Origin of the sequence: Hymenobacter setariae (assembly GCF_007713685.1) — a bacterium.
Taxonomy (GTDB): Bacteria; Bacteroidota; Bacteroidia; order Cytophagales; family Hymenobacteraceae; genus Hymenobacter; species Hymenobacter setariae.
The window spans coordinates 230,686-287,130 of record NZ_VMRJ01000005.1 but is presented as its reverse complement, the minus strand read 5'-3'; the positions used below and the strand labels follow the sequence as shown (position 1 = coordinate 287,130).

The window sequence follows — 56,445 nt, the reverse complement described above, 5'->3', positions numbered from 1 at the left end:
GGACTCGGTGCTAAAGCCATTGGTGCTGCTGGCTGCGCCCGAAGGCAATGCCCCCACAGCCCGCATCCGCGACTACGTCGAGCATATTATGCTCGCCGACGCCAACGTGGTGAGCTACCGCGCGCACTACGATGCCGCCGCCAAGGCCTACAATAACTACCTGCGCCTACACCAGGCCGAGCTGGCCAAAATGGGCAACCAATACGCCCGCCTACGGCCACTACCGCTGTTTGAGTTAAGCCGTTAGTGATTGCTTGTTAGGTATTAGTATCTAAGAGCTGCTTATTTCTCTTCGCTGGGGTTTAGCTCCTGCACATCGGGGTGCTGGTAGTTGATGATGATGACCGAAAAGGCGTGCGGCTCGCCTTCACGCTTCTCGAGGCGCAGGGCGCCCGCATCGCGCAGGTGGCTCAGTAGCTGGCGGCGCTCCCAGTCGGGTAGCTCGGGTAGCACATCGGTGAGGCGGCGCAAAAAGGGGCTGGCCCAGATTTCGGGCGTGCCTAGGTTGCCTGCGTAGCGCTGCCCTTGCTCTAGCAAGAACTCTAGGCAGCGGCGCTCGTCGGAGCGCGTAATGCGCTGAATGGGAGCAAAAGTGGGTGCGGGCTCCTGCACCTGCTCGGGTGCGCCGGTCAGGCGTGGGTAGGGCCTGGCACCTTCGTCGCCAGGGGCCAGCGCAGCCGTGTCTTCGGTCGGGGCAGTTTGGGTAGCGGCGTCTCGGGCGGCCTGGCGAGCGGCAGCCGACGGCACCGGCAAGCCTTGCTCACGCAGGCGCCGGATATCGCTGCCCTGCTTGAGGCGGGCGGCGCGGTGGTCTTCCAAAGCTTGTAGGCGCTCGGCGGGCAGCAGCTGGCGGGCGTCGATGTAGTGCTCCTGGCCTAGCATCAGCAGCAAATCGCCCGATACGCTCTCGCGGAAGCCCACTACTTTCACCTGCCGGGCCTGGCGGCGCAAATGCTGTAGCACCGGAATGTAGTCGCGGTCGCCGGCCACTAGCACAAAGGTGCCAATGTCGGGCCGGGTATAAAGCACTTCGAGCGCATCGATGCAGAGCTGCATGTCGGCGGCGTTTTTGTGGTCGGTACCGAGCACATTGCGCGTGTCTACACCCATCAGGTACAGCGGGCCCTGAGGGCCGCTAGGTAGCTTATCGAAGTCGGCGTAGGCATACAGTACTAACGAGTCGAGACCCTGCTCGCGCTTGAGGGTATCGCGCAGAGCGCGCACTAGGTCGAGGGCGTAGTCGTGGGGGTCTTGGGGGTCGAGGTAGTGGTTTTTAAGAAAGTAGTAAACGTTCTCAAAATCAATAAATACGGCGGCGTAAGGAGAAGTAGCCGCCGGTGAGACAGCCAAGGAAGTAGTCATGCAGTCGGGTTGAGAAAGAATAGATAGAAGGAAACTACCCCAACAAACAGAACGAGGTAGGTAGATATAATGAAGAGCGACAAGGCAAAGGTCGTATAACTTCCCCGGTACTTACTATTCGCTTTTTCCCTCAGGTTTCACTACCTAGGGGTCGTTATTCCTTGCGCCTCTGTCTACAATCTTGGCGCAACATTACCACCAAGTTTTACAATAGCTTGCAACTCCTGCGCACTGGTCGGCCAGCTTAGCCTTGCCTGCTCGCCTGCGCCTCACGCGAAAGCGCGGGCGGAAAGCAAAGGTTGTCACGCTAGGTATAACACTTCGGCCAAAGCCACCCGCACCCCAGCCAACGAGCCAGCCACGCCTAAAGCCTGTTTGAAAATTCTAACCTGCCTACACACAAAAGCGCCCGCTGATAAGTCAACGGGCGCTTTTGTGTGTAGAAAACTAAGTGGCTGTTCGCTACGAAGCAGTAGTAGCTTCTGCCGCAAGAGCGGCCAGCGCCGCCTCTTGGTTGAGGTATTTAGAAGCGTAGCCCGCGTTCGATTTATTCAAGAACAAGCAGCTGCCACCGTGCACTGCATCGATAATCTGTGCGTACTGGTCAAGCGGCAGGGCGGGGCAACCTAGGCTGCGGCCCAAGCGGCCATTTTGCTTGATGAACGCCTCGCTTACATAGTCGGCGCCGTGCATTACTACCGAACGAGCGGCAGCATTGGTGTTAAAGCCTTCGTCTAAGCCTTGCAGGCGCAGCGAGCGGCCATGTTTGCCTTGGTACTCCTGCCCCGTCACATAAAAGCCGAGGCTGCTCATGTTGCTTTGGTCGGTGTTAGAGAAGTTGTTAGCTTCGTTCTCACCCGAGTTGTGCCCGTGGGCTACCAGAGTATGAAACAACACCTTATGTTCGGCCAGGTCAAGCACCCACAGGCGTTTCTCGGTCGAAGGCAAATCAAAGTCAATCACCGTGAGGCGCTGCTGATGCTCGGAAAGGCGGCCGGCCTGCTTGAGGTTGAGATAACCCGTCAAGGCCTTCTCAAACACTTCAAAGCGCAGCCCTTGCTGCTCGGCACCTAGGCTGGTGTAGAGGTCACGGGCGGTGCTTTCGAGGCGCGATAGGGGCGCCACCATCACGCTCACTTTGCGCGCGGGCGCAGCGTGCGTATTGGCCAGCGAGCGGGCTACCGGGCCCGCCAGCGGCGTAGCCAAGAATAGCGAGGCCACAAAGGGCAACACTCGCCGCATGAAGCGCTGCGACCGCCGGGCGCCACGCTGGCGCTGCACTACACTGGGGTGATGATGCTGGTGATGCGTTGTCATATCTTTTCTTGGGGAAAATAACTGACAGGTCAGCGAGTGAGGCTGGCCCGTTGCTTCTTATATAAAGCAATATACGCAGAAGCTTGTGCCAAGGTCAGTGCTAAACGTTGCGGTGGCCAAAAAAATTCCGCACGCCCCTAGCGCCAGCCGCGCCGGGCAAAGCGGCGGCCCGCGGCCGGCCCATCGAGCCAGCGCGAAGCCAGGCCGGGGCCGCTGAGCAGCAGCAAGCTACCCGTTTGCACAGTACTGATAATCTGCTTGTACTGCTCGGGCGGCAGGGCGGGGCAACCGCGGCTGTAGCCTAGGTGGCCGTGCTCGCGCACGTAGGCGGGGCTGGCGTAGTCGGCGGCGTGCAATACCACGTAGCGGTCAAAGGCATTCATATTCTGCCCCTTATCGAGCCCCTGCAAGCGGCGCGAATACCCGTGAATGCCGCCGTAGGTGCCCGACGTGCGGTAAAAACCAAGCGAAGTGCAGGCCGACTTCTCCGCATTGGAGAAGCGCCGTGCCCGCAGGTGGCCCGAGCCCTGGCCGTGCGCTACCAGGCTGCGGTGTAGCACCTTGCGCTGCGCCAGGTCTATCACCCACAGGCGCTCGGTGGTGTTGGGTAGGTCCATGTCAGCCACGGCCAGCAGGCCGCCCCGCTCGATGCGGCCCGTGGGGTGCAGCGTGAGGTAGCCCACGCATGCCTGCTCTAGCACGGCCGGGCGCAAGTCGGTGGCGGCCGGCCCTAGGTCGTGGTGCAGCTGCGCAATGGCCTGGCGTAGGGTATCAGGCAGCTCGGCCACGGCCGGCACGGGCGTGAGGCGGAGCGAGTCGGGCAACTGTGCGGGAGACGGCGACTGCGCAACGGCGCTAGGTTGGCGCGGCGCGGCGTGGGCCGCAGGGGCCGATTGGCAGCTTGCCAGCTCCAAGAGACCTGCTGCACAACACAGTAAAGGAATAAGCAATCGGCGCATATGTCAAATGTAAGCGGCGCGCGCTACCTAGGAAAGCGCAACATTAGCTATAGCTTGGACTCTGTAATTCGAACTATGGCCTAGGGCTTAGAAGAACACACTGGCGTTGAGCTTCAAATAGAAGGGCGTACCAGGCGTAAAATTCAACTCATTGACTGAGGTGGTTTCGCCGCGCAGCTGGCCGTCGGTGGCAAATTGGGCCTCATTCCAAGCTGCATTCAGCAAATTTTGGGCGCTGAGGCCAACCTGGTAGCGCGGGCGGGTGTAGTTGACCACGGCATCGAGCAGGAAGTAGCCCCGCGCCCGAATGGTATTGTCCTCGATGGCCGGGCGGCTGTCGATGCAGCGGTAACGTAGGCTGGCATTCAAGCCCTTAGGGGCACGCATGGTGAGGCCACCGGTACTGGTGAAGGTGGGCGCAAGCGGAATATAGTTCTCGCCCTCGGGCGCCTGCACCAAGCGGCCGTGGCTGAAATTGAGGTCGCTGTCCAGAAAAAAGCGGGGCGACAGTTGGTAGCGCACCGAGACATCGACGCCAAAGCGCTGGGTGGGGCCCACGCTTTCGGTGGTGCCCTCGTCGCCCGAGTATACCAGTTCGTCTTGCAGGCGCAGCGACCACAGAGCAGCATTCACGACCAAGTTGGGGGCGGGCTTGAAGGTGCTGCCGACCTCGGCGCCAGTGGCGCAGGGCAGCGCATTGAAGCTGCCGCTGCCCTGCACCACGCCCCGCGCATCGTTGGAATGAAAGCCTAGACCTGAGCGCGCAAACAGCTGCACGGCCGGCGAGAGCTGATAATACAAATTTAGCTTGGGCGATACTCGGCCCCGCACTACGCGGCCCGTGAGGGGCACGAAGCCCGCCGCCGAGTCGGACCGCTGCCCCCTAAACTGGAAGATGAACAGGTCGGCGCGCACGGCTGCGTTCACGGTCAGGCGGTCGGTCAGCTCCAAGGTTTCGTCGAGGTAGGCATTGATATTCTGCTCGTAGAGGCGGCCGATACTAGCCGTGTCGAGTGGCTGGCGCTGCACCACGTGGCGCAGCAACAGGCCCGCATCGTCGAGGCGGGTGCCCAGCCCTAGGGTCGAGTGCAGGGCTTTGGTCCCTAGGTGGTCGGTGCGGTCGTAGGTGCCGGTGTAGCCGTAGAGATTGCGGCCGGTGTCGCGCTGGTTTATCTCGTCGCCATTGACGGGGTCGTTCTTGAAGAACGTGAAGTTGGAATACAGATTGAAAAAGTATTGCGAGTAGTACACCTGCTGGCGCAGCACTGCCTCATGCGGTAGGGCCGTGGTGAGCGTGGCGTACATATTGCTGCGGTTGGTGCTGCCGCCCTCGCTGGGGTCGAGGCTGCCAAAGCGCGAAATGAGGCCTTCGCGCACGGCGCGCTCGGGTATCTGGCCGCTAGCATCCCAACTAGAGGTGAAATATGAGCCAAACAGCGTGAGCGAGGTCTTATCCGAAAGCTGGCCGGTGTACTTAGCTAGACCATTAAACCGCTTGAAGTGCTGCGGATTATCAAAGTACGAGTTGGTGAAGTTGTACTCGGCGGCTACGTAGGCACTCTCGGGCTTTTTGGAGAGCAGGTGGCGCGTGCCTAGTAGGTCTATCATGGCTAGGGCGCGGTAAGTGTTGTACTGGCCCACTTCGAGCTTCACCTGGCTGTGGTCGAGGCTGGTTTTGGTCGAAAACTCGCCGGCCCCAGCCGTGGCAAAGTCGCCGAAGCGCGCCGTGTAGGGGCCTTTGTACACCTTGAGCTGCTCAACTGTTTCGGGAATGACGAAGTGAAAATCGGCGTAGCCCTGGCCGTGGGCGTGGCTCACCATGTTCACCGGCAGCCCGTCGAGGCTCACGGCGAAGTCGGTGCCGTGGTCGGCATCGAAGCCCCGCACGAATATTTGCTCGGCCTTGCCGCCGCCCGCGTGCTGCGCAATAAAGAGGCCCGGCACCAAGCGCAGCAGGTCCTGCGCCGAGTTGAGGGGCCGCAGCGTCTGGTCGATGTGCGAGATGGCGGCCAGCGTTTGGTTGGGGTCTTGGGGCTGGCGCACGGTCACCTCGGCCAGGTTGAGGCTGGTGGTGGCCAAGGCCACCGTCACACCGCGGGTTTCGCCAGCCGCCAGGGTTATATTCTCATTCTTAAATCTATAGCCCAGTGCCCCTAGGCGTAGCTGGTAGGTGCCCGCAGCCAGCCGCGCCAGCCGAAATTGCCCTAGGGCATCGGTAGCGCTGCCGCCGGACTGGCCTACCAGTCCCACGCTCACGCCAGCTAGTGGTTGACCAGATAGGGAGTCGGTGACGGTGCCGCGCAGGGCAGCTAGGTACTGCGCCGAGGCCGGTAGGGCACCTAGGAGCCCGAAGAGCAGCATCCAGCACGGACGAAAAAGAGAACGTTCAGAAAGAAATAAAAACCGCATTGTAGGCAAGCAAGCCGTTGGCAACGTAGAACGAAGCTACTACCCCCGGCCAGCCCACGCTTCAGAATTGAATCAGAATCGACCGGCTGGCCGAACTACTAGCCTAAGGTGCCGCTGCAATCGCGGCGGCCCTCGGCTGGCGGGGCTACTTTTGCCGGGCCATTTCACTGGCAGTTTTGTTATGCTCTTTTCGGCCGCGCCGCTGCGGCCTTGCTTACTCTATCTCATGGCTAAAGTCGCCATCAATCTCGCCACCGGCGCCATTCAGCAGGAAGAACTCATTGTGGGTATCGACCTGGGCACCACCAATAGCCTCGTGGCCTACGTGCACCCCGAAACCCGCCAGCCCGCCGCCATCAATGACCTAGGGCGCGGCACCATCGTGCCCTCGGTGGTGCACTTTCCAGCCGACGGCAGCTCGCCGCTGGTGGGCAATGAGGCCAAGGATTTCCTGCTTTCTGACCCCGCCAACACCATTTATTCAGTGAAGCGCCTGCTCGGCAAAAGCTACCGCGACCTAGGTGCCCACGCCGGCCAGCTGGGTTACAAGGTCATCGACGACGATACCGAGGGCTTGGTGAAAGTGCGCGTAGGCGAGCGCTTCTACTCCCCCATCGAGCTGTCGGCCGATATTCTGAGCGAGCTGCGCCACCGCGCCGAGCACGCCCTCAAAACGCCGGTGCGCCGCGCCGTTATCACGGTGCCGGCCTACTTTAATGACTCGCAGCGCCAAGCCACCCGCGACGCGGGCCGCTTGGCTGGATTAGAAGTGTTGCGCATCGTGAACGAGCCCACGGCCGCCGCGCTGGCCTACGGTATCGGCCTCGACCCAGATGAGGAAAAAACTGTGGCCGTGTACGACCTAGGCGGTGGCACCTTCGATATCAGCATCCTGCGCCTGCACCAAGGCATTTTTGAGGTACTGAGCACCCACGGCGATACCTGGCTGGGCGGTGACGACATGGACCGCGCCATCGTGGAGCATTGGCAATCGACATTTGGCCTGCCCGCCGCTTACCAAGAGGTGCCCGCCATGCAGCAGCAACTGCGCCTGGCCGCCGAAATGGCCAAGCGCTATCTCAGCCAGCACGACGACTTCACGACCCAGCTCATCGACAACGACGAGCAGGTGCAAGTGGTAACGCTGACCAAAACGGAGTTCAACAACCTCATCCGTCCGCTCGTAGACCGTACGCTCGCCGCCTGCCGCCAGGCCCTAGGTGACGCCCAACTAACGCCCGCTGCCATTGATGCCGTGTTGCTGGTGGGCGGCTCGACCCGCGTGCCGCTAGTGTACGATGAGGTGAGCGCCTTCTTTGGCAAGCCCGCCAACAACTCGCTCAATCCCGACGAAGTAGTGGCCCTGGGCGCCGCCATTCAGGCTGACATTCTCGCTGGCAACCGCCGCGACGTGCTGCTGCTCGACGTGACGCCGCTCACCCTAGGCATCGAAACCCTAGGCGGGCTGATGGACGCCATCATCCCGCGCAATTCCAAGATTCCAACTAAGGCCGGCCGCCAATACACCACCAGCGTGGATGGGCAGGTAAACCTGAAAATCGGGGTGTACCAAGGCGAGCGCGACCTAGTGGGCGAGAATCGCAAGCTGGGCGAATTTGTGTTAACTGGCATTCCGGCCATGCCCGCCGGCTTGCCCAAAATCGACGTCAACTTCTTCCTGAATGCCGACGGCATTTTGCGCGTGGAAGCTATCGAGCTGCGCTCGAATACCCGCCAGCAGGTAGACATCAAGCCCCAGTACGGCCTCACCGACGACCAAGTCGAGCAGATGCTGATGGACTCGCTGCTCAATGCCAAGCAGGACGTGAGCGCCCGCTTGCTCATCGAGGCCCGGACCGCCGCCGAGCAACTGCTCTACCAGGTCGAGCGCTTCTTGAAAAAGAATGCTGAGCACCTCGAAGCCGACGAAGTGAGCAGCACTACCGCCAAAACCGACGAGTTGCGCCAAGCCCTAGGTGGCAACGACCGCGACCTCATTCTCAAGCGCATGGACGAGCTAGATGAGCTGACGCGCCCCTTCGCCGAGCGCGTGATGAACATCTCCATCAAGCAGGCCATGAGCGGCAAAAAAATCGGATAACAACACCGGAGCACGCCAACCTATCTCATTGGCGTGCTCCGACATCGTTACCCGATTTCGACCTAGGAAACTAACTCTTTAAAAGGCCGGCTGCTTGGTACGCGGCTGGCCTTTGTGTAGGCGCTTGGTGGGCTGCGCGCCAGGTATGGCCTGGCCATTGCGGGGCTGGTCGGCGCGCTGGGTGCCGCCGTCTATGTTTCTATCGGGCAAGCCGTTGGCGTAGGTCGAGCCCGTGATGCCAGTTGGCCGGGTGCTGTTTTCGGGCGCCACGGTGGGCACGGTGCTAGTGCTGCGGCCGGGCCGGCCTGGTATGGTAGCGGCCGGGATGCTCGGCACGCCCGCCGCGTTGGGCGCGCTGCTGACGCTGGGAATATCGGCCTGGGCAAACGCCGGGCTGCTAAGCACCAGCCCCAGCAGGGCAGCACCAAGTGAGAGGTGGGTTTTCATAAAATTCGAAGAGTAAAAAGGAACCTAGGGCCGGCCCATTGAGCGCACATTCGTGCGTTTGGCGGGCTTCTTGGCGGGCTCGGTAGTGGCGGGTGGATACACGGTGCCGGGCGGCGTGGCCACGGGCGGCGGGGTGCCCGGCTGTCCGGGCGCGGTAGTGCCAGTGCCCACGGCGGGCGCCGTCGTGTTGCTGGGGTTGATGGGCGTGCCCGGCGTTACGGTGGTCTTCGCGGGTTTGGTCTGGGCCAACGCTGGGCGGCTAAGCGCCGCACCTAGGAGGGCTAGGCCTAACAGATGGTACATTTTCATAACCGTAGGCAGGAAACAGGATGGAGTAGAATAGCAGTGCACCGCAGCCTTCTAATCAAGAATAGCCGCGCCAGTACTTAGTCTACGTAGCCTACGAGCTTAAGACTAGCTTCTTGCGGAGAATGCGCCAAAAATTTTTCTGGCCAGGGAGCCCTGCCGCGCTGGCGCGGGTTTAGCCTCTACCGGGCGGTACCTTTGAGTAGATTCTGTTTTCAACTTTAATGCGCGTTTTACACACCGCCGACTGGCACCTAGGCCAGCATTTTCTTACTGGCCAAGAGCGCCTCACCGAGCAAAAAGCGTTTCTAAACTGGCTGCTGGCCACCGTGCAGGCCGAGGGCGTAGAGGCCCTGGTGCTGGCCGGCGATGTCTTCGACACCACTACACCTTCGCACGCCGCGCAGGAGCTGTACTACGACTTCTTGGTGCGCATGCAGGGCACCGGCTGCCGCGATATTGTGGTGGTAGGCGGCAACCACGACTCCCCTACCCTGCTCAACGCCAGCCGCCGGCTGCTGCGAGCGCTGCGCATCCACGTCATCGGCGGGGTGCCGGCCGAGGCCGATGAGCAAATCGTGGCCCTAGGTGCCGCAGGCGGCCCGGCCAGCTTAGTAGTATGCGCCGTGCCCTTCCTACGCGACCGCGACCTGCGCCTGGCCGTGGCCGGCGAAACGCCTGACGCGCGCCAGCTGCGCATCCGCGACAGCATTGCGGGCCATTACCTCAAGCTGAGCGAGCACGACCTCGTGCGTCGCCTTCGCGAGCAAGATGTGCCGGTGCTGGCTACCGGCCACCTCTACGCGGCGGGCGGCGAGGCTCGCGAGGGCGCCGAGCGCGACGTGCACATCGGCGGGCTCGGGGTCATTGGGGCCGAGCATTTTCCGGCGGCCTTCGACTACGTGGCCCTAGGGCACTTGCATCGGCCGCAGGTGGTGGGCGGGCAGGCGCGCATCCGCTACTCGGGCTCACCTGTGCCGCTGTCCTTCACCGAGGCCGACGACAAGCAACAAGTACTGCTGCTGGACTTTAAAGGCGCTGGCGAACCCACTATCACTGCGCTGCCCGTGCCCGTGACGCGGCGCTTGCAGCGCTTCCACGGCGAGCTCGACGAGGTAGAGGCCGCCATTATAGCTTTTGATAACGAAGCTTTTGACCTCGTAGCCTGGGCCGACGTGCTGGTAAAATCGGATGAAGCGCCCGCCGAGGTGCAGCGCCGCGTGCAAGCCGCCCTCAAGGAGCGCCGCGCCGCCGTGCTGGCCCCGCGCGGCGTGCGCCACCAGCGCCTCACCGATGCCCCCGACGTGGTGGCCGAGGCCGCCGCGCCCATCGAGCACCTGCACGAACTAACGGTGGAAGAAGTATTTCGCCGCCGCGTGGCCGGCTTGCCGCCCGAGCGGGCCACTGCTCTTACAGCCACTTTCCAGGAGCTGCGCCAGCTACTGGCCGAGGCCGACCCGCAAGCCTGGAGCGGCGAGAAAAGCTAGGCTCAGTAAGCTCTCAAGGGCTTTTTTCGGCGGCGTAGCGCGTAATTTTAAGGTATGAAGATTATCAGCCTGCGCTTTGCCAACCTCAACTCGCTGCCCGGCCCGTACCTCATTCGGTTCGACGCTGCGCCGCTAGCCGACACGGGGCTGTTTGCGATAACGGGGCCGACGGGCGCGGGCAAAAGCACGCTGCTCGATGCCATCGCGGTGGGCCTATATGGGCGGGTGCCGCGCCACGACCGGCAGGTGGGCGAGATGGTGAGCCGCCACGCCGCGTTTGCCTGGTCGGAGGTTGAATTTGAGGTGCACGAAACCAACGCCGACACCGGCCAAACGGCCCGCGTGCGCTACCGCTCGCGCTGGGAAGTCAAGCGCAAAACCCGCGGCGAAGACAAAGGCGGCCTAGGCCAGGACGCGATGTCCTTGGTACGCAGTCCGCTGTGGGAAGCCGTAGTGAGCGGCAAAGAAGCCGTGCCGGCCAAGGTCGGCGAACTGTCGGGGCTGGACTTTGGGCAGTTTGAGCAGGCCGTTTTGCTGAGCCAAGGCAAGTTTGCGCGCTTCCTACACGCCCCCGAAAAGGAGCGCAGCGCCCTGCTCGAAAAGATGACCAACGTGGGCATCTACTCGCGGCTATCAGTGGCGGCGTTTGAGAAAGCCAAGGAAGAAACGCGCAAAACCGAGCTGCTGGCCGCCCGCCTCGACGCCACGCGCCTGCTCTCGGAAGAAGAACGCGCCGCCCTAGGTAGCCAGCTCGACGCCCTAGGGGAGGCCGCCGAGCAGCATCACGAAGAAGCCCAGGACCTGAACGTGTGCCTGACCTGGCGCACCATCCTCGACCAGCTCGACCGGCAGCTCAACGATACCGCCCGCGAGGTGGAAACGTTGCGCCAAGCCGATGAAGCGTTGCAGCCCGAATTTGCCCGACTGGCCGACCACCAGCGGGCCAATGCCAAAGAGCTAGCCACGCCCATGGCGCTGGCTGAAGTAGCTTACAAAGCACTGCAAACCAACAGCGAGCAGCTAAGCGAGCTTCAGCAGGCCTTGCCTAATTTGGCCACCGCCACCCACATGGCCAAGGCCAACCTAGAGGCCGCCACCACGGCCCACCTGGCGGCTCAAACCAAAGAAAACGACCTACGCCCCCTACTGGAAGAAGCCCGGACGCAGGATGCCGCCATTGCCACCACGCGCCAGCAGCTACTTAAAAACCAGGCAGCGCACGCCCAAAACCAGCGGGCGCACGACCAGGTGCAAGCCGCCTGGCAGCAGCAGGCGCAGGACTTGCAAAACCTAGTGGCGCAGCAAAATATGCTGGATAGCTGGTTAATTGCCCACAGCCACGAAGCCGACTTAAAAAGCCAGCTCAACGCCCTGAGCCGCGAAATAATCGACCTGCAAGCGGCCCAAAAAGAGGCCAGCACACGGGCTGCCAGTCGCGCCGAGCTGCTCAAAAACCAGCAAGCCACGGCTGCCGACCTCAGCCGGCAGCACCAGCTCGAAGCCGACGCGCTAGCCCAGCAGCAAGCTATTAAGGACGAAGGCCAGCCCTGCCGCACTGAGCGCGACGTGTTGCTGCAAGGCACCACGCCCGCCGAGCTGGCCCAGCGCGCCGATGCCCTTACGGCCTACTTACATGGCCTTCAGCAGCTGCTACCCAAAGCCGAGGCCGCACACGACTACCACGCCCGCGCCCAGCACTTGCAGACTCTGCTCGACCAAGAAGCCCCGGCCCTGGCCACCGCCGAGGCCACCGCTCGCCACCTCACCGACCAGCGCGCCGCCGGGCAGCAGCTCCTCGAAAGCCTGCAGCGCGAGCTACGCACGCAGCAGGCCATGGCCGACCTCAACGCCCACCGGCAACAGCTGCACGACGGCCAGCCCTGCCCGCTGTGCGGCGCCCTAGAGCACGCTTTTACCGCCGACTTTGAGGCCGATGCCAACGCGCAAGAACAGCGCGTGGCCACCCAGAAACAGACGCTAGCGACGCTAGAGGAAGCCCTGCGCGCCGCCGACCAGGACCTTACCCGTCGCCAAACCGAGCAGCAACAGCGCCAGCAGCAGCGTCAGGAAGCTGCCGAGTTGGCCGAAGCTGCCCGTCGCCAGGCCCACGAGCTGGCTGCCGACCTGCAACCCGCCCCGCCCCTACCCGCCGACCCAGCTGCCGTACGAGCTTTGCTCGAAGCTACGACCGTCGCCCAGGCTATTGCGCAGGCCAACCGCCGCCAACTGGCATTGCTAGATGACAAGCTGGCTACGCTACGCGAAAAATATCTGGCTGCTGGCACTACCGCTACTACTGCCCAGGCCGAAATCCGGCTGCTGGTGCAGCGCCAAAACGCCACCACGCTCGAAATCGACAAGCTGAGCGCCGAGCTGATGCACTGGCGCGAGCAAGCCGAGATTTACCAAAGCACCATCCAAGACCTGCTACGCCCGCACCAGCTGGCGCTGCCCGCCCGCCCGCCTTACGACAGCCTGCTCGCCACGCTTGAAGACCGCGCCGCCCATTACGAAGCTCAGCGCGCGGCTTTAGCTGCTGGCCAAAACCAATTGCTGGAGCGCAAAACCAAGCACCAAGCCCACGCCGATGAGCTGGCCCGCCAGCAGGTGCAGCTAACCGCCGCCGCCGAAACGCTCGCTGCCGAGCAGCTAGCGCTGGAACAGCAGCAGGCTGCCCGCCTAGCCTACTACGCCGGGCCTGACCCAGCCGCCGAGGCCGCGCAACTGCGTCAGCACACCGAGCAGCTAGCCGCTGCTGCCCGCTACGCCGACAGCCAGCACGCCCAGCAGCAGCAGGAATTAGCCGTGAAGCAAAGCGCCCTCGACTCGCTGCAAACCCAGCTGGCGGCCCACCGCCTGGCGCACGATGAGCGCCAGGCCGAGCTAGCCGCCGCCCTAGGTGCCGCCGGCTTTGCCAGTGCGGCCGAGGCGCAGGCGTTGCTGCTGCCCGCCGCCGAGGCCGAGCGCCTGCACCAGCGGCGCCAGCAGCACCTCACGGCCACAGCCGCCGCCGACCGCCGCCTAGCGGACCTCACCTCCGAGCAACAGCAGCACGCCGAATTTGCCCTGACGCCACTCAGCGCGGCCGACCTCACGGCCCAGCTCAGCGCGCTGTCGGCGGCCGACGATATTTTGCAGCAGCAGCTCGGCGCAGCCAGCAACCAGCTTGCCCAGGATGATGCCGCCCGCGAGCGCCTGGCCGAAGGCCGCCGCGAGCTTCAACTGCGCCAGCTCGAAGAGCAGCGCTGGCAAGACCTCGCCGACCAAATCGGCTCGGCCAAGGGCGACAAGTTCAGCCAGTTTGCCCAAGGTTTGACCCTTAGTCACCTGGCCCGCCTGGCCAACCTGCGCCTCAAGCAGCTCACCAACCGCTATTCTATTTTCAAAACGCCCAATCGCAACCTAGAGCTGCAAATTATCGACCACGACCAGGCCGATACGGTGCGCCCGATGGCCTCGCTATCTGGCGGCGAGAGCTTCCTGGTGAGCTTAGCCCTAGCCCTAGGGCTGAGCGAATTAGCGGGCTATAAAGCACGCATCGAGTCGCTCTTCATCGACGAAGGCTTTGGTACGCTCGACCCCGAATCACTCAATACCGCGCTCGACGCGCTGGAGCGCTTGCAGCACTCGGGCAAGATGATAGGCGTCATCTCGCACGTAGCCGACCTCAAGGACCGCATCGGCACTCAAATTCGGGTGCAGCCGGTGGCTGGCGGCAACAGCACCGTGCGCGTGGTAGACGTAGTAGGTACTGAGACTGAATGCTGTGAGTAGTAACGGATGCCCTAGGTAGTCCGCTTTAATACAAGCAGTACTGCGCGGCCTACCTAGGGCGCTCATTGGCGGCACGCACCTCGGCCCAGGTCCAGTATTTCTTAGGTTCGAGACCAGCGTAACCTTTTTGCAAAAAGGCTACTACCTCACTTTCTACCGTGCCAGCGGCCAGCGACGAGGCGTAGATGGGTCGCCCGTCGGGGTCGGCGTAGCGCTCGGCTTTGGTGAGGGGGCGGCCGCTCAGGCGCAGGAGCGGGCCGGTGTCGGTGAGCTGGTCGGCGGCCCAGCGGTAGTTGCTACGTTCCAGCTCGTTGAGGCGGGCGGCTAGAAGTGCCAGTGCCAGGCGCGGCAGCGTGGGCCGGCTCTCTAGGTCTATCCAGGTGGTGTATTTGCACTCTAGCTCGTAGCGCTGGCCATCGTAGAGACTTAATACCCAATCGAAACCAGCCGTAGGGCCAAATAGCGCATAGTAGGGCAACGGCGCGGGCGTGCGCACGACCACCAGCCCTAGGTCGGGATATTCGGCACGCTGGGTAAGCGGGCCTTGCAAAGCGGCAGCGGCGGCTTTTACTCGCTCATACTCGGGCGCCCAGGCGGCGCGGCCAGCTTCAGGGTCGAGCAGAACTTCGGCGAAGCGCGGCAAAAACCAGGCGAATTTTTCGGCCGAAGCCTCGTCTTCGCGCCGGCGGCGGGCGGGCGCGCCAAAGGGCTCGTAGAAGTGCGTTTTCTCCTCGGCGTTGAGCCAGCACACTAGCTTGAGCGCATGGTCCGCAAGGGGATGTTGCCAGTCGATTTCGCGAAAGTCGCCTAGGGTAGCTACCAAGCGCAGCAGCTCCTCATGGGTCAGGGCCAGTTCGGGATTCAGCAAGGCCCATACGCCCACAAAACCATCGATATCAAAGTGATTGGCCGTAACGGCTTGAGCTTCTAGGCCCGGCGTGGCGGGCGCGTGCAGGGCGCGCAGGCACGAGCCGGCGCTGGTATCGTCGCGCAGGGCCTCGGGGGTGGCGGCCCCGCGCCAGTGCGCCAGCGTGAGGGCGGCGCCCAGGCCGGTGCTATCGACCACGATAGTAGGCTGGCGGCGAAGCTGGGCAAAGGGCACAAAAGAGCGGTTCATACACCAAAGAAAACACGCAAAGGCGGCTGCCCGGCCTCGACTGCTCCACTAGGAGAAAGCCAGGGCAGACAGCCGCCTTTTCACGTTTTGTCCTGCTTCGCTGTGCTCAGCCTGACCGGCTAGCTACTCGCGCGTCAGGCGCTTGACTACCGTACCCTGCGGCGTGAACACGAGTACTGAGTACATGCCGGCTGCTAGACCAGTGAGGTCGAACTGCTCGCGCAGAATGCCGGCGCGAGGCTGCGCGCTGCGCTTCAGCACCACTTGGCCGAGTGTGTTTATAAGCTCTACCTGCACGCTTCCAGCGCCGCTTAGTCCGCTTATTTCCAGCGTAGTGCTGCTGGTAGCAGGATTTGGGTAGAGGTGCGTGGCCGCTTGCAGCGCGCCGGGCGCCAGGCTGAGCACCCCATTGGTTTCGAACCACAGGTAGAAGCGTTGGCCGGTATAGCTGACACTCATCGAGAAAGAATAGGTCGGCGTCAAACTCAGGTTGTGGCGCGTGCCTAGCTCCCGGTCTTCGAGCCACACCTGCATGCCGGCGGGCAGGTTTAGCAGCTCGGCGGCTTGCAGGGTGTGGGCGCCGCTGTGGCTCACGCGCACCCCGAGCGGCAGGCTAGGCACGGCGGCCAGGCTGGGCAGGGCGTTAATGGCCAGCTTATCGGTGCCAGCCGCGCTCCAAAGCGATGGCACGCCATTGACATTGAGCTGCACCTTATAGGCATCGTGGGCCGGGTCAAAGGCGGCCGTGGCGGCGGGCTCAGCGTACACCACGGCTTCATCGGCCAGACCAGCCGCGCTCTGTACTCGCAGGCGAACGAGCGGGCGGGTAGCCACTGCCACGGCTGCCGTGCGGCCAAAGATGGGGTTGCTATACCCTTGGCTGCGGGCAGCGGCTGGCAGCTTCAAGGTGGCCATAGCACTGGTGGCCCTGATGAAGAAGCCCTGCATGGCGGCGATATCCTTGCTACCGCCATTTTGGCCCACACCGTTTACGTAGCTGCGGTAGGTGCCAGTGTAGGGGCCCGAGGGCACGTACACGTACAGCGCTCGGTCGATGTCGTCGGTCATGGGCACGAGGTCCCAGTCGAGCGGCGACGGGAAAGGGTTGCCCAGCAGGTTCCAGCCGGCCTCAGCTAGCGGGCCGCGCGTGAGCGAGTAGCTTACGTCGGTGCTAGCCAGCGTGCCGCTGATGTCCACCACCGTGCTAGGGGTAGTTTGGGCCGAGTAGCCCCGGCCGGGCGTCAGGTTGTCGGTGGCAGCGGGCACCATCCAGCCTTGGTCGAAGGTAGGAGCCGCGGTTGTCAGACGCTTTTCATTGTACTGAAACAGCGTAGGATAAGGCCATACGCCGTTACCCTGGGTATTAAAATCCGGGTTTACATTGAAGTCCGGCACGTCGTCGGCAAATTCCTGCACCGTGGCCGTGCCCGTCTGCATGGGCGACGAATAGTGCCGGTAGCCCGTGGTAGTCGCGCCCGTAATAAAGCGCTCCATGGTGGCGCGGCCCGTGACCACGCCGCCCCCAGCGGGGTTCACCACCATAGCCGTGCCGCTAGCATCGGAAAGCAGCGTGAGGTTGCCGCCCGAAGCTAGGTTGCCGGCCGGGAGCGTGAGCACGTGCCGCACGCCCAGCGGACTGGTCAGTGTGACCCCGGCAGTGTTGTTGATTGTCAAATCATACAGCCGCAGCGCGCTGGTGCCTCCCAGTGTTTGGGCGGCACTGCCACCGCATACCAGGGCGCTGCTGCCGGGCGCCAGGGTGCCATTGGCCGTGAGGTTGCCGGTGAGCACAAACTGCGCACCTAGGGTCAGCGACGCGCCGCTGGCAATAGTAAGGTCGTGGGCCGTGCTGCCCAGGCTGGTTAGTGGGTAAGTGCCTAGGCCGGCCGGAATTACCACATCGGAGGTAGCCGAGGGCACGGTGCCGCAGCTCCAGTTGGCGGCGGTGTTCCAGTTGGTGCTCACGGCTCCCGTCCAGGTGTAAATATTGGCCGCGCCGATGATGATATTCACGCCGTTGTCGGTGCCCACGGTGGCGGGCTGGCTGCCCACTACCCGAATGCGGTAGCCGGTGCCCGGCGCCGTGCCAGCCGGAATAACGGCCGCAATAGTGCCCGCGCTAGTGCCGCTGAGCGTACCTAGGCTCACGGGATTGGCGAAGCTGCCGCCCGCCGCCGATAGCTGTACTGTGAACACATTGCCCGCCGCAAAGCCATTGGCCGTGAAGGTCACGTTTAGGGCCGTGCCGGCGCAGTAGCCCCCAGCCACGGTGCCCGTCTGGATGCTGGCCGCTACTGGCGCGGCATTTACTTCCACTAGCACGCTCACGGTGGTCGAGCAGCCGTTTAGGGCTATTGTTACCGAATAGGTGCCCGCATTGGCCGTTGTGGCGCTGCCGATAGTTTGGTTGGGGCCGGTAGCGGCATAGCCGTTGGGGCCGGTCCAGGTATAGGTGGCGCCGCTGATGCCGGTGGCCGTGAGTGTGAGCGGCGAGCCCACCGCCACCGGCGAGTTGCTGCCCGCCGAGGCCGCACCAAGGTTGGTAATAGTCAAGCTACTGCCATTGTCATTGCTGACAGCCACCGGACTAGAGCTAACGAGCCGGATGCGGTAGCCCGCACCACTCGCCGCCGAGGTCGGAATACTAATACCTAGGGTGCCCGCGGCAGCCGTCGTGCTCACCGCACCAATGCTGGTGGGCGAGGCAAACGAGCCGTTGGCATCGGAGAGCTGCGCCGTGAGCGTATTGCCCGCGCCAAAGCTCGGCCCGGCGGCTGTGTAGCTCAAGGTGTAGCCTTGGCCCACGCACAGCGGCCCACTCAGGGCACCTAGGGCTATGGTCGTAACGGGGGCGGCCGGCGTTACCGCTACGTTGGTTGAGGCGGTGGCGGTGCAGCCGGCTGCATTGGTAATGGTGAGGGTGTAGGTACCCGACTGGTTGGGCTGGGCATTGGTCAACGTCAGGTTTTGGGTGGTGCCCACAACGGAGCTGCCGCCATTGGTGTACGCCGCCACCCACACGTAGGAGTTGCCGGCTACGGCCGGTCCCCCGTTTAGCACGATGGTACCCGACTGCGCCACTGGCGAGTTGCTAGTAGCCGTGACGGTGGGCGGAGCATTCAAGGTCAAGTTGCTGCCATTGTCGTTGCTGACCAACGCTGGCGTGGAGCTTACCAGCCGAATGCGGTAGCCACTGCCCGGCGCCGTGCCCGCCGGAATAGTAACGCTGAAGCCGCTGCCAGCAGTGAGCCCGCTATACGCCTGCGTGCCGAGGCTAATCGGTGTGGCAAACGAGCCATTGGCATCCGAAAGCTGGGCCGTGAGCACGTTGCCGCTCGGGAAGGAGTTGCCCGTCACGGTAAATACTAGGGTACGCGAGCTGCCCAGGCACAGCGGCCCGCTAAAGGTGTTCAGCGCCAGAATGGGGTCGGTAGAGGTTTGTACCGCCACATCGACGTAGCTGCTGTAGGTGCAGCTCCCTAGGGTCACGTTCACGGTGTAGCGCGTCACGCCGGGCGTGGTGGTGCTAGTAGTGAGGTTTTGCTGGGCCGATAAATAGCCCGTGCGCGACGAATACCAGGCATAGGTAGCGCCTGGGTAAGTGGGCGATACCGCAAGGGCAATGGGCGCCCCGTTGGCCACTGTGGTCGGCCCAGTAGCCTGGCTCACGGGCGCAGTATTGATGCTGAGGTCCGCGCTATTGGGAGCGCCCGTCACGCTGGGGCTGGAGGCCACCACGCGCACCTGGTAGCCGGTGCCGGCCGGGGTATTCAGCGGAATGGTGCCCGTTACGGTGCCACCGCTGGCCGTGATGTTGGCCGCAGTACCTAGCAGCGGTGCATTGGCCGCGAACACGCCATTAGCATCCGAAAGCTGGAAATTATACGCGTTGCCCGCGCTAAAACGAGCAGTATTAGTGCTGAATGGCACCGAGATACTTGTGCCGGCACAGAACGTGGCCGGCGACACCGTGCCCGTAGCAATAGCTGCCGGGTAGAGGTAGCTAGCCCCCGAGCAGGCTGTGCCGCCCGTGGTAGTCACGCAAATTTGCCCGTCGGTGCCCCCGGCCGGGGCCGCCACCGTGAGGCTGGTGCTAGTGTTGTTGGTAATCGGCCCGGCCGGCGTGCCGTTAAACGTCACGGCCGTGGCCCCGTCGAGGTTGGTACCCGTGATGGTCACTACCGTGCCGCCCGGTCCTCCCGCCGGCGTAAAATTGGTAACAACCGGCACCGGACAGGTACTGGTAAAGAAATACGCCCCGGCGCTAGTCACCTGAATGCCCTGCGCCAAGCTAGGCAAGGTCAAGCGCAGGCGTAGGCCACGCACGTTGGCCTGCGGTGTAGCCAGGGTGCGCACAATGCTGGTGGGCGTGGCCTGGTTGGCGGGCAAGGTGGCCGAGTAGGTATCAATGGCACTCCACGTGCTCAGGTTGCCCGACGCTTCCACCGTCAGCACGTAGTTGACAGCTGTGCCGTTAGGGTTGCGCAAGCTCAGCTGCACTTCCGAAATGGTGCGCAACGTAGCACCTAGGTCCACCTGCGTGTAGTAGTTGCTGAAGAACGACGCCGAGTTGGCCGTCACGGCCGACCCATTGAACAGCTGCTCGCTGGCCGCCTGCGAAATGCCGTTGCCAGTGTAGCTGGCAGCAGGCTGGTTGGCGGCGTAGTTGGGCGAGTTGCTGCAGCCGCGCTTGGCAAAAGGTCGGCTCAGCACCTGGCTCCAGCGGCCATTGGCGTCGCGCACTCGCACAAACAGCCGGTGCTGGCCCTCGGCCAGGGCGCTGGCATCGGCCAGCAGGTTGAGGTTGGTGAGGTTGGTGCTGGGCGTGGCAATGGGCACATTCACCCCCAGCCCGTAGCCGGGGTCGGTGTCAAAGAAATACTCCGCCTTGTTGAGAGTGGGCACGTTGGCCACGCTGGGGTCGTCAACATAAAACAGCCGGTCCTGGGTTTGGCTCCACTTGCCCGCCGCGTCTTTCACGCGGTAGAACAACGTGTGAAAACCTATCGGCAAGGTACCTAGGCCTACCGTAAAGCTCGCACCCGTGGCATTGGTGCTGCCCCCCGTGATGGGCGCGCTGCTGCCTTTGCCATAGCCAGGGTCGGTATCTACAAAGTACTCTATGGCCGCCAAGTTGGCGGGCGGCGCGGTGGTGGTGGGCGGCTCTACGTAAAATATCTGGCGGTACGTCTGGCTCCATCTACCCTGAGCATCCTTCGAGCGCACGCTCAGCGCGTGAAAGCCCGGCGCAACGCCAGTCAGGCTCACCGTAAAAGCTACGCCCGCCGCATTGGTGCCGCCGCCCGCCATGGCCACCGCCTTGCCTGCCCCGTAGCCGGGGTCGGCATCCACAAAGTATTCGGCCCCGGCCAGCGCCGGCACCGGGGTCGTGCTCGTTACTGGCTCTTTGTACAGTATCTGGCGATAGGTTTGGCTCCATTTGTTGGTGCCCGCCCGCGAGCGCACAAACAGCGTATGAAAGCCCGCCGACAGCGGCGCGAGGCTCACCGTGAAAGGCAGGTTGGTGAGCGTAGTGGCCGGCGTGGCCGGCAGCGCCACGGCCGTGCCCTGGCCGAGGCCGGGGTCAGTGTCGAAGTAGTATTCCACCCGGTCGAAGCTGGGAGGGGTTTGGGCGTGCAGGGGCGCAACAGCTCCCACCACCGCCGCCAGCAGCACCAGGCCTAGCCCAGTGTGCCGTATCAAGCGCAGCAAGTCCATAAACAGACGTGGAAAAACACCCCGTCAAGGGCGTCGTCATGTTTAGTTGTTAGAGCGCGTGCTGATGGTGGCGTTCAGGGTATTACCCGACACCGACTGGTTGTACTGGTAAATCGTGGGCACGTTGGGAATGCCCGCAATGCGGTAGGGCAGCACACCGCCAAAGGCGCCCACATCGGTGCCGCTCTCGCCGGTGCCGATGGCCGGGCTGCCCGTGCGCAGCTGGTACGCCCCATCGGTCGAGGCCGTGCCACCCACAAATAGGTTGGCGGGCGTCACGTTTTGCTGGTTACCATTGGCCGTGCCAAAGGCCGTGTTGCCGCTAATATTGTAGCTGTAGGCGTTGTTGCGAGGCGTGAAGACGGGGCTTGTTCCGGTGTATGTTATGATGTTGTTTTTGATAACGGCGTTATCCACATCAATGCCGTAGCCGCTGGTGCCCGCCAGGGTGCCAATGACGTTGTTGGAGATGAGAATATTACTCATCCGTGCAAACTGCCCTGAGGTGCTGATGCTGCCCGTATTAAATATATTGTTGGTGATGTTGACGTTGCTGACGGTCGTGTTGGTATTAGGATACAGGTAGAGGTAGCCAGTAGCATAGTTTTGACGGAAGATGATGCCGCTGACCGTGACAGTGTTGCCGTTGTATCCGATATAGGTAGTGTTTAGGTTATTACGCTCTACCGTAATATTACTGGCGGTGATGTATATAGTACTATTGATAGTACAGCCCGTGATGCGCGACCCCGCGCTACCGTTATTAAAGTACACGGTGCCTACAATCGCCTCGCGCTTGTCGAGCTGCAAGGCAGGGTTTTGGTCCAGAAAATAGCCGTTGCCGATGATGGTGAGCGGGCGCACGCAGGTAAGGTTGCCGTAGGAGATACTGGTGGGCTCCAGGTAGATGATGTCGCCTGAGCTGGACGCATCGTGGGCATCTTGCAAGGTGGCGTACACGTTGACGCCTGTCACGTTGAGCCCGGAGTTATTGACGCGGCGGATGGTTTGGGCCTGGGCGGCGCAGGTGCAGAGCAGCAGCAGGGCAGCGAAGAGGGAAGTAAACGTGTTTTTCATAGGGTGGAGAGAGTTAGGGCAGCAAGTGTGCCGTTGGTTAGGATTCACAAATATTTATTATTTATTATATATAAAAAATACCTAATTATGGGTATTCTTTTAGTGCGCTTCCAATGGGCACCTAGGGCCAACTACCACCCACCAAAACGCGCAAGCCCAGCCATTTACAAATGACTGGGCTTGGGTCTCATCGATTTAGTGCTACGCCGCACGCAGGTACTATCCCCTGCCCCGCCGGTTGCGAATCTTCTCGACCTTGTTTTTGCGAATCCAGCTTAGGTAGCCTTGCAGCTCCTCGGCGGCGCGCAGGGCCTCCACGGTGGCGTACTGCCTGGCGAGCTCGCGGTTGGTAAGAAAGCGGTGCACGCTACTGTGGCAAGGTTGGCACAGGTCTACGGTGTCGCCGTAGCGGCCGCCTTCTTCGCGGGGCACTAGGTGGTGGCGGGTGGTGTGCTGCACAGCACGCTCGCAGAGCCCGCAGTGGGTGTCGGCGGCGCGCTGGGCGCGGGCAGTAGCTTCGGCGGCGGCTTGGGCAGCCTGGCGGCGGCGCAACATAGCTAGTCAGGTTCTTATGCAAGGGGCACCGCTACCGGCAGCGGGCTAGGGTAATAACCCTATTTAGCCGCTGAGAGTTGCCATTTGTGTAGGAGCGAGCAGCCACACGGCAGGTGGGTTGCGCCTATTTGCTAGCGCTTACTTTTTGGCGAGCAGCACACTAGGCTTTAGCGGGCGGGTCGGCACGTAGAAGTAGCGATGCAGTGGCTCCTCTATCAAGTAAAAAGTCATGATAGAGAGCACGATGGCCGCTATAAACAACACGATGGAATTGGGCACAAACTGCCCAGACAGTTTTCGCAGTAGCCCGTCGTGCAACAAGTAAAACGCATAGGAGCTTTTGCCTGCTACTTGCGCCACCTTAGTTTCGAGTAATGTCCTAAACCAGGTTTGCTCGCGCAGCAAGCCCACCAAGAGGAGCGCAATACCTGGCGGCAAAAGCAGATTATTGACTGCAATAGCAGCGTAGGTGTGCAGGCCGTTTGCATCGCGCGGATGCTGCCACTCGACCTGGGTGATGGCAACGGTGCATAGGATAATCCAGAGCCCACCTCCTACCGTTAGCCAGCCGCCTTTGGCATTTGCTTGGGGTGTTTGCTTGAGGTAGTAGGCCACCGCCATACCGCATGCAAACTCGCTGCACCGCCCAAAAAAAGTACAGTTCAGCATGAACCGTAGCGAGTCAAGCAACCCATAAGAATAAAACGGCAGTTGGGCACAAACTGCTACCAGCAGAACGCCTAGGCCGAAGGCGGCTACTGGATAAACAACTAGCCGCCTTGTGCGCTGCTTAACAAAAAGCAGAACTACCGGCACAGAAATGTAGAACAGCATTTCTACCGTAAGTGACCAAGCCGCCGCTACTCCCGTGGCTAAAATAAACCGCGAGAACAACGCTTTGAGCAAGGTAAGATTGGCAACTACAGCCAGCAGCTTGCCGCTCAGCGGCAGCTCTTGCAGCATGTGCGAGTTGTAGCCGCTAAGTGCGGAGAACTGCACCACCAGCGTAACCACGGTGATAAGCAAATACAGCGGATAGATACGGGCAAACCGGTTTTGCAAATAGGCCTTGGCCCAGGTCCAGCTTGGCGCTACCGAAGCAGCATAGCGCTGCGCAATAAGAAACCCACTGAGCACAAAGAAGATGGGCACACCTACGTGCCACTGCTGCACAAAGTGGTTGGCCCACTCTAGCACTGGCCGGCCAGCGCTGCGCGTCCCCAAGGGGTTTAGGTGATGCCAAAAGATGGTGTACGCTGCCACGGCCCGGAGGCCGGTCAGGGCCCGGTAGTAGTGCGTCTTCGGGGCTACGTCACGCCTCATCTTGCCGATAGAAACCAAAATAGGAGCGGCCTTCTACCCGCGCACGATGCGCATAAAGGGCACGCTAGTATCGGGCAGGGGACCTAGGAGATTGGCCAGCGCTTGCAGAAAGCGGCCCGCAGTATCGGGCCGGCCAGCGGGCGGGCCGGGGGCGTGGTGGCGGTGGTGCTCGCCGCGCCACTCGCCCAATACGGTGGGGGTGCCCGCTTCGTCGGGGGTGCGGCCTAGGGTTGCTTCGAGCAAGAAGTAGCGCGGCAGGTCTTCGGGCAGGCTGGCGGCGTCATCCGCTTCCTCGTCGGGTTCTTCCAGGTCGTCTATCGGCGATGGGCGCCGCTGCTCGGCCAGTAGCAAGTCGGTATCATCTTCGTACACAATGGCTACTAGGTGCGCCTCGCCGGTGGCCTGGGGCGTGGGCAGCTGCACCAGCGCCGTAGTGCGGCCAGCCACCTGGTGCCAGCTTAGGTGCAGCCCGCGGGGCGCCACGCGCTCGCGAGGCGGCAGGCTTTCGGCGGCCTTGTCCCACACATAGAGCAGGAGTTCGCGGGCCAGCAGCGGGTCGGCCAGCTCGCGGCGCACGGCGGCCGGGCGCCGCCACACCAGCTGCGGCAGCAGCGTGTGCACAAAGTGGGAAGGATGCGGACGAGCCATTCTTTTAAGTAGCAAGGAGCAGTGAGCAATGAGCAGCCCAGCGCAGTACCTAGGAAGGGCAAAAATACGCGCCTGGCCCCACCGCTACTAGCGCGGCAGTAGCCGCCGCAGTTCGCGCCAGCCCACCAGCCCGGTGCCAAAGAGCACTGGCACAAACGCCACGGCCATTGCGCCTGCTTCGAGCCACCAGCTGAGGGCTAGGCCCCGGCGCAGCGCATACCAGCCTCCGCACAGCAGCCCAAAAGCTAGCGCCAGCTGGGCCAGCATGCGCCACGGCACCGCCACCGGCGTGCGCCGAGCCACCACCCACACATAGCTCAAGGATACTACTACGGCACTAATCAGCGTATTAGCAGCAGCAGCTATTGCGCCGTAGCGAGGCAGGAAAAAGAGGTTCAACAGCAGATTGAGCGCGATACTGAGGCCAATGAGCCAGCTCACCACATTTTGGTGGCGCGTGCTGGTGAGCAGCGTGCTATAGATGGCGAAGAAGGCGTGCACCAGCACATTTAGAAACAGAATCTTGCTGCATAACACCATGCGCGCCAGTTCGGGCGCCTGGCTGCGGCTGAACTGCCAGAACAACACCTCGCCCCGAAACAGCACGAAGGCCACCGCAAATAGCAGCGGAATGGCGACCACGCGCTGCCCCAGCCACAGCAGCTGGCGCAGCTCGCGCGGACGCGCCCCAGCGTGGGCAAAGCGAGCAAAAAACAGCGGCAGTATTGTCCAGGCGTACATCATAACGGCATCGAGCCAGCGGTAGGCGGCCGCGTAGTAGCCGGCTTCCTGGGCCGACGATAGCCGCTCGAGCAGCACCATGTCGACCCGCTCGTTGATGCCGTAGAGCAACGCAATGAAGGCAAATGGCAGGCTGCCTCGCAGCAGCTGCCCGGCCGGCCCACGCTGTGGCCAGCGGTGGGGCAGCCGCCCAAACAGCCGCCGCAGCAGCCCCAAAAACAGCACCGCCGTGAAGGCCGCCGCCGCTAGCCGCGCCCCTACATACGTGCTCAACACTAGGCCATTGCCTACCAGCAGCCCCACTACCAGCCCTAGGGTCAGCAATTTCTCAAATACCGACAGTAGCGCATCGGTGTTAAAGTGCTGGCGCGCTTGCACTAGGCCGCGCAAAAACAAGCCGTACTGCGTCAGCATTAAGGTGCCGCCCACCACTAGCAGCAGCAGCAACTGCGGGCCGCGGTAGCCTAGGGCCGCGCCTAGCGCCAGCAGCGCCAGCAGCGCGCCCCCCGTGAGCAGCGCCCGCAGCGGCAGCAGGGTCGGAAAATGCTGGTCGGCAAACTCGGGCTCGGCCGCTAGGCGCTGCACCGTGTACTGGGTCAGCCCTAGGTCGGTGAGGGTGGCTACTATCACGGCCAGGGCCGAGCAGGCCGCCACCAGGCCAAAGGTGGCGTGGCCCAAACGGTTCTGCACCAAGTTCTCGACGAGTATCCAGCCCGGCTTCACGAGCAGATTGAGCACGATGGCGAGGCCGATGCTGCCTAAAAACCGTTTGATAGCTAGAAAAAGTTAGATGTTTTTTACCCGAAAGCACAAAGGTAGAGCGGCGAGCGGCGGGTTATCTTTGCCCGCCACTGCCTAGGCTGCCGCATTTTCTGGGGCCAGGCAAGTGGTTGTCTTTGTTTGCTGCTATGGTGCGTGCCCCCCAATCTCGTTTTTCCCCCGCAGGTTTGCGGACCATCTTTGACCGTTGGAAATACCTGCTGGGCCTGGCTCTTGGGTTGGCTTTGGTAATAAGCACGGTGGTAGCACTCTCGATGCCCGACATCTACAGCTCGGTCGCCATCTTCCTCCCCTCCTCCATACAAGGTGCTGACCCCGACCGTTTGGTCGATGTAACCAGAGGCTCGGCCAGATTGGAAGTCGGCGCCCGCGCCGAAGACCTCGACCGCATCCTGTCCATTGGGCAGTCGCTGCCAGTGGCCGAGCTGATGATTCGCAAGTTTAACCTCTACCAGCACTATGATACTGGCAAGCCGGGCAGCGATGCGGTCGAGAATAAAACGCTCCGCGAATTTGCCAGCAACCTCAGTATCATCCACAACGAGCGCGACGCCATTGAGCTCACCTTTCAGGATGAGGACAAGCAATTGGCCGCCCGCATTGCCAACGCGATGGTCACGACCATCGACTCCATCAACCAGCAGCTGACGCTGGAAAACCGCCGCAACGTGCTGCAGCTATACCGCCAGAGCTCGACTAGCCTAGGCCGCTCCTATGAGCAAAGCCGGCAGGCGCTCATTCGGGCTCGCCGCCGCTATGGCGTATTTGGCATTAAGGAGCAAGGCCGCTACTTGGCCAAGGAAATCATCGAAACCGAAAAAGAGCTACGCGTAGCCGAGGGCGGTGGCCCCGGCAATGCCACTGCCCTGCGCCGGGCGCTGCACGCCCTCACCAGCGCCGATGGTGGCAACGTCATTAACCTAGAAGGCTGGACCGCCGGCAACGACTCGGTGACACTGGCCAGCGACCGCCTAACGGATATCCAAACGCGCTTTATTGCGGCCCGCGGTGCCTATGAGCAGGCCGAAATTGCGCTGCGTAGCCGCGTGTCGTCGCTATACCTGGTGCAAAAGGCACAGCCCGCCACGCACGCCAGCAAGCCGCTACGCCCGCTCATCATTGTGGGCGCGGTGCTGCTGACGCTTGCGCTGTCGGTAGTAGCCATTCTGCTGCTAGAGCTGTTTTGGCGCCGCCCGGTGGCGGAGTAGTTTTCGCGGCCGTCACCCTCCACTTTCCATTCTGATTTCTAATGCGCCAGCTGCTGCTTCGCTTTCGCCCAACCGACGCTTTGCAGTGGGTGTTCCTAGGTTTCCTAGGATTGCTGCTGCTGGGCGGCGCCCTAGCTGGGTTATTGCAGCAACCGGCTCTGCTACTGCCTGCATTGGCCGTGCTAGCGGGCGTACTGGTGCTGGCCGAGTGGCGCTGGCTGTACTACGGTTTGTTTTTGACGCTGCCCTTCACGCTGGAAATTCCACTCGTGGGGGGCTTCCGTATGGATGTGGCTTCCGAGCCCTTCATGCTGGCACTCACCGCCTGCGTGCCGCTGGCGCTGCTGCTGGGGCCGGGGCACCTGCGCCAGCTGCTCCCCCGCGAGTGGCGGCACCCGCTGCTGCTGCTGCCGCTGCTACTCATTGCCTGGGCCACGTTCGATATCATTTTCTCGGTCGATAAGCTCAAGTCAGTCAAGTACGTGCTGGCCAAGGTGTGGTATTATGTACCCTTTATGGTGGGCACGCTGCTGGTAGTGCGCCGCCCGGCCGATTTTTGGCGCGTGGCCACCTGCTACGTGGGGGCTGCCACCGTCCAGATGCTATTTTGGGTCATTCCGCGCCACGCGCCCCACGGCTTTAGCTTCGGTGCGGTAAATGGCGCGGTGCTACCATTTTTCCGCAACCACGTCATTTACGCGGCTATGCTGTCGCAATTGCTGCCCTTGGCCACGGGCCTAGCCAGCCAAGCTACTAAGCGCTGGCAGCGAAAAGCGTGGTATTGGGCAGCAGGCATCCTCTTTTTTGGCTTGCTCACGTCCTACACGCGAGCGTCGTGGCTAGCAATACCAGCAGCGGGGTTCTATTATGTTGTGCTGCGGTGGCGCCTCACGCGCCTGCTGCTAGTCGGCTTTGCGGCGGCAGTTGTGGGCACGGCGGTCTTCTTTGTGCAGGAAGACAATTTTATGCGCTTTGCGCCTGACTACGAGAAGACTATCTGGCACGGCGACGACTTTGGGGCCCACCTAGCCTCGACCTACAAGTTTCAAGACGTGTCGGGCATGGAGCGTGTGTACCGCTGGGTGGCCGCCGCCCAAATGATTGCCGACAAGCCCCTCACTGGTAGTGGCCCATCTACCTTCTACCCCGAGTACAAGCGCCACACCATCACGGGCTTCCGCACCTACGTGAGCGCCAACCCCGAGCGCTCGACTACGCACAACTATTTTCTGCTCATGCTAGCCGAGCAGGGGGTGCCGGGCTTCGTGCTGTTTTGTATTTTGCTTTCCTCGGCTCTACTCACTGCCGAGCGCCTCTACCACCGCAGCGCCACCCGCCCCGAGATACAGCGCATTGTACTGGCCGTGGCGCTATCGCTGGTCATTATCATCTTCCACTTGTTTCTCAACGAGTTGATAGAAGTTGATAAAGTTGGCTCGCTCTTCTTGGTTGGCCTGGCCGTGCTCATTCGAGCCGGCTCGTGGCTGCGGGAAGATGATTCTTCTACCTCAACGGTTGGGGTACTGCCTGGGCAGCCCCAGCGAGTCGGGGCGCCAGCCGAGTAGCCTGCGGGCCCGGGCGCGAACCGCAGTTTCGTGCACCTGCTCATTGAGCATACCTAGGCTGGCCATAAAAAGCATTCCATGCTTTTTATCCGTTTTCTCCAGTAGAATGTAGCTGCGCTTACCTAGCCAATACCAGCTATTAGGCAGCGTGTCAGGCTGGGCCGGACCGTACTGCGCACTCAGCAATTGATAGGCTTGCTGGACAGCATCGGCCGAAGTTAATGTCTTGTCAATACCGATAAACCGGTCTGCTCGGAACCAGTAGGTGCTCGGCGCCCCTAGGCCGCCCAATCGGGTGGTATCATTAGGCCGAACGAAGAGCGTAGTTACCCGCCAGCGCTTACCTAGGCCATTGAAACTAGGATTTAACTTTATGGTGGAAGCAGCTGGCTCCTCAAATCGCAATCCTCCTATTCCACCAGCCTCATCGAGCCGGAAAGTAGCTTGCGTTGCCCTTGCCAACAACCCCGCAACTGTCAGCAAGCCAAAAGTTAGCAACTTCACTTAACCCGCAAGCTTAGCATGGTGATGTCGTCGGCAAACTTCTCGCCGCTGGCATTGAAGCGGCGGATATCGCTTAGCAACTCTTGGTGCAGGCGCGACAGGGGCAGGTAGCGGTGGCGGGTTAGCATGCTCAAGACGCCGCTTTCACCGTACTCATTTTGCTGCGCGTCGAACACTTCTGTGAGGCCATCGGTGTAGGTAAAGAGCAGTGAGTGAGGTGGCACCTTGGCTAGGCCCACCTTTAGCATGGGTAGCTTGGGCATGATGCCGAGCATCACGGTGCCATCGTGCAGGCGCTGGGCGGGGCCCCCATCGGGCAACAGCAGGGGGTCGTTGTGGCCGGCGTTCACGTACTGCAACACCTGTGTGCTGCGGTCATAGAGACCTAGAAAGGCTGTAATAAACTTCTCACCGCCCGAATTACGAAACAGCAAGTGATTGAGCTCATGCACGATAGTGGCCAGATTGGTACCCTGGCGCAGTAGCGTGCGCAGGCCCGCCTGGAAGTTAGACATGAGCAAGGAGGCTGGCACGCCTTTGCCGCTCACGTCGGCCACGCACACGAGCAGCCGGTTGGTATCCAGCTCCACTACGTCGTAGTAGTCGCCGCCTATCTCGGTGTGCGGCAAGTAGGTAGCCTGCACTGCAAAGTGCTGATTATTGGGCAAGCTCTGCGGAAAAAGCAGCTGCTGCACCTGCTGGGCAATCTCGATTTCGCGGCGCACGGCAGCTTCCGCCATCATCGAGGCTTCGCGCTGGCGGGCCAGGCGGCGGTTGGCCACTGCCCCAAGCAAGATATTACTCAGCGTTTCCAGGAAGCCTAGGGCCTCCCGCGTCATGTAGTCGGCGTGGGTGGTGCCGATAAATACGAAGGCCTGCACGGCCTCTTGCTGGCGCACCGGCACCAGCAGTTCAAAGCCCTGCCACTCGGCACTGAGGTCTAGCTCTGACACCGGGCAGGGCTGCGCTTGGCAATGCGATGGCAGCGAAGCCAGTGAAAATTGCGGCCCCGCTTGCAACTTAGGCCCAAAACTTGCCTTCAGCCGGAACTGCCTGTCTTCTAGCACATACAGCGCCAGCTGGCGCACCCCAAGCTGCCCAATGAGGGTGAATTGATAAATCTTGTAGAGGTCGGCCTCGTTGGCGTCGTGGGTAATGGCCTGGGTAATCTCCAGCAATGCTCGCAACTCGCGCTCTTTAAAGAAGAGCTGCTTTTCGAGGCTAGCTAGGGCGGCAGTTTGCGGCATAAATGAGGAAGTAGCGAGGAAAACCGACGACTAAAGATGAATCAAATTAATCAGGAAGGCTTAGGTAGAAACTAAATGGATGAATACAATAAAGGACGCACAAAAATACGGCACAGCTGCCTCACGGCCACCGTTTAGCTAAGTTGGGTCTTAGGGTCGAAGGCATCGCGCAGGCCGTTGCCCAGCAAATTGAAGCTTAGTACCAGCAAGCTAATGGCCAATCCTGGTAGCAGCGTGAGCCACAGGCCTGCCTGCGTGCCGAGCAGGTCATAGCCCTCTTTCACCATGAGGCCCCAGCTAGGGGCCGGCGGCTGCACCCCGAGCCCCAGAAAGCTGAGGCCCGCTTCGAGCAGAATAGCCGCTGCAAAATTGCTGGTGGCCAGCACAATGAGCGGCCCGCGCAAATTGGGCAGCAAGTGTGCAAAAATGAGCCGGCTAGTGGGCAGCCCCAGCACGCGCCCCGCCTCGATGAAGGTGGCCGAGCGCAGCCCTAGCACTTGGCCGCGCACCACGCGGGCCACATCGACCCACATCGTGAGACCCACCGCGACGAAGCTAACCCACACACCCTTGCTATCCAGCGCCAGTGAAATGGCAATGACTAGCATGATACCCGGAATGCTCCACACCACGGTCATCAGGCCCAGCAATACGCTATCGAGCCAGCCGCCAAAGTAGCCGGCTAGCGCGCCTACCACCACCCCTAGAGCCAGCGAAATCAGCACCGCCACCAGCCCGATGCCCAGCGAGATGCGCGTGCCCAGCAGCAGGCGGCTTAGCTCGTCGCGCCCAGCTTTGTCGGTACCCAGCCAGTACGTGCGGGTGATGGTTTGTTGCTTGCTGCTTGTTGCTTGCGGGGCGCCGCTGGCACTTAGGGCATCTTTTACCTGCGGCGGCCGGCCGTGCAGCCACACTTGCAAAAGGTTGCCGGGCGGCGGGGCGCTGGGGTCGGGCACCTGGCGCAGGGTAGCAGTGAAACCCGGCGGTTGCTTTTGCAGCTGCACGAGGCCATTGTTGGCATCGGGTGAGGGGTCGGGCAAAATCCAGTAGCCCAGCAGCGCCACCACCGCGCACATAATGATGAAGCCTAGCCCAGCCACGGCGGGGCGATTGGCCCACAGCCGCTGGCGCACGTAGTAACCCGGCGAGCGGGCCGGGGCAGGCGGCACCACCACGGCCGTATCGGGCGCAGCGGGCGCGAGAGTAGGCGCGGCAGCCACGGCCTAGCGGGTGTTGTGTTGAAGCAGGCCCTCTTTGGAAGCCAAATAGCTGGCATCGCGCCCAAGAGCGCCAAAAGAAGTGGGCTCGTAGGCTAGCTCGGTGTCGGGGTCGGGCCAGTAATAGCGCACCAGCCCCTGCTCGAGCAAGCTGCTCAGCTGGGCTTGCAGCTCGGCGGCGGGCAGGCCGGTTCGTTCTAGTAATATCCGGAAGGGGGTGACGAAGTACAGCTCGTCAAGCAAGTCAAATTCGGCGTCGGTCATCGGTAACTAAATAGGCGCAGGCAAGGTGGGCAAAGGTAGCGGCGGCACGGCGTTGGCTGCCCGCCACAAAGTAAGTATACTTAAAGAAGCGACATTGGCGGCTACCGCACCTGGCGGTCCTTCCAGCGATAGCCGCCGCGCTGCCCAGCCAAGCCCACGGCCAGCGCGTAGGGCGCGTAGAGCAGCTGCAGTGGCAACAGCCAAACCAGCCACCTAGGCCGCTGCAACAGCGCCAATACCGGCCGCAGCAGCCAGGCATCGGCCCCGAGCTTGAAAACCCAGCCAGCTGCCACCCATGGCGCAAGTGCCTGCCAGGCCAGGGCCAGTCCGAGGCCCAATGCCAAACTTATATTGGCCCCAAGCACAAGCAGCGCCAGTTGGCGCGGAGCGCTGGTGCGGTAGTGCGGCCACTTGCTGGCCCAGCGCACGCGCTGCCGCAGCAGCGTGCGCAGCGTGGCGGGCGCCGGCGTATCGACCACGGCGCGGGCATCGGCCAAGAAACGCACGCCAGCCGGGTAATGCTGGTGCATCTTGTGCAGCAAGAATTCGTCGTCGCCACTGGCTAGGCCCTGGTTATCGGCGTAGCCGCCTACTTCGTGGAAGGTGCTTCGGCGAAAGGCTAGGTTGGCGCCATTGCACATGGTGGGGCGGCCGCGGGCAATGCACGCTGCCCCCACCCCTACCAGCCCAGCAAACTCCAGTCCCAGCACGCCATCAAACCACGCCCCGCCCGGCGTGAGGCGCACTGGCCCGCTTATAAAATGCAGGTCAGGCTGCCCGGCCAGCAGGTCGGCGTAAGCCACTAGCCAGCCGGGACCGGGGCGGCAGTCGGCATCGGTGCACACCACCCACGGGGCGCGGGCCTGGGCCTCGGCGGCGGCGAGGGCCGCTTTCTTGCCGGTGAGACCGGGCGGCAGTTGCACGAGGCGTACGGACCTAGGTGCCTCGGCAGCTGCTGCTGCTACCACTGCGGCTGTGTCATCGGTCGAGTGGTCGTCAGCAATCAGGACCTCAAAGCAAGCCGCAGGTAGGTGCTGTCTACGCAAAGCTTGCAACAAGCTTGGTAGACTGTCCGCTTCGTTGCGCGCTGCCACCAGCACTGAGAATAAGGGAGTCTGAATAGCCCCAACCGCAGTGCCAGAAGCAGTAGCCTCCGCTATTGTTGAGGCAGCAGGTTTTCCTAAGCCTGCACTATGATGCGGTGTTCCACTAGCAGCTTCTCCTAGCTGATTTTTGTCTAGGCCTCCTAAAGGTATATTGTGGGTACAAGTACTCTCTTTTGTACCAAAAAAAGGTTTGTTTTGAGCACAAAGGCTATCTTTCAGTTCCCTTACCAGCCCTTGCCGCAACCAAGCCCACGCTAGGGCATATAGCAGTGGTACTAGCAGCAATATGGTACCTAGGGCGACGTTCATGCTAGCGGCCACGTTGTTCGCGTAGCACACGAAGCCCTGGCAGCCACAACAGCCCTAAGGCGCTGGGCAGTGCAATATTAATAACCCACAGGCTGAGGCTGGCGCTAAGTACTGGCAGCACCGGCTGGCCCAGCAGCGCGAACAGGTGCGTGGCCGACAGCTCGCGCACGCCCACATCGGCCAAGGCATTGAGCGAGGGCACCAGTGACTTAAAAAGGAACGTGCCCGCTACGGCTGCTAGTGCTGGCCCTATAGGCGCCCGCGTACCATAGGCGTGCAGCAGCAGCAAAAACTGCCCGCAAAACACCGCGTAGCGCAGCCCCGAAATGCCCAGCACCGCGTGCAGTGTGCCAGCCGCATAAGTGGGCATAATGGCCAGGTAGCGCCGAAAGCGGCGTAGCGGCTTCACTAGCACCAGCAGGGCCAGCAGCAGCCGCGAGCGGTAAAGCGGCAGCAGGGTCAGCGCTCCTCCTACCGCGAAGGCCAGCACCACACCCACCTGCGCCGCCGGATAGCCCGCCAGGTAAAACCGCAGCAGAAAGTACAACAGCCCTACCCCACCTGCCAGCACCGTGGCCACGAGCTGGGCGTAGCGACCTAGAAACACGGCCCCCACGGCATCGAGGCGGCGCCGGGCATGCAGTTCCAAGATGCGAGCGGCGTAGTCGCCCACCCGGTTGGGGGTGGCAAAACCGAGGGTGAGGCCCACTAATACAGCTCGCAGGCTGCGCCAGTACGAGTGGTTGGGCTCGAGGTGGCGGGCCAGGCGCTGCCACTTCCAAGCCTCCAAGCCCCAGTTGAGCGGCACCAGCGCCAGGGCGGCCAGTACCGGGCCCCGGCCCTCGCCCCGCAAGGTGGCCGCCACCAGCCGGCGCCAGGCCGCGGCCGTGTCGGGCTCGGCAAAAACGGAGTGGTACAGCAGCCCTAGGGTCAGCAGCGTGATGCCGATTTTACCCAGCGTTACCCAGGCTTTGCCGCGGGCAGGTGGCCGAGGCGGGCCGCCGGGAACGTAACTTTGGGAAAGATGCCCGTTTCCCGCACCCTTCCTCCTACTGCTCCCCTCGTCCGGCTGCCCCCGGCCGAGAAGGTCATCATGGGCGTCGACCCCGGCACCCAGATTATGGGCTACGCCGTCATTGAGGTGCGCGGGCAGCACGTGCGGGTGCTGCAGTACGACGTTATCAACATGAAGGCGCTCGGCTCGAACCATGCCGTAAAGCTAAAGCGGATTTTCACCCGCATGCTGGAGCTCATTGATGAGTTTCTGCCCGATGAGTTGGCCATCGAGGCGCCCTTCTATGGTGTCAACGTGCAAAGCATGCTCAAGCTGGGCCGGGCGCAGGGCGTGGCCATTGCAGCGTGCCTATCGCGCGATATTCCTTTTGTGGAGTACGCGCCCACCAAGGTCAAGCAGGCCGTCACGGGCTCGGGCTCGGCCGATAAGGAGCAAGTGGCCCGCATGCTGCGCCAAACGCTGGAGCTGCCGCCCATCGAAGAAGCACCCAAGTTCCTGGATGCTACCGATGCGCTGGCCGTGGCCTTGTGCCACCACTATCAGCAGGGCAACAACGTGAAGGCGGGTGCTAAAAGCTGGGGCAAATTTTTGGAAGACAACCCGGGGCGGGCCCTAGCCGCCACCACGACCAAAAAGGTGGCTCGCCCCAAGTAAGGCAAGGCTACAGCAGCCCTAGGTCTACCGCCAAACACTGACTAAGCAAAAGCGGGTACTCAGCGAGAAAAGGGCCGAATTGACATAATGCGGTGGCGCAGCACAAACGCAGCTTGCTAGCTTTACAATACTAAAACCTACCTGCCTTTTTGCTATTCTTCCGCCGCTTACGCTCTATTATCATGTTCACTTTCGCCCGCCCGCTCGTTGCCCTTCTTAGCATCGTATCCTTGGTAGCAGGCACAGCCCAAGCGGCTGGCCTCCCAGGCACTACCACCCCCAACACCCCGACGGAAAGCACGCAGCTTACTATGCTCACGGGCACCATCCTAGGGGCCGATGGCCTACCCCAGCCCGGCGTGTGCGTGTTCCCGATTGCCAACCGTCGTCTCATCGCAGTCACCGATGCTCGTGGCACGTTTCAGCTGCAAGTACCTACTGCCACCACTCAGCATCTGCAAGCCGAATACGTGGGTCTAGGCAGCACGCGCTTTGACATCGACGGCCAGCACCCAGCGCCAGTGCGCATTGTGCTAGGCCGCTAACCGCACGCTACTAGCTACTACAAAGTTCTACCCTGCTCTTTCTACTACTCGGCGCAGCCTCCTCAACGAATTGCAAAAGGCTTGCGCCAAGTACTACCTTCTACTACTTTAGTACACTTGTGCGACCTCTATTACACCTTATAAACGCTATTAATTATCCACTGTCCTTTTCTACAAGCCTACTATGTTTATTACTGCTTCAACCGAAGCAACTATGGCTGCTGAGCTAGCCGACCTGCGCCGCCAGGTGGCCGACTTAAAGCCTTTAGTTAATCTACCCGAGCACAACCCCAACCCTATATTGCGCTACGATGCGGTGGGCCGGCAGCTTTATGCCAACCCCGCAGCCCTCAAGCTACGCCACGGCCTCAGCCGGGCCGAGCAAGTGCGTGTGCGCCAGGCCCTACGAGCCGCCGCCAAGGCTGGTGCAGACGGGCAGTTGGTAGCCCAACTGCAAGTGGGCAGCCGCTACTTCCAGCTGAGCGTAGTTACTACAATACCGCCTGCCGGCAGCGTCACGCTTTACCTAGCCGAAACTACGGGCCGCGTCCTGGCCGAAGAGCAACTACTCGAGCAGCAGGCATTCATCAATGACATTCTAGCCACGATGCCCAACCTGGTGCACGTGCGCGATGCAGAAGGCACCCTCGTATTTGAGAACCGGGCAGCTACCGAGCTGCGTGCCAAATCTGGCCACCTGTATCCTTCTGCCGACCACCCGCCGACCCCCACGCAAGCCCAGCAGCTGGCCAGCTACCGCGCTACCAATGCGCAGGTGCTGGCCACTGGCGAGCCGCTCGAAGTAGAAAGCCATATGACTTTAAACTCGGGGCAGGAGCTGTACTTCCATACCGTGAAGCGCCTGCTCGTACGCGCCGATGGCACCCAGCAGGTACTTGGGGTGAGCACCGACATCACCGACCGCCGCCAGGCCGAGTGCCAGCTTACCCGGGCCAAGCAGGCCGCCGAAGCCGCTGTGCTAGCCCGCGAAAACTTCCTGGCCAACATGAGCCACGAAATGCGCACACCCCTCAATGGGGTGCTGGGTATGGCGGCCCAGCTGGCCCGCACGGCCCTCACAGCCCGCCAGCAAGAGTTTTTGCGCACTATCCGGCACTCGGGGCAGCACCTACTGGGGGTTATCAACGACGTGCTCGACATGGCCAAAATCACGTCAGGCAAGCTAGAGCTCGAAGAAGTAGCCTTCAATATCTGTGATTCGATGCATGAGGCCTTGCAGCCGCTCATTGCGCAGGCGCAGGAAAAAGGTATTCGGTTTTCGGGTACGCGGCTGCAAACTACCTGCGCGCACCCCTGGGTGCTGGGTGATGCCCTACGCCTAAATCAGATTTTGCTTAACCTGGTGGCCAATGCTATCAAGTTTACCGATTCCGGGGGCAGCATTGTTGTGGTAGGCGAGCAGCTAGCTGAAACCGATGACACGCTTACGGTGCGCTTTAGCGTGGAAGACTCGGGTATCGGCATTGCGCCCGATAAGCAAGAACTTATTTTTGAAGGCTTTACGCAGGCTTACGCTGACACGACGCGGCGCTTTGGAGGCACGGGCCTGGGCCTGAGCATCTCGCGGGCACTGGTAGCACAGCTAGGGGGTGCGCTCACGCTGTGCAGCACGCCAGGCGAGGGTAGCACTTTTGCCTTTGTGCTCACGCTGCCTAAGGCGCCAGCCGCCTTGGCTGAGCCCATTGCCGATGCCTACGATACAGGCGCGCTACGGGGCCGCCGGGTGCTGGTGATTGAAGACAACGAGATAAATCGCACCGTAGCCCGCCTGCTGCTAGAAGGCTGGGGAGTAGAAGTAGAAGAAGCCGAAGATGGCCTAATAGGAGTGGCCCGCGTGCGCGACGAGGCACCCTACGACTTGATACTCATGGACATTCAGATGCCCGGCCTCAACGGGCTCGACGCCACGGCTGCCATTCGGGCCCTCCCCGACCCCGTGCGGGCCAATTGTCCCATTGTAGCGCTCACGGCCAATGCTTTCCGGGCCGACTGCGACCGCTACCTATCTGCTGGCATGGTCGAATGCTTGGCTAAGCCCTTCGACGAGGAAGACGTGTACCACACGCTGGTGCGCGTGCTGCCGCCCCCTACCCCTGCCTATGACCTCACCAAGCTGCGCACCTTGGCGCGGGGCCGCGAGGCGTTTGTCGTCAAAATTATCCGTTCCTTTTTGCAGAACATGCCCGGCAGCCTCACCCAGCTAGCCACTGCTACTGCCGCCGCCCAGTGGCAGGAAGCTGCCAAAATTGTGCACCACATCAAGCCTAGCCTCGAATCGCTCGGCATCCGCGAGGTAGAAGCGGCCGTGCTGCTGTTAGAGCAGGCGCAGCCCGCAGCCTATGCCCTGCTTCCTGCCGCTGTCATGCAGCTTACGGCGCAGGTGCAGCGTGCCCTCGACACCCTACCTAGGGAGTTGGGGGTGATGAGTGTAGACTAAAGAGTAATGGGGTACTAGGTAAGGAGCATGCTAGCAATAGTATCGTGCTCCTTACCTAGTACCCCATTATTCTTTGCTTACAAGCTCTGCAAATTGCGCAAAAATTCTTCTTGGTACGACTTGCCAACCGGCACTTCGTAGGGGCCGAGCTTTAGCATATAATCTTCTACTGCCTCGATGCGCTGCATATTCACGATGTAGGAGCGGTGCACACGCAAAAAATTATCGAATGGCAAGCGCTCGGCTAGGTTCTTGAGCGTGAGGTACACAATGTGTTTGTGCGAGGCAGTTACCAGCACCGAATAAGTTGAAAGCGCTTCGATGTAGAGCACTTCGTTAAAATCTACCTTGATGGTGCGAGTACCCACTTTCACAAACAAGTCGGCGGCAGCAAGCGGTTTAGGGGCTTTGGGGGGCGCAGGCGCGGGGCGGGCAGCCAGCACTCTAGCTATCGCTTGGCTAAAGCGACCAAACTCAACAGGCTTAACCAGATAGTCAGTTACTTGCAGCTCAAACGCGGCTACCGCGAAGCTGCGGTGCGTGGTTACTAGCACTACAGCGGGCGCGGGCGCAGGCAGCATTTTGGCCAGTTCCAGGCCCGTGAGGTTGGGCATCTCTACGTCGAGTAGCAGCAGGTCGCACTTACCTCCTTGCCGAAAGTAGTGGAGAGCTTCAACCCCGCCCGGCAACGAGGCCACCAGCGTAAGCTCGGGCGTCAAGTCTACCAGGTGCTCCAGGGTGAGACGATTAATTTCGTTGTCATCAACGATGACACAGGTAAGAGTGGTAGTAGTAGCAGGCATAATATAGACGGAAAGGAAGGGCGAAAATCTCAGCCGGCAACTACGGAGCTCGCTGACAATCAGATTTTACTTTAGTAAATTAAAATTAATACCTACATTGGCTTGGTTGATACCCTAGGGCGACCAACGCCCAGCCCAGCCCGCCCAACGCCTATCCAGACGCCCCGAACCAACCCTACACGGCTATCTCGCCGCGCAGGTACGTCACGGCGTAGCCTCCTATATCAACGCGGTCGCCGCGCAGGCGGCACCATAGCTCGCCGCCGCGCGCCGACTCTTGGCGGGCGAATAGCTCGGTTTTATTCAACTTCTCGGCCCAAAACGGAATGAGCGTGCTATGGGCCGAGCCTGTAACCGGGTCTTCGGGCACGCCTACTTCGGGGGCAAAAAAGCGCGACACAAAATCGACGCCACCCGTGCCGGGCGCGGTAGCCACGAGACCAATGTAGCCTAGGTCGATGAGGGCAGCAAAGTCGGGCCGCAAGGCCAGCACCTCGTCGGCGTGGGCAAACTCGACCACTAGGTCGCGGGAGGCTAGCACAGCCAGCGGCGTGGCCGCGCCGGGGCCCAGCGACTTCATTAGCACCTCGGGGTGCTGCTCCATGGCCAGCAGTTGCGGCGGGCGGCTCGGAAAATCGAGCACCAAGCGGCCATCTTCCTCGCGGCGCACGCGCAGCAAGCCGCTTTGGCTCATGAAGGTGATGTCGGACTTGTGATAACCGCGCTCGTTCCAGAGCACGTGGGCGGTGGCCAGCGTGGCATGCCCGCACAGGTCAATTTCGAAGGTTGGCGTGAACCAGCGCAAATGAAAATCGGCTTCTTCGCCCGCGGGCAGCGGAATAAAGAAAGCCGTTTCGGCGAGGTTGTTTTCGGCAGCAATCTGCTGCATGGTTTGGGCCGGCAACCACTCGGCGAGCGGGCACACAGCCGCTGGGTTACCAGCAAACGGGCGGCGCGCAAAGGCATCGACCTGGTAGATAGGAATAGTCATGGCAAACGAAAGGAGCTTAACGATAGGCTGGCTAGGCAGGCACCTAGACCGCAAAGAAACGACGCGCCACGCGCCGCGCCGCCCCTATGGGGTACGGCACAAAAAAGCCCCGCGGGCGAACCAGCAGGGCTTTTCTTGTGTGCTGAAACAGCGGTGCGCTCGTTAGATGAGCGATACTTTCACGGCGTTCGGGCCTTTTTTACCCTGGGCTACTTCAAATTGCACCTTGTCATTCTCGCGGATTTCGCTGATGAGGTCGGTTACGTGTACGAAGACATCTTCGCCACTCTGGTCTACTTTGATGAAGCCGAAGCCTTTGGTTTCGTTGAAGAATTTTACGGTTCCTGTTTGCATGATGCTAAGGATAAAAAGTGATAGAGCAAGCAGCAGCGAACCTACAAAAACAGCTTAGCGAACTAAGATGGTTGTACTTACACAAGTCGATTGGTCTTTGGTCAAAGATAGGCCTTATTTAATGAACGGCCGGCGCAGTGGCTACTGGCAGATAGGACGCCGAGCAGTTACCTCCTAAAAATCAGCCTTGCGAGCTACACAAAGGCCATTTGGTGGCCCTAGGTGCCGGAAGCTTCTCTTAGGTCTTCAGCCACGCGCTAGGGTTAGAATGAGAACCGCCACCGATAAGTCGACTCCTATCTTGCAGCTTTCTGCTGCTTGACACTTGCTTATGGCGACTAAAATAGAACCCTGGAAAACCCTGAAATCGGAGTTGGTATTTGACCATGCGTGGTACAAGCTGCGGCGCGACCACGTGGAGCTGCCTAGCGGCCAGGTGCTCGACGACTATTTTGTGAGCGTGCGGCCGCACGTGGTGCTCACCTTCCCGCTAACCGCTGACGACCAAGTGGTTTTTGTGCGCCAGTACAAGCATGCGGCAGGCCAAATACTGCTAGAGCTGCCCGGCGGCGTAGTCGATGCCGGCGAAACCTCGACCCTAGGTGCCGCCCAGCGCGAGCTGCGCGAAGAAACGGGCTATGACACCGACACGCCGCTGGAGCCGCTGCTTGAGGTCATCGACAACCCGACGAAGGATACCAATAGCATCTCGTTTTTTCTGGCCCGCGGGGTGCGGCTCGTGGCCGAGCAGGACCTCGACGAAACCGAAAATATTGAGGTGGTGCTGGTGCCGCTGGCCGAAGTAGCCGACCGCATTATGCAGGGCGAAATCCGAGTATCGGGCTCGGTAGCGCTGTGCTTGCTGGCATTGCGCCACCTAGGGCGCTAGCGCGCCTCAGCGGGACATTTACTAACCTTTCGGGGCCGCGCCGGGTACACTGACCTTCGCTAAGGTCGTCTTTACCGGCGCGGAGCATTGGTAGTATGAAAGAACAATTTGCTGAATTGCTGGCGCAATTTCCCGATGGATTTGTGGTGCTAGGCGTGTTGCTGGGCGGCCTAGCCCTGGGGCTGCTTGTAAAATGGCTGCTCTTCGCCGGGCTGCGGGCCTACGACCGCCGCGAGGACTCAGCGGCGGCCCGGTCAGTGATACTACACCTACGCCGGACCAGCACCTTTTTCTTTCCGATACTGGCTTGGTCGGTGCTGCTGCCGCTACTGCCGCTGCCACCCAAGCCGTTTGAGGTGCTGCGCCGGGTGGTAGAGTTCATGTTGATTCTCTCCTTCGCCTGGGGACTCATCAAAACGCTGGATGTGGTGCAAGACCTCATTCAGCGTTTCTACCAGCTCGAAAGCGGCGACAACCTGCGGGCACGTAAACTCTTCACGCAGCTGCAATTTGTGAAGCGCGTGGCCGTGGGGCTTATCGGCTTCGTGGCGGTGGGACTGGTGCTGATGAGCTTTGCCACGGTGCGCCGCCTAGGTACGGGTTTGCTTACATCGGCCGGTATTGCCAGCGTTATCGTGGGCTTCGCGGCGCAGCGCTCCATCAGCAACCTGCTGGCCGGCTTTCAACTGGCTTTCACACAGCCTATCCGGCTCGACGACGTGCTAGTGGTGGAGGGCGAATGGGGCCGGGTTGAGGAAATCACGTTTACTTACGTGGTACTCAAAATATGGGACGAGCGCCGCTTGGTACTACCTCTCAACTACTTCATCGAGAAGCCCTTCCAAAACTGGACGCGCAGCAGCGCCCAGCTCTTGGGCACGGCGTTTCTTTACGTCGATTATACGGTGCCTGTAGATGCCCTCCGCACCGAGCTGAGCCGCTTGTTAGCAGACAACCCGCTGTGGGACCAGCGCGTGTGCGCACTCCAGGTCACCGACTCGAAGGAGCGCACTATAGAGCTTCGCTGCCTGATGAGCGCCGCCAATGCCAGCGCACTCTTCGACCTGCGCTGTTATGTGCGCGAGCACATGATGGCTTTTTTACAGGCCAACTACCCCGAAAGCCTACCGCGCACCCGGGCACTGCTGCAAGATGAGGGCACGGGCAAGAACATGGTAGTAGGAATCAAATAAGGTATGTTTCAGCCTTTAGCTTGAGAAACACCTAATCTTCAATGGGGTGCCCTAACTGAATAAGTAATTCTCGAAGCGCATCGTACACTGCAGTAGACGCCTTTATTCCTCTAGTATCGGCTTCCATATATAGGCACTCGAAGCAAATATTTAGCACTCGCAGTAGTTGGCCCTGCTCATTATAGAAAACGAGTGCGTCGCGGTAAACCGGTATACAGCCAGCAGCATAATCTATTTCGCTGGGTGCGGCCTCGATTACTGAGGTCATTCGCTTGACCTCTAGCGATTTATTTTCAATCAGTGCTATTCGGTTCGCAGTATTGTCGATGACCTGTTCTTGATTTACCAGCCGTTTTTTATAGGGACTTATTTGTGCCTGTCGCTCCAACTCAGCCAATTGCCGCTTTAGCTTGAATTGCTGCGTAAGATTGGCCGACAAAATGGACTGTTCTAACGCCTCATTTACGCTATCGATGGCCTCTTGCAAGGCCGTTAGATTGGTGCTTCGATTGAAGGAGTAAGTCGCGATGTAGCTAAACTCTTGGGCATTCCAAAACTCGGCGATGGTCATATAGCTTATTGCTTAACGCGCGGCTGATGGAGTGCGTAAACTACTACCAACTTATTATCCCTAGGTATGCTAACCAATTATAAACCCGTGGCCTGCGACTTCTACGATGTGCTCGAAGCCGCCGCTACTCGCAAGCAGCAAGTGTATTTGCAGTATTTCAACGACTTGCACGAGCTGTGCCAGGGCCCGACTACCCTACGCACCTTCGTAACCCGCGACCATGTCGAATATGCCGTGCTAGCGTCGGGCGAGGAAGTGCGGCTCGACCGCATCTTGCGCCTCGATGACACGCCGGCCCCGGCCTACGCCAATGCGCCGGACTACCGCTGCGGCTGCTAGGTAGCCGCCAGCAGCTATTTTACCGAGAGGTTGTGCACGGCCAGGGGCTGGCTGAGCAGCCACGCCTTTAGTAAGGCATCATCGGCCGAGAGCTTGCCAACTACGCGGTATTTGGAGGCGAGCGCGGGGCTAGAGTCGGCGGCTTCGCGCACTACGCGCGGCTTAGGCTGTATCCAAGAGGCGTGCACCATTTGTACGGCGCCACCCTCGCTCACGCGCAAAAACGCCACGTGAAAATCGAGCCCTACCAAGTAGAGGCCCGGCCCTAGGGCGCGCACCTGCTGCACGAAATTGGCTTGGCTTATTTTGCGGTAGCGGCTGATGTTCTTCTCCGCCACTAGGTTTTTGATGAGCCGCTCGGAGCCCTGCCGCGCCAGCAGCGAACGCTGCAGCCGCAGACCGGTATCAAAAAGGGCCGTCGTGACGAAGTAGCCGCAGGCAACACTACCCTGCCTAGGTGCCCAGCTTTGGCCGTAGAAGCTCCAAGGTGTGCTTTCCCAGGCCGGGAACACGGTCTTGTCTAAGGCATTGAGCCATAGCTTGCGGGCTTCGACCAGGCAGGCCGCTTGGGCAGCTGGGGTAGTAGCCCTGGAATAGCGCGTGGCCAGCGCAGTGCGGCGCTGTGTAAGCTGTTGCAGCGTGGCCTTGTAGGCCGGCGCCGAGTATGGAGCCGGCCGCTGCGCTTCGCAACTGCCACTGAACGCCAGCAGCACAACTAGATAGAGCAGGCTTTTCATAGCAATGGGACGCTGATAACGGCGGCGCAATGCTTGCGCCACGCTGCAAAGTACACTTTTTTGGCAATTGGTTGCAATCAACCCTACCCTAGGTCCAGTACTGGATGGGAGCGTGCGGAAAGCGCCGCTGCCACTCGGCGTAGAACCACGCTTTCAGCTCCTTCATGGTGGGCATGTCGTAAACGTACTTGAGGCCACCGAACTTATTGCGCTTCACGGCGCGAGTTTCCTCATTGAGGTCGAGCGTGGTATTGGGGTACCAGCCGAGCAGCACTTCCTTGGAGCCGGGCGTGAAGCGGTGCGTCACAAACTCTACGGTGAGGTCGCAATCGAAGTCGAAGGCTGCCTGCACGCGGTCGAGCAGCTCGCCGTAGTGCTGCTGCCAGTCGGGCAAAGGCATGATGGGCGCCATGAGTATGCCCACGGGGTAGCCTCCCCCACCCTGCGCCACCGGCAGCGCCAGCCGGCGCAAGGCCTGGATACGGGCCTCAATGCTGGCCGTACCCCCCTCTAGTTGGCGGGCCAGCGGCTCGGCATTAAGCGAAGCGCGGGCGCGGGTGTGGCCATTGTGTGGCAAGCCGAGCAGGCTGTCCACATGGTCGTACTTGCTCACGAAGCGCAACCGACTACCCTCGCGGCCGGCGAAGTAGCGCACAGCCTCCCCTAGGGCGCCGGTGAGGTGCTCGATGCCTAGCACGTCGGTATAGCAGCTGGCCTCGAAGCTGACGGGGCGGTCGGCTCGCTCGTATACTTGGGTGTTAGCCAGCAGCTTGGGTAGGTTGGCAAAGGCGCGCACCACGGGCGGGCCGCTGAGGCTACCGGCCAGGTAGCAGTACTGGCAGTGAGCGGGGCAGCCCTCGGCCAAGTTGAGCTGGAAGTCGGCCGACGGAGGCGTGGGCTGGAGACGCAGCGCCCCGGCGGGTGCGTTCACGACGGCCAGCGTAGTCTTGGCGGTGCGGTAGGTAGCGCGCTCGTCGTCGCCGCGCAGGCCGGTGAGGCGGTTGCTTTTTAGTAGTTCAATGTCGAGGTCGAGCGCGGTGGCGCGGGCCAGTATTTGCTGGCCATACTCCTCCTGCAAGGCATCGGGGGTGAAGAGCACGCGCTTGGGCAGCCACAGCTTAGCGCCGTGCGTGCGGGGCGCCGTGCCTAGGTCGAGCGGCGGCAAGGCAGCGGGGGCGGGAGCATTGAGAACGGGCAAAAAGAGGTCGGTCTGCATAGCTTAGTAAACGCCTGCCGCGCCCAAATAGGTCGTTTTCGGCTAGTTTTGGCCCTAATTATTAGCCTTGACTAGCAAGCATTTACTGCGCATAACACTTCTTTTTTCGATGTCCAACTCCCTCACCCCTACCGGTCCCGCACCCGAGCTACTGCACCCCATTGGCGGCCACGAAAGGCTGGTTTTTTTGAAGAATATTATCACCAATCCGCTCATCGAAGTGGGCGACTACACCTACTACGACGACTTTGAGGACGTGCGCAATTTTGAGCGCAACGTGCTCTATCACTTTCCGTTTGTGGGCGACCGCCTGCGAATCGGGCGGTTCTGCCAGATTGCCTCGGGGGTGAAATTTGTAATGAACGGCGGCAACCACCGCACCGACTTATTCACGACCTACCCGTTCCCGGTGTTTGGGCAGGGCTGGGAAACAGCCTTCGACCCGAGCACCTTTCCGAGCAAGGGCGACTTGGTAGTGGAAAATAACGTGTGGCTGGGCCACGACGCGCTGCTGATGCCCGGCGTGCGCGTGGGCAACGGCGCCATTGTGGCCACGCGGGCTGTGGTGACGCGCGACGTGCCGCCCTACGCCATCGTAGCCGGCAACCCCGCCACCATCGTGCGCATGCGCTTCGACGAGAATACAGTAGCTCGCCTGCAAGCCGTGGCCTGGTGGCACTGGGACGCCGCCAAAATCACGCGCAACCAGCAAGCCATCTGCAGCCTCGACCTAGGGGCGCTGGAGCGAGCGGAATAAGTCGCGCTTACGTATGCCTAGGCTATGACTTCAGCCCCGCTCATTCTTACGCTCACGCTCGATGAGGCCAGCCAGGCCTTCTTCAACGAGCAGCGCCGCCTGTATTTCCCCCCTAAAATCAATTATCTCAGCGCCCACCTCACGCTTTTCCACGCCTTGCCCGGCGACGAACAAGCGACTATTGTGGCTGACCTAGAGGCCGTGGCAGCCGCGCAGCCCGCGCCGCTTCCACTACAAGCCACGGGCGTAAAATTTATGGGCCGCGGGGTGATGTACACCCTCGATAATCCGACTTTATCGGCCCTGCACAAGCGCTTGCAGCGGCAATGGCAGGCCTGGCTGACACCCCAAGACCAGCAGGGCCTGCGCCCCCACATCACGGTGCAAAACAAGGTAGCCCCCGCCGTGGCACGCCGCCTGCACGAGGAGCTAGCAGCTGACTTTCAGCCATTCGAGGCCCTAGGTACGGGCCTGGCGCTGTGGGCCTACCGCGGCGGACCGTGGGAGCTATTACAGCAGTTTAGCTTTGGTTCCCCCGATAGCCAAGCCCAACAGTAAACCATTGGCACCAAGCACACTATCGAGGCTATTTAACTGTCGTGCTTCCGCATTCGTTTGCAGAAGTATTGGCAAAGGCGGGCACTGAGTTCATCAATTTTAGGTTAATGGCTTTTGTACCTTTCGGCCGCTTTTGCGTAGGGAAGACTTCGCCCTACTGGTTAATTTACCCGTGAATCTTACTTCTCCTATCACTACTTCTAAGCCTCTCGACACCGATGTGGTGCTCATTGGGGCGGGCATTATGAGCGCTACCCTCGGCGTATTGCTCAAAGAATTAGACCCTAAGCTAACCATTGCCATCTACGAGCGCCTCGATGCGGTAGCCGCCGAAAGCTCGGATGCCTGGAACAACGCCGGCACCGGCCACTCGGCTTTTTGCGAGCTCAACTACACGCCGCAATTGCCCGACGGGTCGGTCGAAATTTCGAAGGCCGACAAGATTGCCGAGCAATTTGAGCTAAGCAAGCAGTTCTGGGCCAGCCTAGTGCAGGAAGGCAGCCTGCCTGAGCCCGAAAATTTTATTCGCACCATTCCGCACATGAGCTTTGTGTGGGGCGAGGCCAACGTGGAGTACCTGCGCAAGCGCCACGTGGCGCTCACGGCATCGCCGCTGTTTAAGGGCATGGAGTTTTCGACCGACCCGGCCCTGATTGAGGAGTGGATACCGCTGGTGATGGACGGGCGCGACCCCAACCAGCCGGTGGCCGCCACGCGCATGGACATTGGCACCGACGTCAACTTTGGTGCGCTTACCCGCAGCCTGTTTGACCACCTGCGCAAGCAGCCGGGCGTCACGTTCGAGCTAGGGCAAGAGATTAAGGACTTGAGCCGCAAAGAAGGCGGCTCGTGGCAGGTTAAAATCAAGGATTTAGCCTCGGGTAATAGCCGCAAGGTGCGCACGCGCTTTGTGTTTATCGGGGCCGGCGGGGGCACGCTGCATTTGCTCGAAAAATCGGACATTCCGGAGGCCAATGGCTTCGGCGGCTTCCCGGTGAGCGGGCAATGGCTCAAGTGCCTCAACCCCGAGGTGATAGCCCACCACGAGGCCAAGGTATACGGCAAGGCTGCCGTGGGCTCGCCGCCCATGTCGGTGCCCCACCTCGATACGCGCCAGATAAACGGCCGCAAAGAGCTGCTATTCGGCCCCTACGCAGGCTTTAGCACCAAATTTTTGAAGCAGGGCTCGTACTCCGACTTGTTCCGCTCTATCGAGCTCGGCAATATTCGGCCGCTGCTCTACGCTGGGGCGCGCAATATTCCGCTTACCAAGTACCTCATTGGGCAAGTGCTTCAGACGCCCGAGCAGCGCATTGCGGCTCTGCGCGAATATTACCCCGGCGCCAAGCCCCAAGACTGGCAGCTCGAAGTAGCCGGCCAGCGCGTGCAGGTTATTAAGAAAGATAAGAAAAAAGGTGGCGTGCTAGAGTTTGGCACCGAAGTAGTTACCTCGGCCGATGGCTCTATCGCGGCGCTCCTAGGTGCCTCGCCAGGCGCCAGCACTGCCGTGAGCATCATGCTCGACTTGGTGCAGCGCTGCTTCCCCGAGCAGGCCGCCAGCGAGGCGTGGCAGACGGTGTTTCACCGGCTGGTGCCCTCCTTTGGGCAGCCGCTGGCCGAGAGCCGCAGCCTGTGCGCTTCCATTCGGGCGCACTCGGCTAAGGTGCTCAAGCTTGACGAAGCTTAATTCATAAGCCGTTTTGCAGCCCCACAAAAAAGCCGGGGGCGACAGTAGCTGCTGTCGCCCCCGGCTTTTTTGTGGAGTTTACTAATTACTTAGCCAGCAGCTGGGTACTGCTCGCGGGCCACAAACTCGTGCAGCAACGCTAGTAGCTCGGGCCACTGCTCGGCCTGGGCGGGCAGCAGTTGGTTGGGCCGGGCTAAGGTTACGTAGCCGGCCAGGCGGTCGAGGTCGGGCGCCCCTAGGTGCACAAATCCCATGCTCCACTCGGTAAAGGCGCGAGTAGGCACTAGGCCATCGGCCACCGTGTATACGTTGTAGTGGCGGCGGTCGCGCAAGATGCGCGCATAGGTTTGGTGCACGTGCTCGGCGGGGCCCTCCAGCACCTGCATTATTCCCTCGTCGCCGTAGAGCAGCAGGCCGCTAATGGTGGCCGCGTGGTTGTTGGCGCGCCAGGTGGGCAGTAACTGCTGCAACTGCATTGTGGTAAGGGTAGCAGTGGGTGAGCTTTGATAGATTAGTTGCTGGACCTGCATTGGGTAACTGATAGTGTAAGAGAGGATAGCGGGATAGCAAATCTAGTGCATTGCCGCAGTGGTCGCATGCTCAGCGGCACACCAAAAAGCCGGCGGCCTTGCCCTTCAGCTAGAAGGCCAGACCGCCGGCTTAATGACTTTCTAGAAGTCAGGGGACCTAGGGCGTAATAGTCACGATGCTGCCGTCGGGGTTGCGCTTGAGCTCGGTCACTTTCACGTTGCGCAGCCAGGTCTTGTTGCTGAGCTCGGTGTCGTGGTAGAAGATGTACCACTTGCCCTTAAACTCGACGATGGAGTGGTGGGTGGTCCAGCCCTGCACGGGCTTCATAATAACGCCTTTGTAGGTGAAGGGGCCGGCCGGCGAGGTGCCCACAGCGTAGGCGAGCAGGTGGGTATCGCCGGTCGAGTACGAGAAATAATACTTACCCTGGTACTTGTGCATCCAGGCGCCTTCGAAAAAGCGATGCGTGTTGTCCTTAGCCTTGAGCGGCTTACCTAAGGAATCGAGAATAACGACCTCTTTTACCGGGCCGGCAAACTGCTTCATGTCGGGCGTGAGCTGGGCCACGCGGGCCCCAATGGCGGGCTCATCGCCGTCAGGCTTTTTCTCGGCCGCGTTGGCGTTGTATTTGCCCGTAGCCCAGCGCTGTAGCTGGCCGCCCCATAGGCCGCCAAAGTACATGTAGGCCTTGCCATCGGTGTCGGTAAACACGGCTGGGTCGATGCTGAAGCTGCCTTCAATAGGCTTAGGCTCAGCCTTGAACGGCCCGGTGGGCGACGAGCTGGTAGCCACCCCAATGCGGAACACGTCCTGCTTGTCCTTCACCGGGAAGTACAGGTAGTAAGTGCCGCTTTTGAAAGCCGCGTCGGGGGCCCACAGCTGGCGGCCGGCCCACGGAATGTCTTTGGTATCGAGGGCTACGCCGTGGTCGGTGACTTTGCCACCGATGCTGTCCATCGATAGGATATGGTAGTCGCGCATGGCGAAGTGGTCGCCCTTGTCGTTTTCTGGCATCCCCGTCTCGATGTCGTGCGAGGGGTAGATGTAGATTTTGCCGTTGAAGACGTGCGCCGAGGGGTCGGCGGTGTAGATGTCGCTCACCAGCGGCTTGCTGAGGAACTTGGGCTTGCCGCCGGTCGAGTCGGCTTTGGCCTCGGGAGTGGTGGCAGCGGCGTCGGTTTGCTGGGTGGACTGGCTCTGGCAAGCCGCCAAGAGCAGGGGCGCCGCCAGCACGAGCGCGGGCCGGCAGAGAGAGAAATGGTGGAGCATTTGGGGGGAAATAACTATTGGGCTTGCAAACTACACGCTAGTTTTTTAGCCCTATCTATCGGTTTCGTTATGATAGCCTCGCCCGGTTTAAATCCCACGCATCTTATTCGTTTAGCCCACTTGTTGCCCTAGGTGGCCACCTAGGGCTGGCACTTTAGCAGCGCCGAATGCCAACCTAACAGCCACCGGCCTGTAGCCCAAAACGGCTGCCCTCGCGGCGCTAGGCACGTAAGGACAGCCGTTTAGTGCAGCCGCGCAGCATAGCCGGCGGTCAATCGCGCCGAGCATTCATTTGCTTAAACCGCGCATCGATGTCAGCGCGCGAACCTAGGCGAATGCTCTCGGAGGTGCCGTAGCCAACCTCCTCTTCGCCAGCGGCCAAGCGCGCCACGATGCTGTCGGCAAACTCATCGACGGGTACGGCCCAGGTGTGCAGGCCCGGCCCACCGAGGTCGGTGTTAACGCCGGGCGGCACTATTTCGAGCACCTGCACGCCGGTGTCGGCCAGCTGTTGGCGCAAGGACATAGTAAAGGAGTGCACCGCCGCCTTAGTAGCGCTATAGATGGGTGCCGCCGCCATCGGCGCAAACGCCAGGCCCGACGATACATTGATAATAGTGGCATTGGCCTGCTGGCGCAGGTGCGGCAGCAGCAAAGCGCTCAAGTGAATAGGCGCCTCGAAGTTGATGGCTATTTCCTGGCGCTGTGTTTCCCAGGCAGCCAGGTCGGGGCCTAGGTCAGCCACTTGAAAGCGATTTTGGATGCCGGCATTGTTAATGAGCACATTAAGAGCCGGGAAGTCAGCCACCACGCGCCGGGTAAGCGCGGCCCGCTCGATGGGCTCGGCGAGGTCGGTTTCGTAGATGTGCAGGCCGGGCACCTGCTGCTGGGCTTCGCGCAGCTTGTCGGCGCGGCGGCCACAAATGATGACTTCGCTGCCCGCCTGCCGCAGGCGCTGGGCCAGGGCCAAGCCGATGCCGGAGGCGCCGCCGGTAAGCAGCACAGTGTTATTGCTGAGATTCATAAAGTTGCTAGGTAGGGTAAGCCGGCCCGCACCGCCGAAAGAGGTTACAACGCGAGCCTGCCGCCTGGGTTGGCGCCCCGGGCCCCTAGGTCCGTATTTTTGTGGTGTGCAACCAGCCCCCACCATCCTGCCCGCCACGCTAGCCGATGCGCCAGCCCTCACGGCGCTCATCAACCAAGCATACCGGGGGCCGGCCTCGCCACAGGCTTGGACTACCGAAACGCATTTGCTCGAAGGACCTCGCATCAGCGAAATCCACGTGCGAGACATGGTAACGATGATGGGCATTGACCAGGCCGCACTGCTCAAGTGTGTGCAGGCCGACCAGCTGCTAGGATGCGTGTACCTAGAGCCGAAAGCCCCCCGGCTTTACCTAGGTACGCTGGCCGTGGCTCCTGCGGCCCAGGCGCAGGGCGTGGGCCGGCAGCTGCTAGCCGCCGCTGAGGCTTATGCCCGCCAGCAGGGCTGCACTACCATCAAAATAACTGTGCTGTCGGCCCGGCCCGAGCTGCTGGCTTGGTACGAGCGCCACGGCTATGTGCGCACCGGCCAGCACGAGCCTTTCCCCGAGACCACGGCTTTTGGCCGACCTAGGAAGCCGCTCACGCTACTAGAGCTAGTGAAAGCACTATAAAAGGCCACTCGGCCCTAGGCGGCTACCAGGCCCGGCACGGGCCCGGCCTCGGTGTTCGTGCGCCGCATGGGCTGCACCTGCCAGTAGGTGAGGCTACGCCACAACCACTCCAGCGGGCCGAAGAGAAAATATTTCAGCCAAAGTGGACTGACTACCAGCTGCACCACCCAAATGGCCAGCACTACAAAATACAACTGGTAGTACTGTAGCTCTGCGTAATAATTCAGGCCGTAGCCAAAAAAGATGAGGGTGCAGAACACCGTGTGCATGATGTAGTTGGTGAAGGCCATCTGGCCTACCGCGGCCAGCCGGCGCATGAGCCCCTGCCCCACGCCGGCCCGATATAAGAACAGCAGCACGCTGGCGTGGGCCAGCACCAGCGCAATGCGCTGTGCCGGGTAGATAAGGCCGCTCCACACTACCGTATGCGATTCAAGAAACGCTACTTGGGCGGCTACCCCTACCCCCCGCTGGTAACTCAGGTAAAAACTCCACAGCACCAGTGGCAAACCTAGGCCATAGCCCCAGGCAGCTGTGCGCAGGTACTGCGACTGCGACCACTGCCCCGTGAAGAAGCCCCACTTGAACAGGGCGATGCCGAGCAGCATCAGCGCCAAGACGTCGGGGATGGTAAAAACCAAGTACTTCGATTCTCCTAGCCAGCTCTCGTGTCGCACGCGCTGCGCTACTTCATGGTAGCCCGATTTCATTTGGCGGGTGTGGGCCGCTATTTCGGCTTGGTTGGGCAGAAATTCCTTTTCCATGTCCTGCCAGTTGGCAATGGCTTGCTGCTGCGCCGCCGAGAGCGGTTGCCGCTGGTGCTGCACTTCCTGCGCGGCCTTGTAGGCAAACCGAGTGGCCCGGATGTGCTGAAAAAACAGGGTGTCGCTCACGAATCCGATAATTGCCACGAGCGGTACGCCCAGCGCTAGGTACCGCGCCGGCAGCTTGCGAAACAGAAACGCGAGCATCCCGCCGATGCCGTAGAAGTACAGAATATCGCCCATCCAGAGCAGTAGGTGGGCCTGCAAAAGCCCAAACAGCACCAGCCAGCCCATGCGTCGGTAGAACAAGCCCGCCACCGGCCGCCCAGCCTGCTCCTTACGCAGCGTAAACAGCACAACTCCCGCCCCAAAGAGCATCGAAAACAAAGCCCGCATCTTCCCTTCAAAGAAAATGGTAATCACGGCATAGGTCCAGAAATTGGCGCTATGCGGGTCGTGGCGAAATCCGTCGAACGCCCGCTCGGCCAGCGCAAAGCCCGGAATGTTCATCAGCAAAATACCGAGCAGGGCTACCCCGCGCAGCATATCGAGGTTTTGGAGGCGGTCGGCCTGAGCCACGGGACCACTCGTGGATGCCGTAGCAAGTGGCAGCAGTGTAGCGTAAGTAGAGGTTGTCATAGCGGGTGAGAAAGTAAATGATTTCAAATATACTTTATTACTTGAATATTTAAGCCCGTAAAAAAGCCGCCGAGCCGCTTGTGTGGCTCGGCGGCTTCGGTGGTTGCCAGGCGAGAAAATAAAGCGCGCTAGCGCAGGCCCTGCACCAGCGCCAGCATTTCGGTCTGGGTGGTTTGGGTGCGGTCGTGGGCGTACCAGGTGTGCAGTTCCCGAATGAAATCGTCGTGGGGCATGCCTTCGGCCTTGAGGCGCTGCACCAGCTCGCGGGCTGGCACCGGGCGCGGGCCCCAGTGCGTGATTTCGGCTAGCGTGTTGGCATCTAGCACCACCAGCTTGGGAATGGCGCGGCTGGTGCCCGTCAGGTACTGGTCCATGAGGGTGGGGTGCTCGTCGCGCAGCACGTAGCGCGTAGTAAGATGGCCTTGGCTGGCTTGGGCCACGGCCTCTAGCACGGGCACTATCTGGGCCGCATCGCCGCACCAGCCTTCGGTAATAATGAGCCAGATATACTGCCCCTGCAGGCCCGCGGCAGCGGCGGCTAGGGCGGCCTGCACCTTCACGGTTTTGTCGAGGCGGTGCATGCGCTGCACATTGAGAGCGGTATACTCGACGAGCTCGGGAGTTTGCTGGGGGCCGGTGGTTTTGCCTTCGGCCAGCAGGTCATCGATAAGCTGGCGATACGCTGTGTAGATATAGGCCGCCGCGAAGTGCTCGGTACTTAGCACGGGGGTAGCAGGGTGGGTTGACATGCTAGGGTAATTGATTTTGGGTGTATAACAAACAAGTACGGCAGTTGGCTACCCGCCGCCGAACGGCGGCCGCTGCTGGTAGCTTTGCGGCATGACAACCAAACTTTTTTCGCTGCTCGCCCTAGGTGCCGGCGTGCTAGCCAGCTGCCAGCCCACGCCCAACACGACCACCAGCACCACGCCCCCGGCCGACGCAACGCCCACTGCTGCCGCTACCTCGGCGCCCGACGAAGCCAGTGCCCGCACGGCCGTGGCACGCTACATTCAGACGCTCCCCAATGCCACCTTATATGTGCCCGACTCGGCCCGCGTGAACGACAACGAGGCCACCTGGCAGGTGCTGGTGCCCCGCACCGACTGGGCCAATCGCATGCCCAACCGCGCCCGCTTCGAGGTTGATAAGCAAACCGGCCAGGTGAGCAGCCAACCCGTGAAGTAACCTCGGCCGCCTAGGGTATGGAGCAGTAGAAAAAGTGACCTAGGGCCGCGCTTACGGCCCCAACCCTTTTGCTAAGGGCCGTATACCTCCCGGCTGGCCGCTCGGCGCGGCTGGCTTTCCACTCTTTTACTTCGCTGAATATGAGCACGAACAAAGGCGCTAAACCCGCTTGGTACGGCCTCGCCGCCGTAGCCATAGGCACTGGTATATTTTTCTTGGCTACCAACAAAGGCCGGCTTTTTAAAAAGGGCACTGCCAGCCTCAAAAAACTCCTAGGTGGCGCGGAAACCCCGTCCGCCGAGGCCGAACCCGTGCAAACGCCGGGCGGTAGCAGCACTGCTGGCCGCACCCCTACCCCCGACAACGGCCACGTGCGCGACGTGAACGCCAGCACTCCGCCGCCACCCGACTCGGGCAGCAACTTCACGCCGCAGGGCGACGTGCACGAACCTAAGAAGTAGGAACAGAAAGGGAGTGAGAAGGCCACGCAAGGAGTAGCCGCGCCAGGGCAACGCATACCCTAGCACGACGCTACACCGTATGCTTACCTCCTCACTCCCTTCCTTATTCACCTCCTTTCCTTCTTCCTATGGACCAGCTAGCCGCGGGCGTGCATCAGCTCCGCATCAAGCGCTTTGTGAACGTGTACTTTGTCGAGGCCGGCAACGACAACGAATGGGTACTCATTGATACGGGCCTGCCAGGCTCCGAAAAAGAGATTCAGGCGGCGGCCACCGAGCTATTTGGCCCCGGCGCCAAGCCGCAGGCCATCCTGCTCACCCACGGCCACCTCGACCACCTAGGCTCAGCCAAGGAGCTAGCGGCGGCCTGGCAGGTGCCCGTTATCGTGCACCCTCTAGAGCTACCTTACGTGACTGGCAAGGCCAAATACCCGCCCCGCGACCCCACCGTGGGCGGCACGCTGGCTTTTATGAGCCGGTTTTTCCCGACCGACCTGCCCGACCTCACCGACGTGGTAGAGCCCTTGAACCTCGATGATGAAACGGTGCCTTTCTTGGCCAACTGGCGCTGGGTGCACGTGCCGGGCCACGCGCCGGGCCAAGTAGCTTTCTTCCGGGAGGCCGACCACACGCTTATCGGCGCCGATGCCTTTGCCACCACCAACCACGAGTCGGTACCTAATGTGCTGCTAGGCATTCCGAAAATCAGCGTGGCCGGGGCGCCCTTCAACTACGACTGGCAGCAGTGCCGCGAGTCGGTGCAGAAGCTGGCGGCCCTAGAGCCGCGCCACATTGGCTGCGGCCACGGCCCCGTGCTGAGCGGCCTGCAAGCCATGCTCGACTTGCAGCACTTGGCCAATGAATATCCGCTGCCCGCCCAAGGACGCTACCTGCACGAGCCCGCCCGCGTCGATGCCAGCGGCGTCGAGCACCTGCCCCCGCCCGCCAACGATAAGCTGCCCAAGCAGGCGGCCGCCGTGGGCATCGGCCTGCTGCTGGCCGGCGCTGGCTGGCTGCTGGTAGGTGGCCGCCGCAAAAAGCGCCGGGCCAAAACCTACGCTGCCCGCTAGCCTGCGGCCAGCTTTTTGCCCTAGGTCCGCCGCTGGCCCATCTTTGTGATGTGGACAGCGGCGGACTTCTTTTTGCAGAATTGTATGACTAGTCGATTGCTGGTGCTGGCCCTGCTGGTGCCCCCGGGGCCCAAGCTGCCCGTTGCCTTTTACACCACCTATAGCTACACGGCCTATACCGTGTACGACCACACCACCAGCGAGCCGCCTACCGAAGTGCAGGGCGTGGGCGGCACCCTAGCCCTACGCGCCGATGGCACCTACGACAAGCGCCTAAGCCTGCTGGTGGGCAGCAGCGGCCCGCGCTACTTCACGCAGCACGGCCGCTTCACCACCAAGGGCGATAGCATCTACTTTAAATTCAGCGACCTGAAAGGGCCCGATGTGCAGCGCGGCACCTTCCGCTACGAACCCAGCACGCGGCGCCTCACCATCAGCATTGCCGGCTACCCGGTGGGCAATAAGGGCGTGTATGAGCTGGTGGCGGCCCCTAGGGCCACCCGCTAGCCCTTGGGGGCACCGGGTGGCTTGGTTGCCTGCCCCCAAGCGGCAGTCGT

50 protein-coding genes (1 of these 50 only partly in view) are annotated in these 56,445 nt (G+C 61.3%); 20 read left to right on the top strand and 30 right to left on the bottom strand.

Annotation, left to right across the window (positions count from 1 at the left end):
* Positions 1-247, top strand: the end of a protein-coding gene (locus FNT36_RS19820; RefSeq protein WP_144851312.1) for a hypothetical protein. 362 nt of this gene lie to the left of the window's left edge; only the last 247 of its 609 coding nucleotides appear in the window; its start codon lies beyond the left edge, outside the window; it ends in the stop codon at positions 245-247.
* Positions 248-282: 35 nt separating this feature from the next.
* Here FNT36_RS19820 and FNT36_RS19815 read toward each other — a convergent pair whose 3' ends face one another.
* The 4 genes from FNT36_RS19815 to FNT36_RS19800 form a co-directional block, all read right to left on the bottom strand.
* Positions 283-1,362, bottom strand: coding sequence for an NYN domain-containing protein (locus FNT36_RS19815; RefSeq protein WP_144851310.1), 1,080 nt, complete (start codon positions 1,360-1,362; stop codon positions 283-285).
* A 462-nt stretch (positions 1,363-1,824) separates the two neighbouring features.
* Entirely contained in the window at positions 1,825-2,679 is an 855-nt protein-coding gene (locus FNT36_RS19810; protein WP_144851308.1) for a murein L,D-transpeptidase catalytic domain family protein, read from the bottom strand.
* Between the two features lie 137 nt (positions 2,680-2,816).
* Positions 2,817-3,638, bottom strand: coding sequence for a murein L,D-transpeptidase catalytic domain family protein (locus tag FNT36_RS19805; RefSeq protein ID WP_144851306.1), 822 nt, complete (start codon positions 3,636-3,638; stop codon positions 2,817-2,819).
* Between the two features lie 87 nt (positions 3,639-3,725).
* Positions 3,726-5,999, bottom strand: a complete 2,274-nt coding sequence (locus FNT36_RS19800) for a TonB-dependent receptor (RefSeq protein WP_233636092.1) — start codon at positions 5,997-5,999, stop codon at positions 3,726-3,728.
* Positions 6,000-6,273: 274 nt separating this feature from the next.
* On the opposite strand from FNT36_RS19800, the gene hscA reads away from it, so the two are divergent.
* The gene (gene hscA, locus FNT36_RS19795) at positions 6,274-8,148 is read left to right on the top strand and encodes a Fe-S protein assembly chaperone HscA (RefSeq protein ID WP_144851302.1); all 1,875 of its coding nucleotides are present in this window, start codon (positions 6,274-6,276) and stop codon (positions 8,146-8,148) included.
* A 78-nt stretch (positions 8,149-8,226) separates the two neighbouring features.
* Here the strand turns inward: hscA and FNT36_RS19790 are convergent, their stop codons facing one another.
* Together FNT36_RS19790 and FNT36_RS19785 are read right to left on the bottom strand one after the other, a co-directional pair.
* Positions 8,227-8,595, bottom strand: coding sequence for a hypothetical protein (locus FNT36_RS19790; RefSeq protein WP_144851300.1), 369 nt, complete (start codon positions 8,593-8,595; stop codon positions 8,227-8,229).
* Between the two features lie 24 nt (positions 8,596-8,619).
* Positions 8,620-8,904 carry a hypothetical protein gene (locus FNT36_RS19785; protein WP_233636091.1) on the bottom strand — a complete coding sequence of 95 codons (285 nt, stop codon included), beginning with the start codon at positions 8,902-8,904 and terminating at the stop codon, positions 8,620-8,622.
* 221 nt (positions 8,905-9,125) lie between these two features.
* On the opposite strand from FNT36_RS19785, the gene FNT36_RS19780 reads away from it, so the two are divergent.
* Both FNT36_RS19780 and FNT36_RS19775 read left to right on the top strand, forming a co-directional pair.
* Positions 9,126-10,388 (top strand): exonuclease SbcCD subunit D C-terminal domain-containing protein, encoded by a 1,263-nt coding sequence (locus FNT36_RS19780; protein ID WP_144851296.1) that lies wholly within the window; start codon positions 9,126-9,128, stop codon positions 10,386-10,388.
* Positions 10,389-10,442: 54 nt separating this feature from the next.
* On the top strand, positions 10,443-14,162 hold the full coding sequence (locus tag FNT36_RS19775) for an AAA family ATPase (RefSeq protein ID WP_144851295.1): 3,720 nt from the start codon (positions 10,443-10,445) through the stop codon (positions 14,160-14,162).
* A 49-nt stretch (positions 14,163-14,211) separates the two neighbouring features.
* Here the strand turns inward: FNT36_RS19775 and FNT36_RS19770 are convergent, their stop codons facing one another.
* The 7 genes from FNT36_RS19770 to FNT36_RS19740 all read right to left on the bottom strand — a co-directional run bounded on the left by FNT36_RS19770 (position 14,212) and on the right by FNT36_RS19740 (position 26,079).
* Entirely contained in the window at positions 14,212-15,279 is a 1,068-nt protein-coding gene (locus tag FNT36_RS19770) for a DUF6687 family protein (protein ID WP_144851293.1), read from the bottom strand.
* Between the two features lie 123 nt (positions 15,280-15,402).
* A complete protein-coding gene (locus FNT36_RS19765) occupies positions 15,403-20,997 on the bottom strand; it encodes a T9SS type A sorting domain-containing protein (RefSeq protein ID WP_144851291.1) in 5,595 nt (1,864 codons plus the stop codon).
* 42 nt (positions 20,998-21,039) lie between these two features.
* Positions 21,040-22,074 (bottom strand): right-handed parallel beta-helix repeat-containing protein, encoded by a 1,035-nt coding sequence (locus FNT36_RS19760; protein ID WP_144851289.1) that lies wholly within the window; start codon positions 22,072-22,074, stop codon positions 21,040-21,042.
* Positions 22,075-22,293: 219 nt separating this feature from the next.
* A complete protein-coding gene (locus tag FNT36_RS19755) occupies positions 22,294-22,629 on the bottom strand; it encodes an HNH endonuclease (protein ID WP_233636090.1) in 336 nt (111 codons plus the stop codon).
* Between the two features lie 138 nt (positions 22,630-22,767).
* Positions 22,768-23,952: an acyltransferase family protein gene (locus FNT36_RS19750; protein ID WP_144851287.1), complete on the bottom strand. Its 1,185-nt coding sequence runs from the start codon at positions 23,950-23,952 to the stop codon at positions 22,768-22,770.
* Positions 23,953-23,985: 33 nt separating this feature from the next.
* Positions 23,986-24,600: a hypothetical protein gene (locus tag FNT36_RS19745; protein WP_144851285.1), complete on the bottom strand. Its 615-nt coding sequence runs from the start codon at positions 24,598-24,600 to the stop codon at positions 23,986-23,988.
* An 87-nt stretch (positions 24,601-24,687) separates the two neighbouring features.
* Entirely contained in the window at positions 24,688-26,079 is a 1,392-nt protein-coding gene (locus FNT36_RS19740) for a lipopolysaccharide biosynthesis protein (protein WP_144851283.1), read from the bottom strand.
* Between the two features lie 209 nt (positions 26,080-26,288).
* Between FNT36_RS19740 and FNT36_RS19735 the strand changes: the two genes are divergently transcribed.
* Together FNT36_RS19735 and FNT36_RS25670 are read left to right on the top strand one after the other, a co-directional pair.
* Positions 26,289-27,329, top strand: a complete 1,041-nt coding sequence (locus FNT36_RS19735) for a GumC domain-containing protein (RefSeq protein WP_233636089.1) — start codon at positions 26,289-26,291, stop codon at positions 27,327-27,329.
* A gap of 41 nt (positions 27,330-27,370) precedes the next feature.
* Positions 27,371-28,894, top strand: a complete 1,524-nt coding sequence (locus tag FNT36_RS25670; RefSeq protein WP_233636088.1) for an O-antigen ligase family protein — start codon at positions 27,371-27,373, stop codon at positions 28,892-28,894.
* On the opposite strand, the gene FNT36_RS19725 is transcribed toward FNT36_RS25670, so the two are convergent.
* From FNT36_RS19725 to FNT36_RS19700, 6 genes are all read right to left on the bottom strand, one after another.
* Positions 28,838-29,398 (bottom strand): hypothetical protein, encoded by a 561-nt coding sequence (locus FNT36_RS19725; RefSeq protein ID WP_144851279.1) that lies wholly within the window; start codon positions 29,396-29,398, stop codon positions 28,838-28,840. The two genes, FNT36_RS25670 and FNT36_RS19725, sit on opposite strands and share 57 nt — an antisense overlap.
* The gene (locus FNT36_RS19720) at positions 29,395-30,645 is read right to left on the bottom strand and encodes a PP2C family protein-serine/threonine phosphatase (protein ID WP_144851277.1); all 1,251 of its coding nucleotides are present in this window, start codon (positions 30,643-30,645) and stop codon (positions 29,395-29,397) included. The genes FNT36_RS19725 and FNT36_RS19720 overlap by 4 nt, the downstream gene beginning before the upstream one ends.
* A 134-nt stretch (positions 30,646-30,779) precedes the next feature.
* The gene (locus tag FNT36_RS19715; protein WP_233636087.1) at positions 30,780-31,865 is read right to left on the bottom strand and encodes an ABC transporter permease; all 1,086 of its coding nucleotides are present in this window, start codon (positions 31,863-31,865) and stop codon (positions 30,780-30,782) included.
* Positions 31,866-31,868: 3 nt separating this feature from the next.
* A complete protein-coding gene (locus tag FNT36_RS19710; protein WP_144851275.1) occupies positions 31,869-32,126 on the bottom strand; it encodes a hypothetical protein in 258 nt (85 codons plus the stop codon).
* Positions 32,127-32,227: 101 nt separating this feature from the next.
* Positions 32,228-33,541, bottom strand: coding sequence for a glycosyltransferase (locus tag FNT36_RS19705; RefSeq protein WP_262712184.1), 1,314 nt, complete (start codon positions 33,539-33,541; stop codon positions 32,228-32,230).
* A gap of 1 nt (position 33,542) precedes the next feature.
* Positions 33,543-34,751, bottom strand: coding sequence for a lysylphosphatidylglycerol synthase transmembrane domain-containing protein (locus FNT36_RS19700; protein ID WP_144851271.1), 1,209 nt, complete (start codon positions 34,749-34,751; stop codon positions 33,543-33,545).
* Here FNT36_RS19700 and ruvC point away from each other — a divergent pair.
* From ruvC to FNT36_RS19685, 3 genes are all read left to right on the top strand, one after another.
* Positions 34,635-35,210: a crossover junction endodeoxyribonuclease RuvC gene (gene ruvC / locus FNT36_RS19695; protein WP_262712182.1), complete on the top strand. Its 576-nt coding sequence runs from the start codon at positions 34,635-34,637 to the stop codon at positions 35,208-35,210. The two genes, FNT36_RS19700 and ruvC, sit on opposite strands and share 117 nt — an antisense overlap.
* A 182-nt stretch (positions 35,211-35,392) precedes the next feature.
* On the top strand, positions 35,393-35,755 hold the full coding sequence (locus tag FNT36_RS19690) for a carboxypeptidase-like regulatory domain-containing protein (protein WP_144851267.1): 363 nt from the start codon (positions 35,393-35,395) through the stop codon (positions 35,753-35,755).
* A 184-nt stretch (positions 35,756-35,939) separates the two neighbouring features.
* Positions 35,940-38,213 carry a PAS domain-containing hybrid sensor histidine kinase/response regulator gene (locus FNT36_RS19685; protein ID WP_144851264.1) on the top strand — a complete coding sequence of 758 codons (2,274 nt, stop codon included), beginning with the start codon at positions 35,940-35,942 and terminating at the stop codon, positions 38,211-38,213.
* A gap of 77 nt (positions 38,214-38,290) precedes the next feature.
* Here FNT36_RS19685 and FNT36_RS19680 read toward each other — a convergent pair whose 3' ends face one another.
* The 3 genes from FNT36_RS19680 to FNT36_RS19670 all read right to left on the bottom strand — a co-directional run bounded on the left by FNT36_RS19680 (position 38,291) and on the right by FNT36_RS19670 (position 40,361).
* The gene (locus FNT36_RS19680; RefSeq protein WP_144851262.1) at positions 38,291-39,016 is read right to left on the bottom strand and encodes a LytR/AlgR family response regulator transcription factor; all 726 of its coding nucleotides are present in this window, start codon (positions 39,014-39,016) and stop codon (positions 38,291-38,293) included.
* A gap of 175 nt (positions 39,017-39,191) precedes the next feature.
* Positions 39,192-40,007 carry a PhzF family phenazine biosynthesis protein gene (locus tag FNT36_RS19675; RefSeq protein WP_144851261.1) on the bottom strand — a complete coding sequence of 272 codons (816 nt, stop codon included), beginning with the start codon at positions 40,005-40,007 and terminating at the stop codon, positions 39,192-39,194.
* A gap of 162 nt (positions 40,008-40,169) precedes the next feature.
* Entirely contained in the window at positions 40,170-40,361 is a 192-nt protein-coding gene (locus tag FNT36_RS19670) for a cold-shock protein (protein ID WP_144851259.1), read from the bottom strand.
* A 331-nt stretch (positions 40,362-40,692) separates the two neighbouring features.
* On the opposite strand from FNT36_RS19670, the gene FNT36_RS19665 reads away from it, so the two are divergent.
* Together FNT36_RS19665 and FNT36_RS19660 are read left to right on the top strand one after the other, a co-directional pair.
* A complete protein-coding gene (locus FNT36_RS19665) occupies positions 40,693-41,250 on the top strand; it encodes an NUDIX hydrolase (RefSeq protein WP_144851257.1) in 558 nt (185 codons plus the stop codon).
* Positions 41,251-41,345: 95 nt separating this feature from the next.
* Entirely contained in the window at positions 41,346-42,443 is a 1,098-nt protein-coding gene (locus FNT36_RS19660) for a mechanosensitive ion channel family protein (protein ID WP_144851255.1), read from the top strand.
* 31 nt (positions 42,444-42,474) lie between these two features.
* Here FNT36_RS19660 and FNT36_RS19655 read toward each other — a convergent pair whose 3' ends face one another.
* A complete protein-coding gene (locus tag FNT36_RS19655; protein ID WP_144851253.1) occupies positions 42,475-43,014 on the bottom strand; it encodes a hypothetical protein in 540 nt (179 codons plus the stop codon).
* A 66-nt stretch (positions 43,015-43,080) separates the two neighbouring features.
* Between FNT36_RS19655 and FNT36_RS19650 the strand changes: the two genes are divergently transcribed.
* Positions 43,081-43,353 carry a hypothetical protein gene (locus tag FNT36_RS19650; protein ID WP_144851251.1) on the top strand — a complete coding sequence of 91 codons (273 nt, stop codon included), beginning with the start codon at positions 43,081-43,083 and terminating at the stop codon, positions 43,351-43,353.
* A gap of 14 nt (positions 43,354-43,367) precedes the next feature.
* On the opposite strand, the gene FNT36_RS19645 is transcribed toward FNT36_RS19650, so the two are convergent.
* Both FNT36_RS19645 and FNT36_RS19640 read right to left on the bottom strand, forming a co-directional pair.
* Positions 43,368-44,090, bottom strand: coding sequence for a hypothetical protein (locus FNT36_RS19645; RefSeq protein WP_144851249.1), 723 nt, complete (start codon positions 44,088-44,090; stop codon positions 43,368-43,370).
* Positions 44,091-44,178: 88 nt separating this feature from the next.
* Positions 44,179-45,306: a spore photoproduct lyase family protein gene (locus FNT36_RS19640; protein WP_233636084.1), complete on the bottom strand. Its 1,128-nt coding sequence runs from the start codon at positions 45,304-45,306 to the stop codon at positions 44,179-44,181.
* A gap of 109 nt (positions 45,307-45,415) precedes the next feature.
* Here FNT36_RS19640 and FNT36_RS19635 point away from each other — a divergent pair, with 109 nt between their 5' ends.
* From FNT36_RS19635 to FNT36_RS19625, 3 genes are all read left to right on the top strand, one after another.
* Positions 45,416-46,063 (top strand): CatB-related O-acetyltransferase, encoded by a 648-nt coding sequence (locus FNT36_RS19635; protein ID WP_144851247.1) that lies wholly within the window; start codon positions 45,416-45,418, stop codon positions 46,061-46,063.
* Between the two features lie 24 nt (positions 46,064-46,087).
* A complete protein-coding gene (locus FNT36_RS19630) occupies positions 46,088-46,621 on the top strand; it encodes a 2'-5' RNA ligase family protein (RefSeq protein ID WP_144851245.1) in 534 nt (177 codons plus the stop codon).
* Between the two features lie 172 nt (positions 46,622-46,793).
* A complete protein-coding gene (locus FNT36_RS19625) occupies positions 46,794-48,308 on the top strand; it encodes a malate:quinone oxidoreductase (RefSeq protein WP_144851243.1) in 1,515 nt (504 codons plus the stop codon).
* Between the two features lie 89 nt (positions 48,309-48,397).
* Here the strand turns inward: FNT36_RS19625 and FNT36_RS19620 are convergent, their stop codons facing one another.
* From FNT36_RS19620 to FNT36_RS19610, 3 genes are all read right to left on the bottom strand, one after another.
* Positions 48,398-48,838, bottom strand: coding sequence for a BLUF domain-containing protein (locus tag FNT36_RS19620; protein ID WP_144851241.1), 441 nt, complete (start codon positions 48,836-48,838; stop codon positions 48,398-48,400).
* Positions 48,839-48,995: 157 nt separating this feature from the next.
* A complete protein-coding gene (locus FNT36_RS19615) occupies positions 48,996-50,108 on the bottom strand; it encodes a glycoside hydrolase family 43 protein (RefSeq protein ID WP_144851240.1) in 1,113 nt (370 codons plus the stop codon).
* A 271-nt stretch (positions 50,109-50,379) separates the two neighbouring features.
* Positions 50,380-51,132, bottom strand: coding sequence for an SDR family oxidoreductase (locus FNT36_RS19610; RefSeq protein WP_144851238.1), 753 nt, complete (start codon positions 51,130-51,132; stop codon positions 50,380-50,382).
* Positions 51,133-51,238: 106 nt separating this feature from the next.
* Between FNT36_RS19610 and FNT36_RS19605 the strand changes: the two genes are divergently transcribed.
* Complete coding sequence (locus FNT36_RS19605) at positions 51,239-51,766, top strand: GNAT family N-acetyltransferase (RefSeq protein ID WP_233636082.1); 528 nt, start codon at positions 51,239-51,241, stop codon at positions 51,764-51,766.
* Between the two features lie 14 nt (positions 51,767-51,780).
* Here FNT36_RS19605 and FNT36_RS19600 read toward each other — a convergent pair whose 3' ends face one another.
* Positions 51,781-53,169, bottom strand: a complete 1,389-nt coding sequence (locus FNT36_RS19600; RefSeq protein WP_144851234.1) for a DUF418 domain-containing protein — start codon at positions 53,167-53,169, stop codon at positions 51,781-51,783.
* Between the two features lie 128 nt (positions 53,170-53,297).
* Entirely contained in the window at positions 53,298-53,918 is a 621-nt protein-coding gene (locus FNT36_RS19595; protein WP_144851232.1) for a thioredoxin family protein, read from the bottom strand.
* A 91-nt stretch (positions 53,919-54,009) separates the two neighbouring features.
* Here FNT36_RS19595 and FNT36_RS19590 point away from each other — a divergent pair, with 91 nt between their 5' ends.
* The 4 genes from FNT36_RS19590 (at position 54,010) to FNT36_RS19575 (ending at position 56,395) form a co-directional block, all read left to right on the top strand.
* On the top strand, positions 54,010-54,357 hold the full coding sequence (locus tag FNT36_RS19590; RefSeq protein WP_144851230.1) for a hypothetical protein: 348 nt from the start codon (positions 54,010-54,012) through the stop codon (positions 54,355-54,357).
* A gap of 140 nt (positions 54,358-54,497) precedes the next feature.
* A complete protein-coding gene (locus FNT36_RS19585; RefSeq protein WP_144851228.1) occupies positions 54,498-54,818 on the top strand; it encodes a hypothetical protein in 321 nt (106 codons plus the stop codon).
* Between the two features lie 128 nt (positions 54,819-54,946).
* A complete protein-coding gene (locus FNT36_RS19580; protein ID WP_144851226.1) occupies positions 54,947-55,888 on the top strand; it encodes an MBL fold metallo-hydrolase in 942 nt (313 codons plus the stop codon).
* Positions 55,889-55,972: 84 nt separating this feature from the next.
* A complete protein-coding gene (locus tag FNT36_RS19575; RefSeq protein ID WP_144851224.1) occupies positions 55,973-56,395 on the top strand; it encodes a hypothetical protein in 423 nt (140 codons plus the stop codon).
* Positions 56,396-56,445: the final 50 nt, after the last annotated feature.

Excerpts from the sequence above, each read along its gene's own strand:
- FNT36_RS19815 (WP_144851310.1), bottom strand. The coding sequence starts at position 1,362 with ATGACTACTTCCTTGGCTGTCTCACCGGCGGCTACTTCTCCTTACGCC.
- FNT36_RS19810 (WP_144851308.1), bottom strand. The coding sequence starts at position 2,679 with ATGACAACGCATCACCAGCATCATCACCCCAGTGTAGTGCAGCGCCAG.
- FNT36_RS19805 (WP_144851306.1), bottom strand. The coding sequence starts at position 3,638 with ATGCGCCGATTGCTTATTCCTTTACTGTGTTGTGCAGCAGGTCTCTTG.
- FNT36_RS19800 (WP_233636092.1), bottom strand. The coding sequence starts at position 5,999 with ATGCTGCTCTTCGGGCTCCTAGGTGCCCTACCGGCCTCGGCGCAGTAC.
- hscA (WP_144851302.1), top strand. The coding sequence starts at position 6,274 with ATGGCTAAAGTCGCCATCAATCTCGCCACCGGCGCCATTCAGCAGGAA.
- FNT36_RS19790 (WP_144851300.1), bottom strand. The coding sequence starts at position 8,595 with ATGAAAACCCACCTCTCACTTGGTGCTGCCCTGCTGGGGCTGGTGCTT.
- FNT36_RS19785 (WP_233636091.1), bottom strand. The coding sequence starts at position 8,904 with ATGAAAATGTACCATCTGTTAGGCCTAGCCCTCCTAGGTGCGGCGCTT.
- FNT36_RS19780 (WP_144851296.1), top strand. The coding sequence starts at position 9,126 with ATGCGCGTTTTACACACCGCCGACTGGCACCTAGGCCAGCATTTTCTT.
- FNT36_RS19775 (WP_144851295.1), top strand. The coding sequence starts at position 10,443 with ATGAAGATTATCAGCCTGCGCTTTGCCAACCTCAACTCGCTGCCCGGC.
- FNT36_RS19770 (WP_144851293.1), bottom strand. The coding sequence starts at position 15,279 with ATGAACCGCTCTTTTGTGCCCTTTGCCCAGCTTCGCCGCCAGCCTACT.
- FNT36_RS19765 (WP_144851291.1), bottom strand. The coding sequence starts at position 20,997 with ATGGACTTGCTGCGCTTGATACGGCACACTGGGCTAGGCCTGGTGCTG.
- FNT36_RS19760 (WP_144851289.1), bottom strand. The coding sequence starts at position 22,074 with ATGAAAAACACGTTTACTTCCCTCTTCGCTGCCCTGCTGCTGCTCTGC.
- FNT36_RS19755 (WP_233636090.1), bottom strand. The coding sequence starts at position 22,629 with ATGTTGCGCCGCCGCCAGGCTGCCCAAGCCGCCGCCGAAGCTACTGCC.
- FNT36_RS19750 (WP_144851287.1), bottom strand. The coding sequence starts at position 23,952 with ATGAGGCGTGACGTAGCCCCGAAGACGCACTACTACCGGGCCCTGACC.
- FNT36_RS19745 (WP_144851285.1), bottom strand. The coding sequence starts at position 24,600 with ATGGCTCGTCCGCATCCTTCCCACTTTGTGCACACGCTGCTGCCGCAG.
- FNT36_RS25670 (WP_233636088.1), top strand. The coding sequence starts at position 27,371 with ATGCGCCAGCTGCTGCTTCGCTTTCGCCCAACCGACGCTTTGCAGTGG.
- FNT36_RS19720 (WP_144851277.1), bottom strand. The coding sequence starts at position 30,645 with ATGCCGCAAACTGCCGCCCTAGCTAGCCTCGAAAAGCAGCTCTTCTTT.
- FNT36_RS19710 (WP_144851275.1), bottom strand. The coding sequence starts at position 32,126 with ATGACCGACGCCGAATTTGACTTGCTTGACGAGCTGTACTTCGTCACC.
- FNT36_RS19705 (WP_262712184.1), bottom strand. The coding sequence starts at position 33,541 with ATGAACGTCGCCCTAGGTACCATATTGCTGCTAGTACCACTGCTATAT.
- ruvC (WP_262712182.1), top strand. The coding sequence starts at position 34,635 with ATGGGCGTCGACCCCGGCACCCAGATTATGGGCTACGCCGTCATTGAG.
- FNT36_RS19700 (WP_144851271.1), bottom strand. The coding sequence starts at position 34,751 with ATGGTTCGAGCCGAGCGCCTTCATGTTGATAACGTCGTACTGCAGCAC.
- FNT36_RS19690 (WP_144851267.1), top strand. The coding sequence starts at position 35,393 with ATGTTCACTTTCGCCCGCCCGCTCGTTGCCCTTCTTAGCATCGTATCC.
- FNT36_RS19685 (WP_144851264.1), top strand. The coding sequence starts at position 35,940 with ATGTTTATTACTGCTTCAACCGAAGCAACTATGGCTGCTGAGCTAGCC.
- FNT36_RS19680 (WP_144851262.1), bottom strand. The coding sequence starts at position 39,016 with ATGCCTGCTACTACTACCACTCTTACCTGTGTCATCGTTGATGACAAC.
- FNT36_RS19675 (WP_144851261.1), bottom strand. The coding sequence starts at position 40,007 with ATGACTATTCCTATCTACCAGGTCGATGCCTTTGCGCGCCGCCCGTTT.
- FNT36_RS19670 (WP_144851259.1), bottom strand. The coding sequence starts at position 40,361 with ATGCAAACAGGAACCGTAAAATTCTTCAACGAAACCAAAGGCTTCGGC.
- FNT36_RS19665 (WP_144851257.1), top strand. The coding sequence starts at position 40,693 with ATGGCGACTAAAATAGAACCCTGGAAAACCCTGAAATCGGAGTTGGTA.
- FNT36_RS19660 (WP_144851255.1), top strand. The coding sequence starts at position 41,346 with ATGAAAGAACAATTTGCTGAATTGCTGGCGCAATTTCCCGATGGATTT.
- FNT36_RS19655 (WP_144851253.1), bottom strand. The coding sequence starts at position 43,014 with ATGACCATCGCCGAGTTTTGGAATGCCCAAGAGTTTAGCTACATCGCG.
- FNT36_RS19650 (WP_144851251.1), top strand. The coding sequence starts at position 43,081 with ATGCTAACCAATTATAAACCCGTGGCCTGCGACTTCTACGATGTGCTC.
- FNT36_RS19645 (WP_144851249.1), bottom strand. The coding sequence starts at position 44,090 with ATGAAAAGCCTGCTCTATCTAGTTGTGCTGCTGGCGTTCAGTGGCAGT.
- FNT36_RS19640 (WP_233636084.1), bottom strand. The coding sequence starts at position 45,306 with ATGCAGACCGACCTCTTTTTGCCCGTTCTCAATGCTCCCGCCCCCGCT.
- FNT36_RS19635 (WP_144851247.1), top strand. The coding sequence starts at position 45,416 with ATGTCCAACTCCCTCACCCCTACCGGTCCCGCACCCGAGCTACTGCAC.
- FNT36_RS19630 (WP_144851245.1), top strand. The coding sequence starts at position 46,088 with ATGACTTCAGCCCCGCTCATTCTTACGCTCACGCTCGATGAGGCCAGC.
- FNT36_RS19620 (WP_144851241.1), bottom strand. The coding sequence starts at position 48,838 with ATGCAGGTCCAGCAACTAATCTATCAAAGCTCACCCACTGCTACCCTT.
- FNT36_RS19615 (WP_144851240.1), bottom strand. The coding sequence starts at position 50,108 with ATGCTCCACCATTTCTCTCTCTGCCGGCCCGCGCTCGTGCTGGCGGCG.
- FNT36_RS19610 (WP_144851238.1), bottom strand. The coding sequence starts at position 51,132 with ATGAATCTCAGCAATAACACTGTGCTGCTTACCGGCGGCGCCTCCGGC.
- FNT36_RS19600 (WP_144851234.1), bottom strand. The coding sequence starts at position 53,169 with ATGACAACCTCTACTTACGCTACACTGCTGCCACTTGCTACGGCATCC.
- FNT36_RS19595 (WP_144851232.1), bottom strand. The coding sequence starts at position 53,918 with ATGTCAACCCACCCTGCTACCCCCGTGCTAAGTACCGAGCACTTCGCG.
- FNT36_RS19590 (WP_144851230.1), top strand. The coding sequence starts at position 54,010 with ATGACAACCAAACTTTTTTCGCTGCTCGCCCTAGGTGCCGGCGTGCTA.
- FNT36_RS19585 (WP_144851228.1), top strand. The coding sequence starts at position 54,498 with ATGAGCACGAACAAAGGCGCTAAACCCGCTTGGTACGGCCTCGCCGCC.
- FNT36_RS19580 (WP_144851226.1), top strand. The coding sequence starts at position 54,947 with ATGGACCAGCTAGCCGCGGGCGTGCATCAGCTCCGCATCAAGCGCTTT.
- FNT36_RS19575 (WP_144851224.1), top strand. The coding sequence starts at position 55,973 with ATGACTAGTCGATTGCTGGTGCTGGCCCTGCTGGTGCCCCCGGGGCCC.